Genomic DNA, 55,622 nt, shown 5'->3' with positions numbered 1-55,622 from the left:
ATCTTCGCCGCCGATCCGCACCGCGTTTTCATCAGCAGGATGGGGCGGGCCGAAGTGTTCCAGCCGATCCCGCCGCCGGGCGGGCGAAGCCCCGACGGCCCGCACACCCATGTCCTGCCAAAATTGCTCGCGCATGGCCGCACCCATGCTGCGACCGAGCCGCTGCCCGAGGGCTGGATTCCTTGTGCGCATCTCTATCCGGCCCATCCGCTCCGCGATCAGCTCGGCCGCAAGCGCGGGTTTCGTCCGGACCATCACGCTGCCTTTCAGGCCGTGCTCGAACGCTACGGGCTGCCGGAGCTGACGGCATTCAAGCGGAGTGTTGTCGAGGCCGTGGCGGCCGGCCGGGGACCTGAGACGGTGACGGTCCCGTCCGATCGCACGGCGCGCGCCAACATCCGGGTGGCCGTGCGGCAGTTGCTGGAGCTGGAACCGCGCGCGGCGGCACTCGCGGCCTGGCTGGCCGTGTACGACCCGCGCGATCCTCCCGAGACCGAAGACCCCATGGAGGCCCTTCACTGAGCCAGACGTGCTGCCGTGTTCCCGCAAAGATGTGCTACAAATCCCACAAGGAGATCGTTCCATGACTGTCACTATCCTGCCGCCCCATGCCGACCGTTTTCGCCTTCACCCGGTCGCGCCGCGCCTTGCGCCGATGTTCGGCTTTGCGCTGCTGACGGTGTCATGCGCGCTCGCGAGCTTCGCGCTCGCCTGCGCAACGCCGTTTGCGGCCTTCGCGGTCGTCGCGGCCGCGATGCTGCCGCTGCGACCGGCGCTGCTCGTCGTCACCGGCGCGTGGCTCGTGAACCAGTGCATCGGCTTCGGCGCGCTGCACTATCCGATCGATGGCAGCACGATCGCCTGGGGTTTTGTGATCGGCGCTGCTGCCCTTGTCGCGACCGCGGCCTCATCGGCCGTTCTTCGTATGCTGCCGCAGGGCCGCACGCCGTTGATGCTGGCGATCACATTCGTCGCCGCCTACGCGGCCTATGAGCTCGTGCTGCTCGCCGCGACGCCGGTCCTCGGCGGAGAGGGCGCCTTCACCGCGGCCATCGTGGCGCGGATCGGACTGACCAGCGCGGTCTGGCTCGCCGGCCTCGTCGCCGCCTGCGAGATCGTCCGCCTGGCCGATCCGTTCAGGCGCAAGGGAGCGATGTCGGCCTGAGCGCCATCGCGTTCCGCTTTGGCGTAGCCCGGGTGAGCGCAGCGATACCCGGGACCGCTGTAGCTGGTGGCAAGACCCGGATGTCGCTTCGCTCATCCGGGCTACAGACTACGAGACCTTGCGTTGCCCGACGGGCAAAACACCCCCGCGATCGGTCAAGCCGCTCACGCGAAAATATTCCACTTTACCGAAATTCGGAATTGCCGTATGTGTCGCCCATCCCGGCTCATCCTTGAGGGGCGATCATGTGGTCGTCATTTTCGCGAGCCGGGCTTGCGGTGGACGCGGCAGCGTCGGGCGCGAGAGGTTAAGGGCAGGGCGGATTGCTCTCCGTGAGCCCAATACTTCGTGCGGACGAACGGCGCTGACAGGTTCGTCTCGCCAGCAGGTTTCCGGCTCCGTCGACAGGGCTGGAAAAACCGCGGCGAAATGGCGGGCCGTGCGTACGGCAAAACCGTGTGGTCCTGACCGTCGTTGCTACGGTCAAGCTCTTGCGGAGGCGGCAGTCGCGTCAACCGGCGCGGTGCTGGTGAATTCCGCGAAGGCGAGGGAGGCCAAAACGAACTCGGCTCCCGGGAGAGCACGGCATAAGCCGTCCAACCACTGCGCAGGGAAGGCCGAGTGATTGGCTACACCTGTATGCTGCTGTGCGGTTTCTCCTGCGTGTGCTTTTCGCGCAGCGGACCGCGGGTGCCAGGTCAGCACCCGGCCTTCCCTGCGCCCTCTTGGTCAAGAGGGTGGAGCGACGAAGCAAAGCTCGGGCGAAATGCGCCGCGAGGCTGCGAAGGCGTGTCTGCAACCACACACTCGCTGTCATCGCCCGCGAAGGCGGGCGATCCAGTATTCCAGAGACGGCTGTGATTGAGCCGAGAGGCCGCGGCGTACTGGATTCCCCGCCTTCGCGGGGAATGACAGTTGTATTTGGAGGACGAAGCCGCTGCACCTTGCTCCGTCATTGCGAGCGCAGCGAAGCAATCCAGAGTGTTTCCGCGGAGGGATTCTGGATTGCTTCCTCCTTCGCTAAAGCTTCGGCGGACAAGTCGCTGCGCTCGCAATGACTTGGTTGGATCCAGCACGCTCAAATCCTTCACCGTCATCCCCGCGCAATGGCGAAGCCATTGGAGGTGCTCGTTCTGCGACGCAGGACGAGCCTCGAAGGATGACGGGGCCGGCAATCTGAGGGCGCGACTCAGTTGAGGCGCGCTCCCTCCGTGAGGCTGCGCCGGGGCGCGCCGGACCCGCCGCAAAATCTGAAGTTGTGGATTGTCATCTTCGTGAGGGTATCTCAGTAAGCCGACCCGTGTCTTCCCGGTAACGATTGTGCTGTTCACGCAACACTCCTTCCGGATTAAGCCCTCATCGCCAGCCGTTCGCATCACCGCCGCTTTTTAGCCACACCCGAACATGAATAAAATCACTCTAATGTTTTAGGGACAGCGGCGGTCCTCGAGGCGAACGGGAAATCCCAAGGTCGATTCAAATCTTGGCTCTGATTTTTCGGGTCTGAAAGGGTTGGCCGGGGAAACTGGTTTGCGATGGACGCGAAGAGCAACATCAAGCAGAGGCTGCCGAGCCGTCACGTGACGGAAGGCCCTTCGCGCGCGCCCCATCGGTCCTACTTCTACGCCATGGGGCTGACCACGGAGCAGATCCACCAGCCCTTCGTCGGCGTCGCCTCCTGCTGGAATGAAGCCGCCCCCTGCAACATCTCCCTGATGCGCCAGGCGCAGGCGGTGAAGAAGGGCGTCGCGCATGCCGGCGGCACCCCCCGCGAATTCTGCACCATCACCGTCACCGACGGCATCGCCATGGGCCATGACGGTATGCGCTCCTCGCTGCCGTCGCGCGAATGCATCGCCGACTCCGTCGAGCTGACCGTCCGCGGCCATGCCTATGACGCCCTTGTTGGCCTTGCCGGCTGCGACAAGTCGCTGCCGGGCATGATGATGGCGATGGTGCGCCTCAACGTGCCCTCGATCTTCATCTATGGCGGCTCGATCCTGCCCGGCAATTTCCGCGGGCAGCAGGTTACCGTGCAGGACATGTTCGAGGCCGTCGGCAAGCATTCGGTCGGCGCCATGTCGGACGAGGATCTCGACGAGATCGAGCGCGTGGCGTGCCCCTCGGCGGGTGCCTGCGGCGCGCAGTTCACCGCCAACACCATGGCGACTGTTTCGGAAGCCATCGGCCTGGCGCTGCCTTACTCGGCCGGCGCTCCGGCACCGTATGAAATCCGCGACGCCTTCTGCATGACCGCAGGCGAGCAGGTGATGGAGCTGATCGCCCAAAACCTCCGGCCGCGCGACATCGTCACCCGCAAGGCTTTGGAGAACGCCGCCGCCGTTGTCGCGGCCTCCGGCGGCTCGACCAATGCTGCGCTGCACCTGCCGGCGATCGCGCACGAGTGCGGCATCAAGTTCGACCTGTTCGACGTCGCCGAAATCTTCAAAAAGACACCTTATGTCGCGGATTTGAAGCCGGGCGGCCGTTATGTCGCCAAAGACATGTTTGAAGTAGGTGGCATCCCGCTTCTGATGAAGACGCTGCTCGACAACGGATTTCTCCACGGCGACTGCATTACGGTCACCGGTCGAACGATCGCCGAAAACCTCAAGAGCGTGAAGTGGAATCCGCACCAGGATGTGGTGCACCCGGCAGACAAGCCGATCACCGTCACTGGTGGTGTGGTGGGTCTGAAGGGCAATTTGGCGCCAGAAGGTGCGATCGTGAAAGTCGCGGGAATGTCCAACCTCAAGTTTACCGGTCCGGCCAGGTGCTTCGACCGGGAGGAGGATGCTTTCGAGGCGGTCCAGAAGCGCACCTACCGCGAAGGCGAAGTCATCGTGATCCGCTACGAGGGCCCCAAGGGCGGCCCAGGCATGCGGGAAATGCTCCAGACCACCGCGGCGCTGACCGGACAGGGCATGGGCGGCAAGATCGCGCTCATCACCGACGGCCGCTTCTCCGGCGCCACCCGCGGCTTCTGCATCGGCCATGTCGGGCCGGAAGCCGCCATTGGCGGGCCGATCGGGCTGCTTGAGGATGGTGACATCATCGAGATCGATGCGGACGCCGGTACCCTTAACGTAAAATTGAGCGACCAGGAGCTTGCCCAGCGCAAGACCAAATGGAGCGCTCGCGCGACTAACCACACGACGGGCGCGCTCTGGAAATATGCTCAGCAGGTTGGACCAGCGGTCGGGGGGGCAGTCACCCATCCCGGCGGTGCGCACGAGAAACAGTGTTATGCGGACATCTAGGCGTGCCATTGTTGCGTTTGTGTTGGGGGCCGGTGCTCTGGCCGCGCCGGCGCTCGCCTTCGACGGCGCGCCGGTCAACCAGAAGGACGCGACCATCCCTGTCGTGACCACGTTGCCGGGGGCCGCGGGTGCGGTGCGCAGCAAGGTGCCGCCGGCGACCCAGGAAACCTCGCTCAGCGCCCTGCAATATGCCGCCGAGGGCGGCCATCCGATCGCGCAGTGGAAGCTCGGCCGCATGTACGCCAATGGCGACGGCGTGGCCCAGGACGACGTGCGCGCCTTCGAATATTTCAGCCGGATCGCCAACGCGCATGCCGAGGACAGCCCCTCGGCGCCGCAGGCGCAGATCGTGGCCAATGCCTTCGTCGCGCTCGGCCGCTACTATCTCAGCGGCATCCCGAATTCGAAGATCAAGCCGGACCAGGACCGGGCGCGGGAGATGTTCTCCTATGCGGCCTCCTATTTCGGCAATGCGGATGCCCAGTACGATCTGGCCCGGCTGTACCTGAAGACGCCGGACGCCTCGCGCGAGGATTTCCGCTATGGCGCGCGCTGGCTCGGGCTCGCCGCGCAGAAGGGCCAGCACGAGGCCCAGGCGCTGCTCGGCCAGATGCTGTTCAACGGCGACCGTCTGCCGCGGCAGGCCGCGCGTGGGCTGATGTGGCTGACGCTGGCGCGCGACAGTGCCGGTGCCGAGGAGACCTGGATCAAGGAAAGCTACAACCGCGCCTTCGCCAAGGCCTCCGACGACGACCGCGCCATGTGCCTGCAAATGCTGGAACAATGGGTGCAAGGCCGCCGGGAGTGATCCCCAGGAGGCGGCATTACGCCGCCTCGAGATCCAGATCCGCCCATACCGGAACGTGGTCCGACGGCTTCTCCCAGCCGCGGACATAGCTGTCGATGCCGACATTGGCGAGCTTATCGCTGGCCTGCGGCGACAGCAGCAGATGGTCGATGCGCAGCCCCTGGTTCTTCTGCCAGGCGCCGGCCTGGTAATCCCAGAAAGTGTAGAGTCCCGGCTCGTCGGTCACGGCCCGCAAGGCATCGGTCAGGCCGAGGCCGAGCAGGGACTGAAAACTCTCCCGCGTCTCGGCCTTGAACAGGGCGTCCTCAGTCCAGGCGGCAGGATTGGAGACGTCGCGGGCATGCGGAATGACGTTGAAGTCGCCGGCGAGGATCAGCGGCTCCTCGGTCTTGAGGCGCTCCTTCGAATATTCAAGAAGTCGCGACATCCATTTGAGCTTGTAGGGATATTTCTCGGTCCCGACCGGATTTCCATTGGGCAGATAGAGGCAGGCGATACGCAGCACGCCGGACTTGAGCGTCACCACGCCCTCGAGGAAGCGGGCATGCGCATCCTCGTCGTCGCCAGCCAACCCTGACTTGGTCTCGCCGAAGCGGAGCTTCGAGAGCAGGGCGACGCCGTTGAACGTCTTCTGCCCGTGCGTGACCACGTTGTAGCCGAGCGCCTCGATCTCCAGGCGCGGGAACGCCTCATCGACGCATTTGATCTCCTGGAGGCAGACGATGTCCGGCTGACACTCCTTCAGCCAGGACAGGAGCAGGTCGATCCGCTGCCGGACCGAGTTGACGTTCCAGGTGGCTACTCTGATGGGCATTTCGACGGCTCCGGGCAGGGGCACCCGTTAGAACAAAATGCAAACGCCCCCGTCAAGGACGCCGCAAAATCTCCCACAAAATTAACCCGGCTTAAGCGGGTCGCAGGCCATTGATACGGAAAAGGTTCCATGGATGGGTTGGCGGGTCGAAACTTCACAACGAGCTGAGCCGCGCGACGGGCTGGTCGGCGCGTTCCTGTATTGGCTCGGCGGCTTCGAGATCGAGGACGGCCTGACCGCCGATCTCAGCGAGCGCGAGCTCAGCCGGATCCGCGCCAAGCAGATCGACGCGGTGACGCGGCTGATCCCGGTGACGATGGCCGTCACCATGCTCAACGTCCCCATCGTGCTGATCCTGTTCTGGGGCAGGGGCTGGAACGGCTTCCTCGCAATCTGGGGTCTGACGCTCGCTGCCACCGCCTCGCTCGCGGTCCGTTCGTGGCGGCGCTCGTACCGGAACCCGCCGCAGGAGGCTTCGCCCCGCGCCGCACGGCATATGCTGCGGCAGGCGTTCTTCCTCGCCGCGATCTGGGCCACGCTGCCACTCGCGCTGTTCAGCCACATCGAGCCGACCAGCCAGCTGATCCTGGCCTGCCTGATGGTCGGCGTGATGTCCGGCGGCGCCTTCACGCTCTCGACCTTCCCGCGCGCCGGCCTCGTCTATCTCGCCACGATGACGGTCGGCTGCGCCGGCGCGCTGCTATTGTGCGGCGCCGGGCCGTATCTGGTGACCTCGGGGTTCCTGCTGCTGTTCGCGTTCTTCATGGCGCGCAACATCGTCTCGCAAGGCAACCTGTTCCTCGGCAATCTCAAGGCCCAACTCGAGCTCGAACGGCAGACCGAGATCATCTCGCTGCTGCTGAAGGATTTCCAGGAGAACGCCAGCGACTGGCTGTGGCAGACCGATGCCGAGGGACACCTGGTCGACGTGCCCGAGCGCTTCGCCGATGTCGCGCAGCTGCCGCTTCCGCTGCTAAAGGGCTCGCATTTCGCCGACGTGCTCGACATGCTCTGCCCCGAGGACAAGGGCGCGGCCTACAACATCGTCGGCCTGATGGAACATGCCGAGCCGCTGCACGAGATGAACCTCAAGGTCGTTGCCGGCGGCGAGGCGCGGCTGTGGTCGCTGACAGCGAAGCCGGCCTACGACCGCGACGGCCAGTTCCTCGGCTATCGCGGCTTCGGCCGCGACGTGACCGAGCGCTGGCGCGCGGAAAAGGCCGAGGCCGAGAGCCGCGCCAAGTCCGACTTCCTCGCCGTGATGAGCCACGAGATCCGGACGCCCATGAACGGCGTGCTCGGGCTTGCCAGCATGCTGCTCGAAACCAAGCTCGATCCGGAGCAGCGCGAGGCCGTCACCACGATCCGCGAGTCCGGCGACAATCTGCAGCGCATCCTCAACGACATCCTCGATCTGTCCAAGCTCGAGGCCGGCCGCTTCGCATTCGAGGCGATCGACTTCGCACCGCAGGCGCTGGTCGAGACGGTCGCGACCGTCGTGCGCGCGAGCGCCAAGAGCAAGGGGCTCACGGTCAAGGTCGAGCTCGATCCCAACCTGCCGCCGACGCTGCGCGGCGACGTCGCGCGCATCCGGCAGGTGCTGCTCAACCTCGCGTCCAACGCGGTGAAGTTCACCGACGAAGGCGAGGTGACGATCTCGGCCACCTGCCAGGCGCGGCGCGACCTGCTGGCGACCGTCGAATGGACCGTCACGGACAGCGGCATCGGCATCGCCCCCGAAAAACTCGGCCAGCTGTTCAGCGATTTCGCCCAGGCCGACGCCTCGATCAGCCGGCGCTTCGGCGGCACCGGGCTTGGGCTTGCGATCTCCCGGCGCATCATCGAGCAGATGGGCGGCACGATCGGCGTCACCTCGACGCCGGGCGAGGGCTCGACTTTCCGCTTCACGCTGGTGCTGCCCTGGAGCCAGGCGCCGGTATCAGACCAGGCGGCCGGCCGCGACGAGGCCGACGAGCTCAAGGTGCGTATCGCCGAACTCGACCGGCCGTTGAAGGTGCTGGTCGCCGAGGACGATGCCGTCAACCGCATGGTTGTGAGCAAGATGCTCGGTGCCTTCGATGTCGAGCTGCGCGTCGTCACCGACGGCGTCGAGGCCGTCGCGGCGGCCTCGGAGGGCGATTACGATGCCGTGCTGATGGACGTGCGCATGCCCGACATGGACGGTCTTGCGGCAACCCGGGCGATCCGCGCGCAAGGCGACCGCTTCGAGGCCCTGCCGATCATCGCGCTCACCGCCAACGCCTTCCCTGAAGACGTCAGGATCTGCCGCGAGGCGGGCATGTCGGACTTTCTGGCAAAGCCGCTGCGCAAGCCCGCGCTGGTCGCGGCATTGCTGCGGGCGCTAAACCACGTGTCGTCGGACGACGCGCCGCTTCAGCCGGAGCTGATGCCGGCCGAGGTTGAGTGGACCGAGGAAGAACGGCAGATCACCGGCGCGTAGGCGCTCAGATCGAGAAGCTGGTCCCGCAGCCGCAGGACGCCGTCGCGTTGGGATTGTTGACGCGGAACGAGGCGCCGATCAGGTCATCGACGAAATCGACCTGCGACCCCGCCAGGAACGGCTGGGAGGCGGAATCGACCAGCACCACCGCACTGTCCTGCTCGATCACGAGATCGTCGTCGGTGCGGTCGCGGTCGATATCGAACTTGTACTGAAAGCCGGAACAGCCGCCGCCCTCGACCGAGATGCGCAGCATCGCGCCTGACCCTTCGCCCTTGAGTATCTCCCCAATCCGGCGTGCGGCCCGGTCACTGATGGTCACGGCAGTCATCATTTCTGGTCTCCGATCGTCGGCGGCGTCATACCAAGGTTACTTGCCCAATTCATTTGGTATCCCGCATCCGGCATAGTTAAGTGCCACCATACGCAGAATCAAATGGATAGGGACTAAATTCGCCGTGTCCGTCGGAATGGCAGCCCCCCACGCGCCCTATGCCTGCGACCCCGATCGCAGCCGCGGCCGGCTGGTCGCCGAGCCGCCGAGCCGGACCCGCAGCCCGTTCCGCCGGGATTGCGACCGGGTGATCCACTCCACCGCGTTCCGCCGCCTCAAATACAAGACCCAGGTCTTCGTGTTCCACGAGGGCGACCATTATCGAACCCGGCTGACCCATTCGCTCGAGGTGGCTCAGATTGCCCGGGCGCTGGCCCGGCAGCTCGGGCTCGACGAGGACCTCACGGAAACCCTGGCGCTCGCGCACGATCTCGGCCATCCGCCGTTCGGGCATGCCGGCGAGCGGGCGCTGGATGCCTGCCTGAAGAAGTTTGGTGGCTTCGATCACAATGCCCAGGCCTTGCGCGTGGTCGCGGCGCTGGAGCACCGCTATCCCGAATTCGACGGCCTGAACCTGACCTGGGAGTCGCTGGAGGGCATCGTCAAGCACAACGGCCCGCTGACCGATCGCAGCGGCGCACCGGTCGGGCACTATCGCGAGCATGGCATTCCCGTCGGCATCGCCGACTACATCAAGGTCTACGATCTCGAATTGTGGAGCTTCGCCTCGCTCGAAGCACAAGTCGCGGCGATCGCAGACGACATCGCTTATGACGCCCACGACATCGACGACGGCCTGCGTGCCGGCCTGTTCGATCTCGACGATCTCAAGGTAATGCCGCTCACGGCCGAGATCATTGCCGAAACCTCGGCACATTATCCCGATCTCGAAGATGTCAGGCGCGGCGCCGAGCTGGTGCGCGAGCTGATCTCGCACCTGATCGGCGCGGTGTTTGCGGAGGCGCAGAAGAACCTTGCCGCCACCCAGCCGCAATCGGCCCAGGACGTGCGCCAGCAGAGCCGGGCCCTGATCGCGTTTCCCGCTGACGTCGCGGAGGAGGAGGCCGCCATCAAGCGCTTCCTCTACCAGCACATGTACCGCCACAAGCGGGTGATGCGGGTGATGGGGGAGGCCGAACAGATCCTGTTCGACTTGTTCGCGAAATATTTGAAATCGCCGGCCGAGCTGCCGCCGGAATGGCTGCTGGGAGCGGAGGCGGATAATGAGGGCGACCGGGCCCGGCGGATCGGCAATTTCATTGCCGGAATGACCGACCGTTTCGCCCTGACCGAGCATCAGCGGCTCTTTGACTCGACCCCGGATTTGCGTTAGGCGGCGGCCATGCCCGACACATCCTCATCCCTGCACCTGTTCGCTGACGTGCTCGCACGCGTGCACGCCGCCTGCCGCGCGCTCGCGGCGGATGCCAGCTGGCCCGAGGACATCGATTTCTCGCGCGTGGTGGTCGAGCCTCCGCGCGACGCCTCCCATGGCGACATGGCGACCAACGCCGCCATGGTGCTTGCGAAAGAGGCAAAGGCAAAGCCCCGCGATCTCGCCGAGCAGATCGCCGAGCGGCTGCGGGCCGATGCGCTGATCGCCAAGGTCGACGTCGCCGGCCCCGGCTTCATCAATTTGACGCTGAAGCCCGCCGCCTGGGCCGAGGCGCTGCGCACGGTGCTGCGCGAGGGCGCCGATTACGGTCGCGTCCGCGGTGGCTCCAAGGTCAATGTCGAATATGTCTCGGCCAATCCGACCGGGCCGATGCATGTCGGCCATTGCCGCGGCGCCGTGTTCGGCGACGCGCTGGCGAGCCTGCTCCAGTTCGGCGGCCACGACGTCACCCGCGAATATTACATCAACGATGCCGGCGCCCAGGTCGACGTGCTCGCGCGTTCCGCCTTCCTGAGGTACCGCGAGGCGCTGGGCGAGGATATCGGCGCGATTCCGGAAGGATTCTATCCCGGCGACTACCTCAAGCCGGTTGGGCAGGCGCTCGCTAAGGAGTTTGGCGACAAGCTCCGCGCGATGAACGAGGCCGAATGGCTTCCGACCGTGCGTGCCAAGGCGATCGCGATGATGATGGACGAGATCAGGGACGATCTCGCCGCCCTCAATATCCGCCACGACGTGTTCTTCTCGGAGCGCTCGCTGATCGAGAACGGCAACAACAAGGTCGCCGAGACCATCGACTTCCTGCGCGCCAAGGGCGACATCTACGAAGGCCGCCTGCCGCCGCCGAAGGGGGCGCCGGTCGAGGATTGGGAAGACCGCGAGCAGCTGCTGTTCAAGGCGACCGCCTACGGCGACGACGTCGATCGTCCGCTGATCAAGTCGGACAATTCCTACACCTACTTCGCCTCCGACATCGCCTATCACAAGAACAAGTTCGACCGTGGCTTTGCGGAGATGATCGACGTCTGGGGCGCCGACCATGGCGGCTACATCAAGCGGATGCAGGCGGCGGTGAAGGCGACGACCTCCGGCAAGGGCGCGCTCGACGTCAAGATCGTCCAGCTCGTGAAGCTGCTGCGTAATGGCGAGCCGGTGAAAATGGGCAAGCGGGCCGGCAACTTCGTCACCTTGCGTGAGGTGGTGGATGAAGTCGGCCAGGACGCCGTCCGCTTCATGATGCTCTACCGCAAGAACGACGCCGTGCTGGATTTCGATCTTGCCAAGGTCATCGAGCAGTCGCGCGACAACCCGGTGTTCTACGTCCAGTACGGCCACGCCCGGGGCCACTCGATCTTCCGCAATGCGCGGGCCGAGGTGTTCCCGGACCTGCCGGATGATACCGCCAAGCGCACTGCCTGGCTCGGCGAGTCGGCCGTGGAGCAGCTGTCGGACCCCGTCGAGCTCGAACTTCTCAAGCGCCTCGCAATTTATCCGCGGATGCTGGAAGCCGCCGCCGCGGCCCATGAGCCGCACCGGATTGCCTTTTATCTCTATGACTTAGCGAGCGAATTTCACGCACTTTGGACGAAGGGGCGCGATTTGCCCTATTTACGCTTCATTATCAATAATGATGCAGATCTAACAAAGGCGCGACTGGCCATGGTCCAGGGCGTCGTCTCGGTTCTGGCATCGGGCCTCGCCATCCTCGGCGTCCATGCCCCGGACGAGATGCGGTAGTTTGGGGCGAACTACTTAAGGGGATTGTGGGGGTAACCGGCAGAAGCCGGACCGCTGAGACTTGGTTGACAGCCTTGTGGGTCGAAAGCCGTGCCTTGGTCGAGGGGCGCGCGGCTTTCCCGAAGGGACGCATCATCACGATGGCCGAACGATATCAGGACAGACCGTTTCCTTCCGATGACTATGGTCGCGGCGGCGATCAGCATGGGAAGGCGGAAAATGATCCCTTGGCCGAGCTCGCCCGTCTGATCGGGCAGACGGATCCGTTTGCAGCGCAGGGGCGGCCCGCTGCGCGCCCGCCGGCGGTGCCGGCGCCCGCCCAAGGCCATCAGGAAGACGATTATCGCCAGGACGACTACCAGCAGGACTATGCCGAGGCCCCGTCGGCTCCGCCCGGGCCGCCCTCATGGATGCGGCGCGCCAACGTGCAGCCGCAGCCGGCACCCGCGCCGGAGCCCGACTATCCCGTCTCCGTAAACGCGGTTCATCCGTTGCATCGCTATTCAGCTCAGCCGACCGCGCCCGAGCCTGACTTCCATCAGCCGCAGGCCTATCAGGATCACGCTTATCAGGATCAGCCTTATCAAGCTCAGGCTTATCAGCAGGATCAGGCCTATCAGGAGCCATACACGCAGCCCGATCCGTCGCGCTACGACGATGCGCTCTACGGCAAGCTGGAGGCGGGCGAGCAGAACTATCAGCGCGATCCGGCCTATCCGGACGATCCCTACGCATTCCAGAGCGACTATCCCGAGGCCGATCTCGACGAGCCGAAGAAGCAGCGCGGCGGCATGATGATGGTCGCGGCGATCCTCGCGCTCGCCGTGGTCGGGACCGGCGCGGCCTTCGCCTACAAGACCTATGTCGGTTCGCCCCGCAGCGGCGAGCCGCCGGTCATCAAGGCCGACAACACGCCGACCAAGATCGTGCCCGCGCCGACGGATTCCTCGGCCAAGGTGCCGGATCGCATGGTCGTCGGCGATGGCACCGAGAAGATCGTGCCGCGCGAGGAAGCGCCTGTCGACGTCAACGCCAAGGCGGGCGGTCCCCGCGTGGTGTTCCCGCCGCTTAACCCGAATGCGAATCCGCCGCCGGTGGCGAGCGTCTCGCCGTCCACGATCCCGCCGTCGAGCGCGGGTCCGATTCCGAGCAACGGCACGCTGCCGAACAATTCGCCGCGCGCGATCCGGACTGTGGCCGTAAGGGGCGATCAGACCGATAGCGCCGCGCCGCAATCGGCCGCTGCCGCAAAGCCGGCAACTGCAACTCCGCCGAAGCCGGTCGCCGCACCGGCTGCACCGGCCGCGCCGCGCACGCCGCCGACCTCGGCCAATGCCAGCGCCAACCAGCCGCTCTCGCTGGCACCGCAATCGGCGCCCGCAGCCGAGCCGCCGCAGCGGATGGCGGCGACCAACCCGACGCAGCTCGCGCCCGCCAGCAGCGGCGGTGGCGGCTACGTTGTGCAGGTCTCCTCGCAGCAGACCGAGGACAGCGCCGCCGCGTCGTACCGGGTGCTTCAGAGCAAATATGGCAGCGTGCTCGGATCGCGCTCGCCGGTGATCAAGCGGGTCGATCTCACCGACAAGGGCAAGGGAATCGTCTATCGCGCCTTCGCCGGGCCCTATGGCTCGGCCGAGGAAGCGACGCAGGCTTGCAACAGCCTCAAGTCCGCTGGCCTGTCGGCCTGCTTCGTCCAGAGGAATTAACGGCCGATTCCTTGACCCCCTCGCGGGGCAGGGTTAATCGGCCCTTATGAGCACGCGGGCCTTCATTACCGGCGTATCCGGAACGGAACTGACCGCCGCCGAGCGGGAGTTTATCCGTGCTGAGCGCCCATGGGGCTTCATCCTCTTCAAGCGCAACATCGCCACGCCGGCTCAAGTTGCTGCATTGGTTGCAGAATTGCGAGCGGTTGCGAATGCGCCCGACGCTCCCGTCCTGATCGATCAGGAGGGCGGACGGGTGCAGCGACTGGGCCCGCCGCACTGGCCGGTCTATCCGCCGGGCGCGGTATTCGCGAATCTGTACGACAGTGATTCGGCGCTCGGGCTCACCGCGGCGCGCCTCAGTGCGCGGCTGATCGCGGCCGATCTCGCCGACCTCGGCATTAACGTGGATTGCTTGCCGCTGGCTGACGTGCCGGTGCCGGGCGCCGATGCCGTCATCGGGAACCGTGCCTATGGCACCGAACCCGGCAAGGTCGCAGCAATCGCGCGCGCGGTGACCGAGGGCCTGGAGCAGGGCGGCGTGCTGCCGGTCCTCAAGCACATTCCCGGCCATGGCCGCGCCACCGCCGATACCCATTTCAAACTGCCGACCGTCGACACGCCCAGAGATGAACTGGAGCGGACCGATTTCGCGGCGTTCAAGCCGCTGGCGGACCTGCCGATGGCCATGACTGCACATGTTGTGTTTAGCGCGGTCGACCCCGCCCATCCGGCGACGACATCTGCGACAATGATTGCTCAGGTGATTCGCGGCGCAATCGGGTTCCAGGGTTTGTTAATGAGTGATGACGTGTCGATGAACGCGCTCGCGGGAAGCATCGCCGATCGGACGCGCGCCCTCTTCGCGGCCGGCTGCGACATTGCTCTGCATTGCAACGGCAACATCGAGGAGATGCGCGAGGTCGCCGGCCAGACGCCTGAACTGTCCGGCAAGGCGCTGGAGCGGGCGACAGCCGCGCTCGCGGCGCGCAAGGCGCCGCAGCCATTCGACCGGGCGGCCGCGCGCACTGAGCTGGACGCATTGATCGCACGGACAAGCACGGCATCCGCATGACCGCAGAAATCCTATCGTTTGAAACCGGGCGGCCCGCAGAGCTCGCCGAGGGCGAGCCGGCGTTGGTGGTGGACGTCGAGGGCTATGAAGGCCCGCTCGACCTCCTGCTCGCGTTGGCGCGGCAGCAGAAGGTCGATCTCGCCAAGATCTCGATCCTGGCGCTGGCCGACCAGTATCTCCACTTCATCGAAGCCGCGCGAAAGATCCGGCTGGAGCTTGCTGCCGATTATCTCGTGATGGCGGCGTGGCTCGCCTTCCTGAAGTCGCGCCTGCTGCTGCCGGAACCGCCGAGCGCGGAAGGCCCGAGCGCCGAAGAGATGGCGACCGCGCTTGCCAACCGGCTGCGCCGGCTGGAAGCCATTCGCGAAGCCGCCAACCGGTTGATGAACCGGCCGCAATTGCAGCGCGATATCTTCCCGCGCGGCGAGCCCGAACAGATCGCCGAGATCAAGCATCCGAAATACACCGCGACGCTGTACGACCTGCTCACCGCCTATGCCGCACAGCGCCAGTCGCGTGTGCTGGCGAGCGTGCATCTGGCCAAGCGTACGGTGTGGTCGCTCGCCGAGGCGCGCGCCACGCTGGAACGGCTGGTCGGCAGCATCAGCGAGCAAGATGACTGGGGCGTGCTCGACGACTTCCTGATCCGGCACGTCGCCGATCCGACGCAGCGGGCGACGGTGTTCGCCTCGAGCTTCGCCGCCGCGCTTGAGCTGGTGCGGGAAGGTCAGCTTGAGCTGAACCAGAAAGAGGCGTTCGCGCCCATCTATTTCCGGAAGGGGCGCCCCAAACCGGTCCCTGACGGAGCTCCTGCGCCCGATGCGCCGGTCGCTTAAGTGCAAGAAGGAGAATCTGCCATGGCAAGCCTGGCTGAAGTGCGGGTAGACGAGGCCGAGCCGATGGAGAACGAATCCCAGGCACGTCCTGAAGAATTGCGGCTGCTGGAAGCGCTGCTGTTTGCCTCGAGTGAGCCGCTGGATACCGCGACGCTGGCCAAGCGCATGCCTGATGGCGTGGACGTCAAGGCCGCGCTCGAGCAGCTGCAGGCCGATTATGCCTTGCGCGGCGTGAACCTCGTGCGCGTCGCCAACAAATGGACCTTCCGCACCGCCGGCGATCTCGCCTGGCTGATGACGCGGGAGAGCACCGAAACCCGCCGCCTGTCGCGCGCGGCGATCGAGGTGCTGGCGATCATCGCCTATCACCAGCCGGTGACGCGCGCCGAGATCGAGGAGATCCGCGGCGTCGTCACCTCGAAGGGCACGCTCGACGTGCTGCTGGAGACCGGCTGGATCAAGCCGCGCGGCCGCCGCAAGACGCCCGGCCGTCCGTTGACCTTCGGAACCACCGAGGACTTCCTGTCGCAGTTCACCCTGGAACAGCTGGGTGATCTGCCGGGCCTGGAAGAGCTGAAGGGCACGGGCCTGCTGGATTCGCGCCTGCCCACCGGATTCAGCGTGCCGACGCCGTCCGATGACCCGCAATTGCGCGAGGACGAGGATCCGCTGGAACCGGGCGAGGACCTCGATCTCGCGCTGGCACCTGCGGTCGAGCCCGAGGCGCCGGAAGGCGGCAATGAGGGTGGCGGCGAGGGCGGCAGCGAGGACTGACGTCCCGTCCTGCTGCGGGCCCCTGCGACCGGTTAACACTAGCAAGATTGCGTAGCGCCAACAGCGAATTGGCGCTGCCTTGGTCCTTGTTTTTGAGGCCTGCGAAGCCTACGTTCCGGTGAAGATCGGCCGGGTCCCCGGCCATGCGCGTTTGGAGGGTTGCAGGATGGGTTCACTCAGCATTTGGCACTGGATCTTGGTGATCGCAGTGGTCCTGCTGCTGTTCGGCCGCGGCAAGATTTCGGATCTGATGGGCGACGTGGCGCAGGGCATCAAGGCGTTCAAGAAGGGCATGCAGGACGACGACAAGCCTGCTGACAAGCCTGAGCCGGCCAAGTCCATCGAGCACAATGCCGCGCCGACCGCGGCACGCTCCGACGTCGGCAGCAAGGCCGTCTGAACCAGAGAGCACGCGAGACGCGGGTAGCGGCCCCCGATCCTGCGCGCGAGGGATTGGGTCGGTTGCGGCTGGCGTGAACGGAAGACCTCATGTTCGACATCGGGTGGAGTGAACTGGTCCTGATCGGGGTCGTAGCCCTGATCGCCATCGGCCCGAAAGAGCTGCCGGGCGTGCTGCGCATGGTCGGACAGTGGATGGGCAAGGCCCGCAAGATGGCCGCCGAATTCCAGGGCCAGTTCCAGGAAGCGATGCGCGAGGCCGAGATGGCCGACCTCAAGAAGAGCTTCGACGAGGTCAAGGAAGCCGCCACAGGCTTCAATCCGCTGAGCTCGCTCCAGAAGGACGTCAGCGACGCGCTCCGCGTCGATGCGCTCGACAAGCCGGCCGAGGCGTCCTCAACGACCGCCGTCGAAGCGCCAGCAACCTCAAGTGAGGCGCCGACGACTCCAACAACCCCGGAACCCCCGACACCGGAAACCTTCGTGGAAGCCGAAGCCCATGCAGCGGTGAACGAGCCGCTCGCCATCACCCGTGAGGTCGAGCAGGCGCCGGTCGTTGCGCAGGACACCGCGCCATCCGAAGCGATCAAGGACGCCAAAGCGTCATGAGCGACGCCGATATCGAGGCCAGCAAAGCCCCGCTGATGGACCATTTGATCGAGCTGCGCTCGCGGCTGATCAAGGCGCTGCTCGGCTTCGGCGTGGCTTTCATCTTCTGCTTCTTCTTCGCCAAGCAGATCTACAACGTGCTGGTCTGGCCGTTCGTGTGGGTCGCAGGTCCCGAGAACTCGAAATTCATCTATACGGCGCTGCTGGAGTATTTCATCACGCAGCTCAAGCTCGCGCTGTTCGGCGCCGGCTTCATCTCGTTCCCGATCGTCGCGACGCAGATCTACAAGTTCGTCGCGCCCGGCCTCTACAAGCACGAGAAGCAGGCCTTCCTGCCGTATCTGGTCGCGACCCCGTTCTTCTTCGTGCTGGGCGCGGCGCTGGTCTATTTCGTCGTGCTGCCGATGCTGGTCCGCTTCTCGCTCGGCATGCAGCAGGCCGGCAGCGACGAGACCGCCCAGATCCAGCTCCTGCCCAAGGTCGGCGAATATCTGTCGCTGATGATGTCGCTGATCTTCGCCTTCGGCATCGCCTTCCAGCTTCCGGTGATCCTGACGCTGCTCGGTCGCATCGGCATCGTCACCTCGAAGATGCTGCGCGAGAAGCGCCGCTATTTCATCGTGATCGCCTTCGTGATCGCGGCCGTGCTGACCCCGCCGGACGTACTGAGTCAGTGCTCGCTCGCGATCCCCTTGCTGGCGCTCTACGAGGGCTCGATCATCGCGGTCGCGATGGTGGAGAAGAAGGCGGCGGCCGCGCAGGCGGCAACCGGCACCGACGTATCGACGCCGGCGAACCCGGCCGAGTAGGGCGCCCCATACTCCGATGTCATTCCCCGCGCAGGCGGGGAATCCAGTATGCCGGGGCCTATCGAGGAATCACTGGCGTCGCTGGAATACTGGATCATCCGCCTTCGCGGATGATGACAGCCGTGCTAGGAGACGCGCTATTGCAAACCTACAACGTTCGCTGTTGTAGGTTTACGCGCTGATCCAGGACCACGGCCATGCACGACATCAAATCGATCCGCGACAATCCGCAAGCCTTCGACGCCGGTCTCGCCCGGCGTGGCCTGAAGCCGTTGTCGGCGTCGCTGCTGGCGATCGACGAGAAGCGGCGCGCGGCGATCCTGGCCTCCGAGCAGGCGCAGGCTCGGCGCAATGCGGCCTCCAAGGAAATCGGCGACGCCAAGAAGGCCAAGGACGAGGCGCGCGCGGCCAAGCTGATGGCCGAGGTCGCCGAGCTCAAGACCACGATGCCTGAGCTCGAGGCCGCCGCGAAGGCTGCCGACGAAGAGCTGACGAAAGAGCTGTCCGCGATTCCGAACATTCCGTTCGACGAAGTGCCCGATGGGGTCGACGAGCACGGCAACGTGCAGCACCACGTGTTCGGCAACAAGCGCAACTACGCGTTCACACCGAAGCTGCATGATGATCTCGGCACCGCGCTCGGCTACATGGATTTCGAGGCGGCGGCAAAGCTCTCCGGCGCGCGCTTCGTCGTGCTGAAGAAAGGGCTGGCGCGCCTCGAACGCGCGATCGGCCAGTTCATGCTCGACCTGCACACGACCGAGCACGGCTACACCGAGATCAACCCGCCGCTGCTGGTGCGCAACGAGGTGATGTTCGGCACCGGACAGTTGCCGAAGTTCGAGGACGATCAGTTCTGGGCGATCAAGGGCGAGCTGCTCGCCTCACCCGACCATGAGCGGCTGAAGACAGAGCGCCTCGGTCTCATTCCGACGGCGGAAGTCTCGCTGACCAACCTCGCACGCGAATCCATCCTCGACGAGAAGCAATTGCCGATGCGGCTCACCGCGCTGACGCCGTGCTTCCGCGCCGAGGCGGGCGCCGCCGGGCGCGACACCCGCGGCATGATCCGCCAGCATCAGTTCACCAAGGTCGAGCTGGTCTCGATCACGACGCCGGAAGTGAGCAAGGACGAGCTGGAGCGGATGCTGTCGTGCGCGGAGCAGGTGCTCCAGAAGCTCGACCTGCATTATCGCGTGATGACGCTTTGCGCAGGCGATATGGGCTTTTCGTCGCAAAAAACCTACGACATCGAGGTCTGGATGCCCGGGCAGGGCGATGGCGGCATGTTCCGCGAGATCTCGAGCTGCTCGGTCTGCGGCGACTTCCAGGCGCGCCGCATGGATGCGCGCTCGCGCGGGCCGGACGGCAAGCCGCGCTTCGTACATACGCTGAACGGCTCCGGTACCGCGGTCGGCCGCGCGCTGATCGCCGTGATGGAGACCTATCAGCAGGAGGACGGCTCGATCGCCGTCCCCAGCGTGCTCCAGCCGTACATGGGCGGCCTGAAGGTGATCTCGCGCGACTGAGGCGTATTGCTCGCTGAAACGCAGAAACGTTTGGTTGCGAAGATCAGGCGGCCGGTTATCCTGACTGCCACCCGTCAATGCGAACTCACCGTTCATGGCCTTGCACCGCGATATCTTCTGGATCGGCAGACAATGGGCGGTGACAGGTACCGGCATCCAGGCCGTCGACCAGCGCCTGCGCGGCGTGCTCGACATCGACATCGCGCGGCTCTGGGATGAGGATCTCGTGCAGAGCCGGCGAGCCAAGCCCGGCGTAAATGCTGCGGATTTCGACAAGGCGCTGACGGTAGCACGCGAGCGTTTTCCGCAGACGCCAGCGTCAGATCCGATCGTTGCAGAGCTGGAGGCGCTCTGCGTGGTCGAGACTCCTGTCGTCAGTCCGGCCGTACCGGCGATGAAGCTGCGTGCCGAAGGCAGGCTCGCACGCTTCCTGCCGCAATGGCGCATCCGTTGCTAGTCGAATACGGCGTCGGGCTCGAATAGGTCGGCGTCATCCGGAAGCAAGCCCCGGGAACCGATTTCGGCCGGTTGCTGCGCCGCGGCAACGAGCCGGATCACAGACGAGACCTGCGCGGCGACCGGTTTGCCTGATCGGTCGCAGCCGGATAAGACGGCTCAGACCCCTTCAGGAATCGAACTTTCGCATGCGCATTCTCTGCACCAATGACGACGGCATTCACGCTCCCGGCCTCAAGGTCGTGGAGGAGATCGCACGGGCGTTGTCCGACGACCTCTGGGTGGTGGCGCCCGAGCTCGACCAGTCCGGCGTGTCACATTCGCTGTCGCTGAACGATCCCTTGCGCCTGCGCGAGGTCGGGCCGCGGCACTTCGCCGTGCGCGGCACCCCGACCGACTGCGTCATCATGGGCGCGCGCCATATCCTGGGCACCAAGCCGCCAGATCTCGTGCTGTCGGGCGTCAACAAGGGCCGCAACGTCGCCGAGGACGTGGTCTATTCCGGCACCATCGCCGGCGCGCTGGAGGGCACCATCCTGGGGCTGCCGTCGTTCGCGCTGTCGCAGGAGTTCAGCGTCGAGACCCGCGAGCGGCCGCCGTGGGACACCGCGCTCAAGTTCGGCCCCGACATCCTGCGCAAGGTGATGGCCGCCGGCATCCCGAAGGACACCGTCATCAACGTCAACTTCCCGTCCTGCGCGCCGGAGGACGTGCTCGGCATTCGCGTCACCCGCCAGGGCAAGCGCAATCTCGGCTTCCTCAGGATCGACGAGCGCAGGGACGGCCGCAACAATCCCTATTTCTGGATCGGCTTCGAGCGCGCCGCGATGATGGATACCCCCGCCGAGGGCACGGATCTGGCGGCGCTGCGCGAGCGGTACGTCTCGGTCACGCCGCTCAGGCTCGACCGCACCAACGAAGCGTTTTCCGAAGCGCTGGGTGCGGCCCTGAAGTAGCGGCTAGCCGCCGCGAAGGGCGGCCTCGATGGTCTTGCCGAGCGCGTCGAGCTGGAACGGCTTCTGGAGCGCCGGCCGGTCGCGATACTGCTCGGGCAGGCCGGAGGAGCCGTAGCCGGTGGCGAAGATGAACGGGCAGCCCTTGGCCTTGATCAGGTCGGCGACCGGGGAGATCACCTTGCCGTTGACGTTGACATCGAGGATGGCGATGTCGAACTGGGTTGCCTCGGCGAGCCGCATCGCTTCGGGGATATCGCCGGCTTCAGCTGCGATCTTGTAGCCGAGCTCTTCCAGCATGTCCGCGACCATCATCCTGATCATCACCTCGTCTTCGACGAGGAATACAGAGCGGCCGGAAAGCCCTGTCGCGGTCATTGTCGGTGAGTCCTTGCCCATTCCAGAAAACGTTCGCAGATAACGTGAATCGACGCAATGCGCGTTTCGGCGAACGGACACCTGAAAATGGCCTTCGCAGCCAGTCCGCTGCAAGCCAATTTGTGGTCAAATACCTCAGCGAAAGGCTATCATGAGTTCCTGAGCAGGAACAGGATTCCTGCCGCAGCCTTGAGCTCCGCAAGCGACGATCCGGACCTGACGAGACAACACAGGCAGCAATGACGTCCCACCAGCACCCGCACGAAAAGATGATGTTTCAGCTCACGCTGAGGCGTCGGGGCATCAGCGATCAGGCGGTGCTGCGAACCATGGAGGAGGTGCCGCGCGAGCTGTTCGTCGACGAGGCCGATCGCGAGGGGGCCTATCGTGACAGCGCGCTGCCGATCGCGTGCGGGCAGACCATCAGCCAGCCCTTCGTCGTCGCCTACATGACCGAGCAGCTCCAGCTCCAGAAGCGGCACCGCGTGCTCGAGATCGGCGCGGGCTCCGGCTATCAGGCCGCCGTGCTGTCGCGGCTCGCAGGCCATGTGCTGACGGTCGAGCGCTATCGCAAGCTTGCGGACGCTGCACGCGCCAGGCTTGAGAAGCTCGACTATCACAATGTCGAGGTGATGCTGGGCGACGGTCTCAACCTGCCTGCCAACATCGGCCCGTTCGACCGCATCATCGTCACCGCCGCGATGGAGCAGATTTCGGAGAACCTGGTCGAGCGGCTCGAGGTCGGCGGCATCCTGATCGCGCCCGTCGGGCCGCATCAGGGGGTCCAGACGCTGATCCGTCTGACCCGCAGCCCGAACGGGATCGACCGCAAGGAACTCGTCGAGGTCCGTTTCGTGCCGGCGCTGCCCGGCGTGGCGCGGGAGCTGTAGATTTCCGGATTGGCTGTGCTGCCAACATCTTATTGGGAGGGTTAAGCCGTTATTTACTCGGCGCGTGTTTACTTAAAAGACCAGTTCAGTTGCGTACGAGTGAGTAACCATGTCTGTCGTCGCCGAGTTGCTTTACTCGCGCCGCGTACCGCAGGTCGCGGTGCTGGCGCTGATCTCCGTCGGTTTCGCAGGGTGCAGCGCCGACATGTCGTCGCGGCTGTCCCAGTCGAACTTCTCCAATCCCTTCTCGACTGAATCGACCGGTTCGGTGCAGCAGGCGCCGCCGCCGCAGCGTGAGCTGCCGCAATATTCGCGGCCGCAGACGCAGCCTGGTTATTATCAGTCGCAGCCCCTGCCGCCGCCCGCGGTGTCCGCACCGCAATCCTATCCCGTTGCGGGTGGCGGGGTGTCCGGTGGCGGGCGTGGCGTCGGCTCCTACGCGCCCCCGGCGCAGCCGCGTCTGGAGACCACGGCCACCGTGCCGTCGCGCTCGGTCGCGGCCGCCCAACCGGCCGGTGGGACCAAGATCATCGTCGGCACCAGCGACACGCTCGAGGTGCTCGCCAAGCGCTATCACGTCACGCCGCAGGCGATCCTCGCCGCCAACGGCTACAAGGGTCCGCGCACGCTCTCGCCCGGCCAGCAGCTGATCATCCCGCATCCGGGCACGACCGCGGCTGCACCTGCGCCGGCGATGGCTCCCGTCGCAGCGGCTCCCGCGATGGCGCCGGCAGCCAAGCCGGTTGCGGCCGTTGCCGCACCGCCGAGCACGCACTTCGTCAACCACGGCGACACGCTCGCCAGCATCGCCCGCAAGAACCATATCTCGGCGGCTGAACTGGCCCGCGCCAACGGCCTCGATCCGTCCGCCAAGCTCAAGCTCGGCACCAGGCTGACCGTGCCGGGTGCAAAGTCCGCCGCTGTCGCAGCACCCGTTGCTGCGGCTCCAGTCGGGGCTGCTCCGGTTGCGGGTACGTTGCAGCCCGTCGCGGCCGCTCCGGCGCCCGCGATGAAGATGGCCGCCGCCGCGCCGGTGCAGAGTGCGCGCCTGGCCCAGGCCACGGCCAATGTCGAAGAGAAGGCCGCCGAGACGCCGGCGAAGGCTGCGGAAGCCACCGGTGCGCTGCCGACCTTCCGCTGGCCGGTGCGCGGCAAGGTGGTCACTACTTACGGCGCCAAGACCAACGGCAAGTCCAATGACGGCATCAATCTCGCGGTGCCCGAGGGTACGCCGGTCAAGGCGGCTGAAGACGGCGTCGTCGCTTATTCCGGCAACGAGCTGAAAGGTTACGGCAATCTGGTCCTGGTTCGGCACTCCAACGGCTACGTCACCGCATATGCCCATGCGAGTGAGCTGTTGGTGAAGCGCGGCGATACCATCAAGCGCGGTCAGGTCATTGCCAAGTCGGGTCAATCCGGGGAGGTGGCGTCGCCGCAGCTCCACTTCGAGATCCGCAAGGGATCGAGTCCGGTTGACCCGCTCCAATTCCTGAATGGGGCGTGAGGAGTAGGGCAGGCCATCGCCACAAGGAAACTGTCATCGCCCGCCTTGTGCGCAGTTGCGCACTGGGGCGGGCGATCCAGTACGCCGCGGCCGCTCGATTCATAACAATCGTCTCTGGAATACTGGATTCCCCGCCTGCGCGGGGAATGACGGTTGTGGGTGAGGCGAGACTGCCCGCTACTTCGCCGTCAGCTTCACGCCGAGGCGTCCCGCAAGCTCCTGCACGAACTGCCAGGCGACGCGGCCCGAGCGCGAACCGCGCGTGGTCGACCATTCCAGCGCCTCGCGCTCCAGCGCCTCATCATCGACCTTGATGCCGAAATGGCCGCAATAGCCGCGCACCATGGCGAGATATTCGTCCTGGCTGCAACGGTGGAAGCCGAGCCAGAGGCCGAAACGATCCGACAGCGACACCTTCTCCTCGACCGCTTCGCCGGGATTGATCGCGGTCGAGCGCTCGTTCTCGATCATCTCGCGCGCCAGCAGGTGGCGGCGGTTGGAGGTGGCGTAGAGGATGACGTTCTCGGGCCGGCCCTCGATGCCGCCTTCGAGCACGGCCTTGAGCGATTTGTACGAGGCGTCATTGCCGTCGAAGGAGAGGTCGTCGCAGAACACGATGAAGCGGAAGGACGAGGCGCGCAGCTGCTCCATCAGCGCGGGCAAAGTCTCGATGTCCTCGCGGTGGATCTCGATCAGCTTCAATTTGTCGGCCGGCTTGCGGTCCGCATTGATGCTGGCATGTGCGGCCTTCACCAGCGACGACTTGCCCATGCCGCGCGCGCCCCAGAGCAGGGCGTTGTTGGCGGGCAGGCCGCCTGCGAAGCGCTCGCTGTTTTCCATCAGGATGTCGCGCATCCGGTCGACGCCCTTGAGGAGGAACAGCTCGACGCGGCTGACCCGCGGCACCGCCGAGAGGCGGCCGTCGGGGTGCCAGACATAGGCGTCCGCCCGCTCGAACGATTCGGGTTCGGCGGCCGGATTGCCCTGGGCGGAAAGGTGCGCCGCGATGGTCTCGAGGGCGCGGACGATCCGCTCCTGGGCGAGGTCTGGGGCTGCCTTGCTGATTGCCTTGGAGGCTGCCGTGGGGCGTTTTGCCGCGACGCGGGCAGGCATCCTGGCAGGGGTACGGGGGCCTTTGCCGGCCGGGCTTTTGCTTGGTTTTTTGGGCATGTCCGAAGTTCCTGAGAATGCAGCCTTATCGGGCCTGACGGCGCGCCGCAAGGTGGCCAAAAGGGCGGTCTGGCAGCGTTGCAATTGGGGCGGTGGCCGCTATAGTCCGCGCGAATTTGACCGCGCCGGTCGCCTTTGAGGGCCTGACCGGCTTTCCCCCGTTGTCACGAGGATCGTCCGAATGCTGATTACCCCTGCGTATGCCCAGGCCGCGGGCGCCGGCGACACCAACAGCATGTTGATGTCGCTGCTGCCGTTCGCCCTGATCTTCGTGATCATGTACTTCCTGATTCTGCGTCCGCAGCAGAAGAAGGTCCGTGACCACGCCGACCTCGTGAAGAACATCCGTCGCGGCGACACCGTCGTGACCTCGGGCGGCCTCGTCGGCAAGGTCACCAAGGTCGTCGACGACGACCAGATCGAGTTCGAGATTTCCGATGGCGTCCGCGTGCGGCAGATGCGCCAGATGATCTCCGGCGTGCGCGCCAAGGGTGAGCCGGCCAAGGATAGCGCGAAGGAAGCCGCCAAGGACGACGCCGCGTCGAAGTGAGCGCTTCCGCGAGCATCTCAAGTCTCCTGATCTGACAGGTCCAGTCGATGTTGTATTTCACGCGGTGGAGAGCGCTGGGGATTATCCTGACGGCGCTGATCGTGTGCCTCTGCGCGGTCCCGAACTTCTTCCCCGAGGCGCAGGTGAAGACCTGGCCGGCCTGGGCGCAGCGCCGGCTCGTGCTCGGCCTCGACCTCCAGGGCGGCTCCTATCTGCTGCTCGAGGTCGATTCCAACTATGTGAAGAAGGAGAGGCTGGACCAGGTCCGCGACGACGTTCGCCGGACGCTGCGCGACGCCAAGATCGGCTTCACCGGCGGCGTCACCGTGCGCAACGACGCGGCCGAGGTTCGCATCACCAAGGAAACCGACGTGCAGCCGGCGCTCGCCAAGCTGCGCGAATTGTCCCAGCCGCTCGGCGGTCTGATGGGCTCCAGCGGTCAGCGCGACCTTGAAGTGACCGACGCGGGTGGCGGCGTTATCCGTCTGAACATCCCGCAGGCCGCGATGCTCGACCGCATGCGCAAGACCATCGAGCAGTCGATCCAGATCGTCGAGCGCCGCGTCAACGAGCTCGGCACCGTCGAGCCCGTCATCCAGCGCCAGGGCAACGACCGCATCCTGGTGCAGGTCCCCGGTCTTCAGGACCCGACCCGCCTGAAGGAACTGCTGGGCAAGACCGCGAAGATGGAATTCCGCATGGTCGACACCTCCGTGCCGCCGGATCAGGCGCAGCAGGGCAGGTTGCCGCCGGAATCCGATCTGCTGATGAGCGCCTCGCCACCGCCCACGCCTTACGTGGTCAAGAAGCAGGTGCTGGTCGCCGGCGGCGATCTGACCGACGCCCAGGCGAGCTTCGACCAGCGCACGGGTGAGCCGGTCGTCAGCTTCAAGTTCAACACGTCGGGCGCGCGCAAGTTCTCGCAGGCGACCCAAGAGAACGTGGGGCTGCCCTTCGCCATCGTGCTCGACAACAAGGTGATCTCGGCGCCCGTCATCCGCGAGCCGATCACCGGCGGGCAGGGCCAGATCTCCGGCAATTTCACCGTGCAATCGGCCAACGATCTCGCGATCCTCCTGCGCGCCGGCGCGCTGCCCGCGCCGCTGACGGTTGTCGAAGAGCGCACCGTCGGTCCGGGCCTCGGCCAGGACTCGATCGAGAAGGGCGAGCTTGCGGCTTACGTCGGCTCGATCCTGGTCATCATCTTCATGCTGGTGACCTATCGCCTGTTCGGGGTGTTCGCCAACATCGCGGTGGCCATCAACGTCGCCATGATCTTCGGCCTGTTGTCGCTGCTCAACGCCACGCTGACGCTGCCCGGCATCGCCGGCATCGTGCTCACCGTCGGCATCGCTGTGGACTCCAACGTGCTGATCTACGAGCGCATCCGCGAGGAGCTGCGCGGCGGCCGTAACGCGATCTCGGCGATCGATGCCGGCTTCAAGCGGGCGCTCGCGACCATCCTCGATTCCAACATCACCACCTTCATTGCCGCCGCGGTGTTGTTCTACATCGGCACCGGCCCGGTGCGCGGCTTCGCCGTGACGCTCGGTATCGGCATCATCACCACGGTGTTCACCGCCTTCACCCTGACCCGGCTGATCGTCGCCTGGTGGGTGCGGTGGAAGCGGCCGCAGAGCGTGCCGATCTAGGAGCCTGATTGTGAATCACACCGTTCTCATCGGGCTCGGCGTCCTCATCGCCATTCTCACCGTGGTCGCGGCCCTCGGCTTGCTGCCGTCGTTGCGCATCGTCCCGGACAACACGCATTTCGACTTCACGCGATTCCGCCGCATCAGCTTCCCGATCTCGGCGGCGCTGTCGATCGTCGCCATCACGCTGTTCTTCACCCACGGCCTGAACCTCGGTATCGACTTCAAGGGCGGCACGTTGCTGGAGGTGCGGGCCAAGTCCGGCGCCGCCGACATCGCGGCGATGCGCACGACGCTGGATGGCTTGCGTCTGGGCGAGGTCCAGCTCCAGCAATTCGGCGGGCCCGAGAACGTCCTGATCCGCGTCGCGGAGCAGCCGGGCGGCGATACCGCCCAGCAGGCGGCCGTGCAGAAGGTCCGTACCGCGCTCGGCGATTCCATCGAGTACCGCCGCGTCGAGGTGCTCGGTCCGCGCGTCGCCGGTGAGCTCTTGGCCTACGGCATGCTCGGCCTGATGCTCGCGATCGTCGCGATCCTGATCTATCTCTGGTTCCGCTTCGAATGGCAGTTCGCGCTCGGCGCCATGATCGCCAACGTGCACGACATCGTGCTCACGATCGGCTTCATGTCGATCAGCCAGGTCGATTTCGACCTGACCAGCATCGCCGCGCTGCTCACCATTCTCGGCTATTCGCTCAACGACACCGTCGTCATCTACGACCGTATCCGAGAAATGCTGCGGCGTTACAAGAAGATGCCGATGCCGCAGCTGCTCAACGAGTCCATCAACTCGACGCTGTCGCGCTCGATCATCACCCACGTCACGGTGACGCTGGCGCTGCTGGCCCTGCTCCTGTTTGGCGGCCATGCCATCCACAGCTTCACCGCGGTGATGATGTTCGGCGTGGTGCTGGTCGGCACCTACACCTCGATCTTCATCGCGGCGCCGATCCTGATCTATCTCGGCGTCGGCGAGCATCGCGAAGATGCGCCCGATACGGCTACGCCGGCGAAGAAAAACAAGGCATGATCCGAACCGCACGCCCTCGCACGCGTTTGCGAGGGCAGTAAGCCCATTCGGACCAAGCTCATGACCGGCGATCCCAACGCACCGCATTTCCCGCGCTCGGCGCCGATCGAGGCCTATGGCAAGGGCGGCTTCGCCTTTGCCGGCATGTCGCACCGGGGATCGCTGCTCTGTCTGCCCGATGCGATCTGGGCCTGGGATGTGACGGACCCCGCGAAGATCGATCGCTATTCGCTGGATCGGGTCTTCGCGGCCGCCAACAGCATCGACACGCTCCTGATCGGCACCGGAACCGGGGTCTGGCTGCCGCCGCCGGCGCTGCGGCAGGCCTTGAAGGCGGTGGGGGTGGTGCTGGACACGATGCAGACCGGCCCGGCCGTGCGTACCTACAACATCATGATCGGCGAACGACGCCGCGTTGCGGCCGCGCTGATCGCCGTGCCATGAGCAGCGCTGCACCTCCGCCCGATTCCGTTGCCTTCTGCGCCGATCTCGTGCGCAGCCACGACTTTCCGCGCTATGTCGCGACCCTGTTCGCGCCCGCCGCCGAGCGCCGTGCGCTGCTCGCGCTCTATGCCTTCAACGTCGAGATCGTCCGGGTCCGCGACCAAGTGAGCCAGCCCTTGCCCGGCGAAATCCGCCTGCAATGGTGGACCGACATGCTCTCCGGCCATGTCCATGGCAGCGCCGAGGGCAATCCGGTGGCGGCCGAGCTTCTGCGCGCGATCCGCGATTTCGACCTGCCGGTCGAGCCGCTGTCGCTGCTCGCCGACGAGCACCAGTTCGATCTCTACAACGATCCGATGCCGACCATGGCGGCGCTGGAAGGCTATCTCGCCGCGACCTGTTCGGCGTTGTTCGCCCTCGCTGCGCGGATCATGGGGCCGCCGTCGGATGCGGTCGAGCATCTTGCCCGTCATGCCGGGCTGGCGCAGGGCATCGTGCAGGTCATCGCCAATCTGCCGCGCGATGCCGGGCACCGGCAGCTGTTCCTGCCGCAGCAGGTGCTGGCGAGCCACAATTGCAACATGGAGGATGTGTTCGCCAGCAAGGAGACGCCCAATCTCCATGCGGTGCTCGAACAGCTTGCGGGTGAAGCCCGGCAGCATGTGACGACGGCCTCGTCGCTGCTCGCGCAGCTGCCGTCGTCAGTGCGGCCGGCGTTCCTGCTGCTGAGCCAGGCGCAGGCCGATCTGAAGCGCCTGTCGCGTCCGGGACGCAATCCGTTTACGCCGCAGCCTTCGTCGCGGCTGCGCACGCTGTGGACGCTGTGGCGGGCTTCACGTTCCCGGGAATTTACCAAATAGCGGTTGGCTTGTCGCCCGAGCCGGGCAAATGCTCTATGCTGTCCCATGGCTGACTTGTCCCAAACCACGTCCTCCGATCTCAGCGGCCTTCCGGTCGCACCGGGCGACATTCACGCGGCCGCCGAGACCATCCGGGGGGCCGTCGTCGAGACGCCCTGTAGCTACAGCCGCACGCTGAGCAATATCTGCGGCTGTGACATCTGGCTCAAATTCGAGAACCTCCAGTTCACCTCCTCGTTCAAGGAGCGCGGCGCGCTCAACCGCCTCACGGCACTGACGCCGGAGGAACGTGCGCGCGGCGTCATCGCCATGTCGGCGGGCAACCATGCGCAGGGCGTCGCCTATCACGCCAGGCGGCTCGGCATTCCCGCCACCATCGTGATGCCGGTCGGCACGCCCATGGTGAAGGTCGAGAACACGAAGCACCACGGCGCGGAGGTGGTGGTGACGGGCGCGACGCTGGAGGAGGCGGCCGCGTTCGCGCGGAGCCACGGCGAAGCTCACGGCATGATCTTCGTCCACCCTTACGACGATCCGCTTGTCATCGCGGGGCAGGGCACCGTCGGGCTGGAGATGTTGAAGGCGGTGCCGGAGCTCGACACGCTGGTCGTCCCGATCGGCGGCGGCGGCCTGATCAGCGGCATTTCCATCGCCGCGAAATCGATCAAGCCGTCGCTGCGGATTCTGGGCGTCGAAGCCTGGCTCTATCCCTCGATGTACAATGCCATCCATGACGGCAATCTGCCCGCGCGCGGCGATACGCTCGCCGAGGGCATCGCGGTGAAGTCGCCGGGCAAGATCACGACTGAAATCGTCCGGCGCCTCGTCGACGACATCGCGCTCGTCAACGAGGCCGAGCTCGAGCGTGCGCTCGCGACCCTGATCTCGATCGAGAAGACGGTTGTCGAGGGCGCCGGCGCCGCCGGCCTCGCCGCGCTGATGTCCGATCCCGCCCGCTTTACCGGCCAGAAGGTCGGCCTGGTGCTGAGCGGCGGCAATATCGACACGCGGCTGATCGCCTCCGTTCTCACCCGCGAACTGGCGCGCGAGGGGCGGCTGACCCAGCTGTCGCTCGATATCCCCGACCGGCCCGGCCAATTGGCCGCAGTGGCCGCATTACTGGCCGAGGCTGGCGCCAACATCATCGAGGTCTCGCATCAGCGGACCTTCTCCGACCTGCCGGCCAAGGCGACGCTGCTGCAACTCGTGATCGAGACCCGCGACAGCGCCCATCTCGACGAGGTCATGGCGAGGCTCAGTGCATCCGGACTGAGCGCGCGCTGCACCTGAGTGGCGCGGCCGTCCCGCTATCGCGGCGTCAGGGCCGCGAGGTGGCCGATCAGCCGGTCGATCTCGGCCTCGGTGTTGTAGTAGTGCGGGGAGGCGCGCACGAGCGGCGGCAGCGCCCGGATCTCGGCGTCGATGCGGGTGCTCGACGGATCTGAAGCACCGATGGTGATGCCGGCGGCAGCGGCACTGCCGACAATCGCGTCCGCCTCATATCCGTCCATCGTGAAGCTGACGATGGCGCCTGGTGTGCGTCCGAGGTCGCGAATCGTGATGCCGCGAACGGAAGCGAGGCCGCCCCGAAGGCGGTCTGCCAGCAGGCGGCAGCGCTGCTCGATAGCACCCATGCCGATATCGAGCGCGTAATCGACGGCAGCGCCGAGCCCGAGCCGCGCTGCGTAGTTGTTCTCCCAGGTCTCGAAACGGCGCGCATCGTCGCGGAGGCGATATTGGTCACGCGAGACCCAGGGCGCTGCAAAGTGGTCGATCATCGGCGGCTCGAGCCGTTGCAGCAGCTCGCGGCGGACATAGAGAAAGCCGGTGCCGCGCGGGCCGCGCAGGAATTTGCGCCCCGTCGCCGACAGCATGTCACAGCCGATGGCTTCGACGTCGACCGCCATCTGGCCGACCGCCTGGCAGGCGTCGAGCAGATAGGGAATGCCGTGCGCCCGCGCGATCTTGCCGACGGCCGCTGCGGGATTGACCAGCCCGCCATTGGTCGGAACCCAGGTGATGGCGATCAGCTTCACGCGCTCGTCGATCATGCGTTCGAGCGCGTGGATGTCGAGCTCCCCGCCGGGATCGCTCGGCACGACCTCGATGACCGCGCCTGTGCGCCTGGCGACCTGAAGAAACGCGACATAGTTGGCGGCGTATTCCGCCTCGGCGGTCAGGATGCGATCGCCTTTGCGGAATGAAAGCGCATAGAACGCCATCTGCCAGGCAATTGTCGCGTTCTCCAGAAGCGCGATCTCATCTGGCGCGGCATTCAGCAGGCGGCCTACCGAGCCGTAGACTGAATCAAGCCGGCGCGCCTCGCGGTCGGCGGCGGCATAGCCCCCGATCTCGCTCTCGAGGTCGATATGCCCCTTCATTGCCGCGACGACGGCGGCCGGCATGAGAGCCGCGCCCGCGTTGTGGAGATACGCGAGCCGCGCGGCGGCCGGTGTGTCGGCGCGTATTCGGTCGATGTCGATCAAATGGGGCTCTCGTGCTTTGGCCGCGTCAATGCGGCATCTCTTCGAACTGCGGCAGGTGGAGCGGCGTATTCCACGACAGGCGACGCTTGGTGAACATCTCGAGCTTCGGCGCGACCAGGTCGGGCCGGTCGAGGCTTCCCAACTGTACGAAGACCGTTTTGGGGAAACTGTCGAGGTTCGAGGTGAACACCCGCGAGCCGCATTCGGGGCAGAAGTTTCGGTCGAGGCCTTTGCCGGAATTTGCGACGTAGTGAAAGGCCTTCGGCTTGCCGCTGAGAAGCGTGAAGTTATCCTCCGGCACGGCAAAGAAAGTTGCCATCTCGCCGCCTGAGGCGCGCTTGCAGTCGTTGCAATGACAATTGGCGATGAAGGACGGATCGGTGTCGAATTCGAACTTGATGGCGCCACAGGCGCATTGAGCGGTGTATTTTTTGGCCATTGATCGCCTCGAATTGGTCCAAGACAGCGGCGGGGCCATATTGGCTGGCCGGAGAAGCGCGCGCAACAGTGCTTGCCGCGCAGCGTCTCGTCTCAGATGCAGAGGCTGAGCAGCTTGATGTGGCACTCGCTGGATTTTGGCTTCTTCGCGGGCGCAGCCTCGCGCCTCACGGCAACCAGCGGCTCCTTGTCCTTCTTGCCTTTGCTCTTGCCCTTCGGCTCGTAGTCGCCCGCGATCACCATGGCCCAATAGGTGCGCTTGCCGCTGGAAGTTTTGGCGCTTGCAATGCCAACGCGGGAGGCGTTGTGCAGCAAGAGGTTCTTGCGATGCCCGGACGAGTCGATCCACTGGCCGAGCGTCTTCTCGAAATTGTCGTAGCCATAGGCGATGTTCTCGGCGGCGCGCCCCGCGCCGGCCGGTGCGACGCGGCGGTTGAACGGTCCGAGAGCGTCGTGGCTGAGGTCGTCCTTCGCCGCCATCGCGCGCGCCTGGTCCATGGCGATGCGGTCGAGGGTTGAATCGCGGACGACGCGGACTTCACCGTTCTTGAGGCGAAAGCTGGAGATCAGCTCGGCCGGGGTTTCGGCCATTGCGGGCGTCGCTGCCAACAGCAGAAGGCCGGCGATCACGCCGCCAACCACACGATGCATCATCATCCCCCGAATGCCCATGACCTGCCGCCCGAATGATCCGATCGCTTCTCTATCGCCAATGTGGACGCTTCAAGGCGCGCGTCGTCCGTCAGCCCGCGGGCAGGTCCGCCTCGAAATTGAAGCGGTCGCGCAGGTTCTTGCGCTGCTCCAGGATGTCCTTGAGGAAAGCGCGGTCCTGGTCGTTCTTCATCATCGGCTCGATCAGGTCGAGTTGGTTCATGGCGACCAGTTGCAGGATCTCGGTGCGCGGCTTGCCGCTGGTGTCGCGCGGCAGTGCATGCACCACCTGGATGTGTTCCGGCGGTTTCGGACCCTTGGCGGCCGCAAGTTCATTGCGGAGCTGGCTTTCCAGCATGGCCTGATCAGCTTCGACGAAGGCATAGAGCCCGACGCCGGAGCGGCGGTCGGCAAAGGCGACGATCGCGGTGTCGCGCACGGCGGGATTCTTGCGGATCAGCTCCGCCAGCACAGGCGCGTCGTTGACGAGCCTGCGGCCGCCCCCCTCACGGTCGGTGAAGTTGAACAGGCCGCGCGTGATCGCCCGGTAGACTTTCTTGCCGGTGGCGAGCCACAGGCTCGCGGCAAATGATTTCTTCGCCAGGATCTTGCGCTCGCGCGGCGTCAGCGCCTCCGGCGCGTAGGAACGTTTGTGCTTGAGCAGGTGCCGCAGGTCCTCATAGGCGAGGATGCGATAGAGTCGGCCGCGGCGCGCAAAGCAGGCGGCGAGCTGGAAGTCGGTCACATAGGCGTGGCCGTCGCGGCCGACCAGCCAGTTCTGCTCCTTGGCAAGATCGTTGTGGCAGATGCCGGCGCGGCGGAGCCGGCGCAGCGCCGCCTTGGCCGAGCGGAAATAGGCGAGGTCGCCATGCGGTTTGGCCAGATGCAGCGCGACGCCGTCGACGAAGCCGCGCACCAGAGCCCGGCGTCCGGCCCACAGCAGCTCGGGACCGACATTCAGGCCCTTGGCGAGGGCGAGCGCATGCTTCTCGCGCGCGAACAGGTGGCGGGCCAGCAGGAACGACCACCACGGCACCTCATCCAGCCGGCGCAGCACCGCGTCGACCTCGCCGTTGCCGGCACGAAAGCGGCCGCGCTCGACGGTCGAGAACACGTCGCGCTTGAGCAGGACGCCCTCGGTCCAGCGCGCCGTGAGCGTCGCGGCGTCGTCTTTGGGGAGGCTCATCGACAACTCACGCGGCTGCGGCGATGCGCAGGTGATCGGCGATCCAGCGATCGAGATCGGCGAGCGCCAGTGCACTCATCGCCTGCTTCTTGGCCACCGTCTTCTCGTTGCCGCGCAGGCGCGTGCCGTCGGGCTTCTTCGTCGGAGCGCTCGCAAGCGGCGGAAACAGGCCGAAATTGATGTTCATCGGCTGGAACGAGCGCGTGCCGGGCTCGATGGTCTCGATATGGCCGCCGGTGATGTGGCCGAGCAGCGATCCCAGCGCGGTCGTAGCAGGCGGGCTCGTCAGCGTTTCGCCGCGCGCATCGGCTGCCGCGTAGAGGCCGGCGATCAGGCCGACGCTGGCGGACTCCACGTAGCCCTCGCAGCCCGTCATCTGGCCGGCAAAGCGTAACCGCGGCTGCGCGCGCAGCCGCAGCTGGCCGTCGAGCAGTTTGGGCGAATTGAGGAAGGTGTTGCGATGCAGGCCGCCGAGGCGGGCGAATTCGGCCTTCTCCAGCCCGGGAATGGTGCGGAAGATGCGCTGCTGCTCGCCGTATTTCAGCTTCGTCTGGAAGCCGACCATGTTGTAGAGCGTGCCGAGCTTGTTGTCCTGGCGCAGCTGCACGATCGCGTAGGCTTTCGTCGTGGGATCGTGTGGATTGGTGAGGCCGACCGGCTTCATCGGACCATGGCGCAGCGTCTCGGGGCCGCGCTCCGCCATCACCTCGATCGGCAGGCAGCCGTCGAAATAGGGCGTGTTGGTCTCCCACTCCTTGAACTCGGTCTTCTCGCCGGCGATCAGCGCGGCGACGAAGCCGTCATACTGCTCCTTGGTCATCGGGCAGTTGATGTAGTCGGCGCCGTTGCCGCCGGGGCCGACCTTGTCGTAGCGCGACTGGAACCAGGCGACCGACATGTCGATGGATTCGCGATGCACGATCGGCGCGATCGCGTCGAAGAAGGCGAGCGCGTTCTCGTCGGTCAGTTCGCGGATGGCGTCGGCAAGGGGCGCGGAGGTGAGGGGGCCGGTCGCAACGATGACGTTGCTCCAGTCGGCCGGCGGCAGGCCTGCGATCTCGCCGCGGGCGATCTCGATCAGGGGATGCTCGTTCAGCGCCTTGGTGACGGCCGCCGAAAAACCGTCGCGATCGACCGCCAGCGCGCCGCCGGCGGGCACCTGGTTGGCATCGGCCGCGCGCATGATCAGCGAGCCGAGGCGGCGCATCTCCGCATGCAGCAGGCCGACGGCGTTGTTGGCGGCGTCGTCCGAGCGGAACGAATTGGAGCAGACGAGTTCGGCGAGCCCGTCGGTGCGGTGCGCCTCGGTCATGCGGTCGGGCCGCATCTCGTGCAGCACCACGGGCACGCCGGATTTGGCGACCTGCCAGGCGGCTTCCGAGCCGGCAAGGCCCGCGCCGATCACGTGCACAATGTTGGAATGGGGTCCTGTCATGGGGCGGACAGGTAGCGCTTTTCGGCGGTCAGTGGAATCGCCGAGATCGAGTTTTCTGCCTTCAGGAACGACAACGCCCGCACGAGGCGGGCGCTATCGGTTCGTCCGGTGAAGGGCTGAACGATATCAGCCCTGATACTGACCGGCAGCAACGCGCGGGATGTCCGAGCGATCGAGGCCGATGTCGGCCAGTTCGCGATCGCTGAGCTGGGACAGCTCGGCAACATTGCGCTGATAGTCCCGGAAAGCCTGGATCATGCGGATGAGCGAGAGCAGCATTGGTAGTCTCCTGTAGTTCGATTCAGCCCTTGCCCGGGCGTCATCGTTGAAATGAATATAGGTGAGAGTGGTGCACTGCGAAAGTTCCGATGTTGCGATGCAGCTAAGCAAAGGACGCATAGCATCGGTAAGGGGCGATTAACCTCTTGGCAGTCCCGCCCAACAGCTGGGCGTTCACCGCTGCAGATCACAATAAAATCCCGTGAAATCACGGATTTATGAACGAAACTGCGGTTCCGATAGGGAGGGAAATAAGTTGCATTCTCGCGACCTGCAAGACGATGCGGCAGCTTGTAAGCCCAAGTCTCGCATGCGCGAATCGCATGAATCAGGAATCATTAGAAATGAATATTTATTCATAATATGACTGGGGTCCGCGACCCTGAGAGAAGTTGCGGGCGTGTGAAGGACAGGCGATTCGCTTGGCTCCCTTGGAAAGGCCACCGAAACGGCTTGCGGCGAGGCCGATATCGCGGGCCGATCGCCGGGAGTCGCGCGCGTTCGTCGTTGGTGCGGTGCACACACGCCAAGGGTGCGAGCGCTTGATTACAAGGTTGTAATGAAAATCAGAATTTTCGCATGCGGCTCTGCGCGGCGCGCAACATCACGCAATTCTCGCGGGGAATTTATTGCGGCAAGTTGCCGCGTCGGCAGCAAAGTCGTGGCGCAGATTCCGGCAATGTCGCTGGGTCTGTCCCAAGAACAAGAGAAGGAAAGTAACATCATGACGAAGTTACTCGGGGTTATCGCCATTGCCGCCGTCGCGTTCGCCGTCGCGCCGGCCCAGGCCGCCAAGCACGCCATGGGCGGCTGCAGCTCGGCCAATCTGGAGAAGACGGAGACCGCGATCGAGAACATGCCCGACGGCGACGGCAAATTCGCGGCGCAGAAGGAGATCGCGGCCGCTCAGGACTCGCTGCTCAACGGCAAAATGGGTGCGTGCGGCGCGCATCTGAACAAGGCGATGCACGCCACCATGGGTAAGTAAACGCCTCAAGAGAGGGCCGGTCGCCGGGCGATCGGCCCTACGCTTTTGTGCGCGGGATATTAGTATTAAGGGGCGCGCGCGAGCTGGGTGGCGAAATAGGCGACGGTCTTGGAATAGACCTCGCTCTTGTTCCACTGCTGCAGCACCGCGAAATTCGGGCTGCCCGGCTGCCAATCCTTGCCGCGCTGCCAGCCATAGCCGGCGAGATAATTGGCGGTGGAGGCGAGCACGTCGGGCGCGTTGTGCAGGAGATCGCGCTTGCCGTTGCCGTCGAAATCGACGGCGTATTTCATCCAGGACGAGGGCATGAACTGGGTCTGGCCGAGTTCGCCCGCCCAGGCGCCCTTCATGTCGGCCGGTGCGAGATCGCCGCGCTGGACGATGCGCAGCGCGTCCAACAGTTCGCCGCGAAACTGCTCGGCGCGCCGGCAGTCATAGGCCAGCGTCGCCAATGAACGGATGGTTGCGAACTTGCCGGTGTTGACGCCGAAATCGGTCTCGAGACCCCAGATCGCGACCAGCACCTCGCCTGGGACGCCGTAGGTCTGTTCGATGCGGGACAGCACCGAGCCGTATTGCTTCATCATGTTGGAGCCGCGCGTCATGCGCGGCGGCACCATGCGGCCGGAAAACTCCTCGAAGGTCTGGGTGAAGACCTTTTGCGAGCGGTCGCGGTTGAGCACGCTCTGATCGAGCGTGACGCCGGCGAGCCCGGCGGCAATCGCCTGCTGTGAGATGCCTTTCGCCGCGGCGTCGGTTTTGAAGTCTGCAAGCCATGCGTCGAAATTGCCCGAACCGCAGGCAACGGCGGCGAGGGCTGGCTCGGCGGATAGGATTGACGCGGAGAGGGCTAAGGCTGCGAGAGCAAGACGAGAAATCGTCGGGGTCATCAGATGAAATGGATTCCGTGATGTGATCTGACCGGCGGGGCGCAATCTCGGTCGGAACCGCGGCCAAAGCAAGGCGCATAACTGGGCCGGTCCTGCCCGGAGCCGGGCAGGACCGGATGTCACGAGATCGTTAAGCGTCCGTCCGATTCCGCCACGGGAAGAGGTTGGCGGGGAAGTCGGCGGCGGACTTGCGCGGACGATGCGGCGGGGGCGGCACCGGCCGCGCACCGGGATCGGACGCGATCACCTTGCGGTACAGATGCCAAGTGGCATGCCCGAGCAGGGGGATCACCACGGCGAGGCCGAGGAACGCCGGGATCGTGCCGAGCGCCAGCAGCACCGCCACGATCAGGCCCCAGGCCGCCATCGGCACCGGGTTCCTGGCGACAACGCGCAGCGAGGTGACCATCGCCTCGAACGCACCGGCATGGCGGTCGAGCATCAGGGGGAACGACACGGCGCTGATACAGAGCGCGGCGAGCGCGAACAGGAATCCGGTGCCGCAGCCGACCACGATCAGCCACCAGCCCTGCCGGGTCGTCAGCACGCGCGTGATGAAATCCGAGATCCCGGTCACGCCCTCATAGCCGAAGGCTGCGACATAGATCGCCTGTGCGGTTGCAACCCAGGTCACGAACAGGGCGAGCAGCAATGTGCCGAGACCGAGCATGGCACCGAACGAAGGCGAGCGCAGCACCTCCATGGCATCCCAGGCGCTGGCCTCTTCATAGCGTTCGCGCCGGCTCGAGAGCTCATAGAGACCCAGGGCCGCGAAGGGCCCGATCAAGGCGAAGCCTGCGGCGAGTGGAAACAGCAGCGGCAGCACCGAATAGCCCATCACCACGCGGGCGAGCACGAGGCCCAGCACCGGATAGATCACGCACAGGACGATGGCGTGGCTCGGAACTGCCTTGAAATCCTCCCAGCCGCGCCTCAGCGCGTCATGCAGGTCGGACAGTTGGATGGTCTGGATGGTTGGTCCCGCCGCATCAGCGGGCGGGGCCATTGTAGGGACATTGCCCTGGTAGAGTGTGGCCATGGTCGCTAGCTCCCTTGCCATGCAGCCGAATCCGGCGCCGGCAAACGGCGCAAGCGGCCGCTATTCTTGGATGATCGCGATCCCGACCAGACGCGAATTCTGGAAGGCATCGCGAACTGAACGGGAAGCGTACTCCCAATTCCGAGTCCTGTCCCTCACGCCTGGGTGAGATTCGATGCCGCACCGCAACTTCGACGATGTCATTCGGTCGTCATTTCGCCGCAGATAAGCTGATGCTGGTTGTCGGTTCGCAGAACTCCGCGGGCGCAACGCAGAAACTTCGTCTATAAGTGCCACTCAAGGCCTTCCAACGGATCCTTTTCGGGGAGCAGACATGAGCATTTTCGGGAAAATTATGGGCGCGATCTTCGGTAGCCATCCGGCTTCCGCCGCACCCGCAGGCAGCGCACCGTCGGGCAGCGCGCCCGCAAGCGCTGCGCCGGCCGGATCGGCACCGGCCGCAGCGCCGATGGCAACGGTGGACGTCGCAGCCATCGTCGACAAGCTAGTGGCAGCCCAGAAGGAGAAGCTCGAGTGGCGCACTTCGATCGTCGACCTCATGAAGGCGCTCGACATCGATTCGAGCCTTGCCGCGCGCAAGGATCTCGCCAAGGAGCTCGGCTACACCGGTGACATGAACGACTCCGCGAGCATGAACGTCTGGCTGCACAAGCAGGTGATGTCCAAGCTCGCCGCCAATGGCGGCAAGCTGCCGCCGGAGATCAAGCACTGATCGATCGCTCGGACGCAGCCAAGGGCCCGCGGGATCGCGGGCCCTTTTGCGTTCAGGCAACGAGGTCCGCATCCTCCGGATGCTTGTCGAGATAGTCGGCCACGAAGCCGCAGCCGGCGATCACCTTCCTGCCGTCGCGGCGGATCAGGTCCAGCGCGCCCTTGACCAGCTCGGAAGCGATGCCGCGGCCGCGTAGCGCGCGTGGCGTCTCGGTATGGGTGATGATCACCGCCGACGGGGTCAGCCGGTAGTTGGCGAAGGCGACCTCGCTGCCGATATCGAGCTCGAAGCGGCTCCTGTCCTTGTTGTCGCGTACCGATGCCGCCATGCAAGCTCCTTCCGAAGTGCGTATTGCTTGCCGATCTAGGAGCCCGACCCCGCACTTGGCAAGCGCGGCCAAGGGAGTTGCCGGACCCTAATATTTCCTGACCCTGCTCTTGCAAGTTCCGCGGCGGTTCCCACGTCCTTGAGAAGGACATACGCCCGAATGCGGCCGGCACGGTCGCCAGACATTCGGAGTGTCGTGATAGCCAGCCGCAGACGTATGCCTCTTTTGCAGGAGGTTACGATGTCGGACTTTGGTTTCTTGAATACTCATCGAACATGGGAAGACTGGTGCGGGATGCTGCTCGGCGCGTTGATTGCTGCGTCGCCGTGGTTCCCCATCCAGGATCGCGCGGGGATCACCACCGGACACGAGACGATGGTCCTGAACACGGTGGCAATCGGCCTCGTCGTATTCGGCCTCAGCCAGCTCGAATATGTCGCCTTGCAGCGCTGGCAGGAGGTGGCGACGATCCTGGTCGGGCTGTGGCTGATCGTCTCGCCCTACGTGCTCGGCTATTCCGGCGAAGGTTTTCTCCGGGTCTACCACACGGGTCTCGGAGCGGCAGCGGTGCTCCTCGGCGTGCTCCAGCTGTGGCAGGACTGGGATCTGAGTGACCAGGATATGCTGAAGCACGGACAATAGGCTGCGGATTTCGGCAGGCCCGCCGCGCGATCGGCGGGCCAGCGATTGCTCATCCTTTCACGAGGTCCTGATAGTCCGGGTGCTTCTCGATCCACGCTTTGACGAACGGGCATTGCGGGATCAGCTTCAGGCCGGCTGCTCGGACCTGGTCGAGCGCGCCTTGCACCAGCTTCGAGCCGATGCCCTTGCCGCCGAGCTCTTTCGGCACGTCCGTGTGCTCGAACGTGATGACGTTACCGTCAAGCTTGTAATGTTCGGTCGCAAGATGGCCCTCCACCTCCAGCTCATAGCGGTGATGGGCCTTGTTGTTGATGACGTCGCTCATGTCGTCTCCGGTCAGCTCTTCAGCGAGTCCGTCAGCATCTTGCGGATCGACCAGGCTTCGCCGCCGGAGGAGCCCTTGATGTCGTCGATCCGCCAGCTACCGGCCTCGCGCACGAAGTCGTAACGCACGATCAGGTCGGCGGGTTTGCGGTCGTTGCGGTGGCCGGCGATGGTCACCGCAAGTGTCGCCTTGTCGGCCTCCATCTTCTCGGCGTCAACCTTGAACGACTTCACGTCCGGTTCCTGCGAATTGGTGACGGGATCGAAATCGACCGGTCCGACGTCGCCCTTGGGCGTATGCGCATCCGCCTTGGCCCACAGCGCAACCAGCGCCTTCGAGAGATATTTCGCCTTGGCAGCCTTGTTCTCGATGACGAAGGCACCGCCGCCATCGCCCTTGCCCTTGGCCGCGCGCGTGTAGATCGCGGTCAGGATGGCGATGGGATCGCTGGGAGCGGGCATGACGGCAAATGCCGGGGAGGTACCGGCAAGCAGAGAGGCGACGATGAAGGTCCGGCGGGTGAGCATGAGATGTCCCTGAGGTGATGGCGCGCGACGACGGGCCTGAGCGGCCGGCGTCGGCGCGTATCGCTGTAGACTGATGGAGCGGCCGTTCGGTTCAATCGGTCGCTTTGGCCAGCCGCGCGTCCTCGGCCTGCGGCTGCTGGCGGAGGCAGCCCTGGCAGATGACGAGGGAGCGGTTGACCTTGGCGTCCTGCTCGGCCTCGATGCCGTCCTGCGCCTGCCACCATTCCTTCGAATAGGGCTGAAGGCCTGCTTGCGATCTGTTGTGTTCGGATGCTGTGGCGGATCGCGTTGCGCGCGATGGTCCCGGGACGGATCTCGGCTGGTTGGGATCCTCGCCGGCACCATCCCAGGCGTAGCGCGCAGGCTTGAAGGCGGGATCGGAAGCGAGATGCGCCTGCGGCGCCACGGCACATCCGGCAAGCGCCAGCGATAGCAGGAGGAAGGCGGGCGCTTTGACCATGATGCGGCACTCTGTACGCGAGAACTGGCTGAGGTTGCGCCGATCATGTTTAAAATTCCCTGAACGGTTGCGGCTGCGTCGGCGACAAATGCGCATGCGCTGTTTCATCCTCCTGCTCGCTCTGCTCGTCACCGCTGCGCGCGCCGACGACACAAGACCGTTCAACCCGGCCGACTATCCAGCCGGTGTGCAGAAGGCGCTGCACTACGCCAATGAGGAATGCGACAGCCAGGACGGTGGTGCGGTAACCTTTGCGCCGGACACGGTGCGCAGGATCGACCTGACAGGCGACGGCCGCGACGACTACATCGTCGATTTCCGCGACACCAAATGCGGGGAACGCGAGACCACCTATTGCGGAACCGGCGGCTGCGTCATGAACATCCTGGTGACGCTGCCGGACGGCAGCGTGCGCCCCGTGTTCGACGGCTATGTCCGCAGCTACAAGATCGTGGCGTCGCCGGTGAAGCGCGGCGCCGCGCGTACCGTCCGGTTCGATGTGCATGGCAGCTATTGCGGCGGTTTTGGCGCGCAGGCCTGCGTCAAGGCGAAGGCGATCACGGCGACGCCGTTCGCGTTCAAGCAGCCGTAGAGCAGGGGTGCGGCCGGCGGCCTTGCGGCGGTGCGGGCGTTGGCGATAAATGGGCTGCAAGGAGTGGGCGGCTTGCGCGCCGTCCGCCGTCGAAGAGGAAGCCCCATGCAGCCCCTGCGCATGTCCCGCCGCGTCATGAATCTCGCTCACATGCTGACCCAGAATGCGCGGCGGCATGGATCGCGTCCCGGCTTCGTCTGGGGTGACAAGTCCTGGACCTGGCGCGAGATCGACGCGCAGGTCTCGGCGCTGGCGGCGGCGCTCGCAGCGCGTGGCATCGCCAAGGGCGACCGCATCCTGGTCCATTCCAAGAATGGCGACGAGATGTTCTTCTCGATGTTCGCGGCGTTCCGGCTCGGTGCGGTCTGGGTGCCCACCAATTTCCGCCTGATGCCGGACGAGGTCTCCTATCTCGCGCAGGCCTCCGGTGCGAAGGCGTTTCTGTGCCATGTCGATTTTCCCGAGCATGCGGCGGCCGTGAAGGGCGGCGCGCTCGCGTTCACCTGGAGCATTGACGGCCGGGGCGCGTTCGGCGAGACGTCGGTTGCAGATGCCATCGCGTCGCAGGCGGGGCGCGTGGTCGAGAACGTCGCTGTCGAGCACGACGATCCCTGCTGGTTCTTCTTCACCTCCGGCACCACGGGCCGCTCCAAGGCCGCGGTGCTGACCCACGGCCAGATGGGCTTTGTCGTCACCAACCATCTCGCCGACCTGACACCTGGTGTCACCGAGGAGGATGCCTCGCTGGTGGTGGCGCCGCTCTCGCATGGCGCCGGCGTGCATCAATTGGTGCAGACCGCGCGCGGCGTACGCACCGTGCTGCTGCCGACCGAGAAGTTCGACATCGACGAGGCGTTCCGCCTGATCGAAATGCATCGGGTCAGCAATCTTTTCACCGTGCCGACGATCCTGAAGATGATGGTCGAGCATCCCGCGGCCGACAAATACGATCACTCCTCGCTGCGTCACGTGATCTATGCCGGCGCGCCGATGTATCGCGAGGACCAGAAGGCCGCGCTGAAGAAGCTCGGCAGGGTCATCGTGCAGTATTTTGGATTGGGCGAGGTCACCGGCAACATCACTGTGCTGCCGGCGGCGCTGCACGACCCCGAGGACGGCCCGCATGCGAAGATCGGCACTTGCGGCTTCGAGCGCACCGGTATGCAGGTCTCGATCCAGGACGACGAGGGCCGCGAACTCGGGGCGAACCAGAGCGGCGAGATCTGCGTGATCGGTCCTGCGGTGCTCGCCGGCTATTACGACAACCCCGAGGCCAATGCGAAGGCGTTCCGCAACGGCTGGTTCCGCACCGGCGATCTCGGCCACATGGACGAGGAGGGGTTCGTCTACATCACCGGCCGCGCCTCCGACATGTACATCTCCGGCGGCTCCAACATCTATCCGCGCGAGATCGAGGAGAAGATCCTGACGCATCCTGCGGTCGGCGAGGTCGCCGTGCTCGGCGTGCCCGATGCGACCTGGGGCGAGGTCGGCGTGGCCGTGTGTGTTGCGCGTGAGGGAGCGAAGCCGGTGAGCGAAGCGGAGATGGCGGCGTTCCTCGGCCCGAAGGTGCCGCGCTACAAGATGCCAAAACGGTTCTTCTTCTGGGAAGCGCTGCCGAAGTCCGGCTATGGCAAGGTGCCGAAGCGGATGGTGCGCGACGAACTCGAGGCGCGGGGATTGCTCGACCTCGACAAGACGAAAACAGGCTGAGCGAGGGTCATGCGCAGCATCAGGCAGCCGGGCGCAGCTAGCGCAGAACGGATCCAATGGGTGGAGGCGAGGGGACGCGCCTTCACGTTCACGCTTCAGGCAGGCCTGCCGCTGCTGGAGGCCGCGCGCCGCGGCTTTGCGGCGGAAGGTTTTGCGAGCGGCGTGCTGAATTTTGGCCGTGGCACGCTCGGACCGTTCGCCTATGTGATGCCGGCGCTGTCCAAGACCGGCGAGAATGCTGCGTTCTACAGCGAGACGTTCCGGCCCAAGGGCGTGACGCGCACGAAGCTCGGCAGCATGACGCTCGGCATACGCGACGGCGCGCCGTTCTTTCATTGCCACGGGCTTTGGACGGAGGCGGACGGCAAGCCAAGCGGCGGCCATATGCTGCCGGACGAGACTGTCGTCGCCGAGCCGTTCGAGGTCGAAGCCTTCGGCGTTGATGGCGCGATGTTCACCGCCGAACCTGATCCGGAGACGAACTTCAAGCTGTTCGGGCCGGTGGTGACTGCAAGCGGCGCTGCGCGCACCTCGAGCCGCGCGTTCGCGCTGCGGCTTCGGCCCAACCAGGATTTTGCTTTCTGTCTCGAAGCATTCTGCCGCGCGCAAGGCATTTCGCGCGCGAAAATCCATGGCGGTGTCGGCTCGACCATCGGTGCGCGCTTCACCCATGGCGGCGTGACCGAGCCGTTTGCGACGGAGCTCGCGGTGACGGCGGGAAGCATAGCGCCAGGTGATTCCGGCGCGTTGGAAGCTGCGCTCGAAATCGCCCTGATCGACTACACCGGCGGCATTGCCGAGGGCCGTCTGATCCGTGGCGACAACCCTGTTTTGATGACCATGGAGCTGGTGCTCGAGGCGTTAGGCTAGCATCGGCGAGCGGTCATCAGCGAGACTGTAACTTGGCGATGGCGAGGAAGGTGGAGTCACTTATCCCTGAGCCCGATCCTTGAAAGAGGCTGAGCAAGGGAGACTGAGCCTGACCGGTACTCTCGCTGTTTCTGATGTCATACATGGCGGAGAAACGGTTCAGGAGCTTTTCGACCTTCGCGGGATCGGACAGATCCTTGATCTTCATGAATCTGTCCACGAATTTGGCCTGCTGATCGATCGGCATCGCCGCCATCGAGTCGGGCAGATCGAAGGTGGTCCTGAATACTTCCGAAAGCGCCCGGTCGGCCAGGATGTCGTAGGCCGACGTGATTTCGCCCGCTTTGCGCTGGAAATAGAGCGCCAGGCGCACGCCGGGATTCGTATCTCCCTGCTGTTGCTCCAGGCTTTGCTGAAGATAGTTTGCCTGCGTTTCCCGAAAATGATCGCCCTTCTGAGGACCCAACATCGGGAGGCGCGCGACGTCGCCCTTGCTGTTGAAGTTGAACGTCCCCGCGATTTCGGCAAAGCGAGGATCGCTCTGCGTGTTCGCGAAGCTCTTGGGATTGCTCAGGTCGGAGCTGAAGATCTTCTTGAGGAATTCGGTGCTGACCTTCTTGGGATCCAGGCCCTTGGTGACGAGAATGAAATCGATCACCTTCCGGTTTGCGAGCAGGTCGGAAACGCTTCCGATGTCTGCGACGGCTTCCTGATAAGACGTCGCGTCCTTCTGGGCTTGCTCCCGAACTGCCTTCTGCTGCTGGGGGCTTGCGTCCCTCAGCGCTGCAATGACGTAGCTCTTCGCAATATTGAGGACGTCAGCCGGGTCCTGGGCCACCAAGGGAGTCGTCAGATTGCCTTTTGCGTCGAAGTTGAAGTCGCGCGCGAGCTTTACGTACCGATCGTCCTTGAGGGTATAGACGAAGCTCTTGGGATCGTTGAGGTCGCTTTCGAGAACAGCCTTGATCGTGGCTTGCGAGGCTGTCGCCGGGTCGAGGCCGACGGCGCCCAGCGCAAAATTGTACACGTCCGGTGTCGACACGAACGCCTGGACCGAGTTGACCTTGAGGACGGCCGATCTGAAGTGCGTGATAGCCAATGCTTCGCTCAACGGGGTTGCCGCGTCGTAGACGGCGGCCTTGCTGGCGTCGAACTTCTGTTTCGTGATCGTAATGTTTGCAGCAGTTTGTGCGGACACACCTGACGGAAGCGCCCCGTCGGACGAAAACTCGAACGCGCCGGCCAGGTCGACGAACCGGCCAATCGTCCCGATCTGGTCGTTGAGGCTGGAGACGTTCTTCGAATACGAGTCCAGATGATATTTTTCGACCAGGATCTGGAGGTTCAACTGCGGCACGTCGGCGCCCGGTTGCGACAGTTGGGCCGTGTAGTCGGCGATTTTCTGATTGGTGGCGCTGACATCCGATTGTGCTTGCGCAAGCTGGGCGTTGAGGCCGCTCAACTGAGACGCGAAGGTGGTGTTGACGTAGCTGTTCGGATCGGATGGATCGCTGCGCAGGACCTGACTTATCGTGTCGCTCGGCCATTTGCTCTGATCGATTCCGAATGCCGAATAGACGTAGTTGCGAAGACGATCGTTGTTCAGAAGCTGGTCTGCACTGCTGATGCTGCCGATCTGGGCGCTGTAGTATGTCGAGTCGTCGGCAAGCGCATCGACCTGGCTCTTCTTGGTCGCCGTGTACAGACCGATCATCTCATCGGTCTGGTTCTCCGATTGCGCAACGGGCTTCGCACCGCCGGCGAAGGAAAAGGCCGCCGCAAACTCCCGGTACCGTTTGTCGACCAGCTTGTTGACGAAGCTGGTGGGGTTGGAGAGGTCGCTCTCCAGAACCTTTTTCATGAAGGCCTTGGCGTAGGCCATGTCTTCGAGGCCATAGGCCTTCGTCGCATAGTGATAAAGGCGATAATCCTTCATCAGATCGTCGACGGTCTTCACCTTGCCGATGTTAGCCTTGTAATAGGCGGCCTCCCGCGCCACGTCTGGTTGCTGTTCGACCCGCGTCAGCGACTGCTTGAGATTGTGCGCAATGTAGTTGTAACTGAAATACGTTGTGACCATCGCGCATTCCTCGCGGCGTTACGGTCCCGGACGTCCGTCAATCATTGCCGGGTCGCGAGGTGGGGGGCCGGCCTCATGCCAGCACATCGTCTCAGAGCTGCGTCTTTTGGGCGTTCCTGCTTACAATCTGAGGTTTGAATCATCTCCAAGTGACGCAGATCGAGTTTGTGTCTATTTGTTTCTGTATGTTTCTCAAATGCAGCTTTCGCGAGGATTGTGTTCTTGATATGTTCCGGTCAAAGGATGGGTTGAAATAGGTTGGAAGCCGGGCATGAGCCGAAGAAGCGGTCGCACGATCAACCTGCCGGCGCCTTACCTGAAGCGGGTCTGGCTCGACCCGTCGCAGGTTCACGATCGCGAGGCTTATCCGTTTTGCCTGCCGATCTTTCCGGATGATTTCGAGCTCAACTTCGACGCCGCCATCACTGTCATCATCGGGGAGAATGGCACCGGGAAGTCGACGATCCTCGAGGGTATCGCGGCGCTACGACGATGCCGGTGGCGGCAAGGGGTACATGCCGGTCGACCATTCCGACGCGCGCGAGAAGATGGGCGGCCAGCTTTCCAAGGCGTTGCGCGCGAGTTGGCTGCCGAAGATCACCAATGGCTGGTTTTTCCGCGCCGAGAGTTTTTTCTCGGTGGCGCGATACCTGGACAAGGCCGCCCGCGATGCCGGCCAGGTCGGTCCCGATTTCCTGTCGCATTCCCATGGCGAAGGTTTTCTGCGCTTCTTCGAAGAGCGCTGCCAGCGTCAGGGCATCTTCATCTTCGACGAGCCGGAATCGGCGCTGTCGCCGGCGCGCCAGATCGAATTCCTGAGGCTCTTGCGACGCATGGACGACTCCCGCATCTGCCAGGTCATCATGGCAACCCATTCGCCGATGCTGATGGCCTATCCCAACGCGCGGCTGCTGCGGCTCGGGAAATACGGGCTGGAGCCGGTGACGGTGGAGGAGACCGACCATTACCGGTTGATGCGGGAGTTTTGTCACGACCCGCGGGGCTTCGTGGAGGCGACGCTGGCCGAGTGATGGAGGATCGCGACCGACATTCATGCGCTCCATCGTCATTGCGAGCCAACGGGTCCGCGCGAAGCGCGGCCCGATGACAGGCTCCGCGAAGCAATCCAGCATCTTTCCGCGGCGGCAGTCTGGATTGCTTCGCTGCGCTCGCAATGACGGAGAATGAGGCACGCGCATTGTTTTCAACTCGCATCTGAATCGCGAGCACACCTTCGCGGCCTCGCGGCATGAACTGCCCGAGCTTTGCTGTCGTCGCCACCCTCGCAAGTGCCGAGGGCGCAGGGAAGGCCGGGTGCCGGCTGGCACCCGCGGTCCGCTGTGCGCGAAATGCGCTGGAAACAGATGCACAGCGGCATACAGGTGAAGCCAAACATCCGGCCTTCCCTGCGCGGTGGTTTTACGGTTTATGTCGTGATCTCCCCGGGGAGCGATGCACTATTGCCCCCGTCACCTTGCGGATCGCTGACGCGCCCGCCCGGTTGGGCAGCGCACGTCACCGCAAGACTTGGCACACAGACCCCGGATGCCAGGACCACACGATTTTGCCGTACGCAGGCTGCACCGGTCGTGTGCGCGCAGGCAGTTGCTCACGGCGTGAGCCGCCCTGCAAACCACCTTCGCGCCGACGCCGCCTGCGTCCACCACGTCCCATCCCGCATGTCGTGACGATCGCGATACGCCCCTCGGCCGGGCTGGGATGACCGGAAGATGCGATAATTCCGAATTCGCGTAAAGCGAATTGTTTTGATCCGGGCGGATTGACCCCTCCCTTGTGTTTTTGCCCGTCGGGCAACGCAAGGGATGGCGTGGATGCGGGTCGCGATTCCCGCCACAGCCGTGCCACGAACCGGTCTCCCCACGGCCCGAAAATGCGTTACGGTGGTCGCAGCGCGCCTCAAGTCGCGCAGATCCAGGAGTGAGGAAACGGTATGAGGATGAGAATCGGAACGGCGGTCGCCGGGGTGGCGGCGCTGGCGGTGGCGGGGATGGCTCTGACGGCCGCGTTTGAGCCGGTTTGGGCGCACGGGCCGACCCGGCAGAAGGTGCGCGAATCCATCGAGATCAACGCGGCCCCGGCCAAGGTGTGGGCGGTGATCGGCAATTTCCAGGACATGAGCTGGCTCCCGCCCGTCACCAAAACCGAGGGCGAGAAGGGCAACGAGATCGGCGCGACGCGGCGGCTGACGCTGACCGGCGGGGCCACCGTCGACGAGGAGCTCTACAAGTTCGACGCGGCCGCGATGACCTATTCCTACCGGATCACCACCGTCGACGTGAAGGTGCTGCCGGTCACCAACTATTCCTCGACGCTGACGGTGACGCCGAGCGCCGACGGCAAGGCCTCGACGCTGGAATGGGCCGGCGCGTTCTATCGCGGCTTTCCCAACAACGATCCGCCGCCGGAGCTGAGCGACGAGGCCGCGGTCAAGGCGGTGAAGGGGCTGTATCAGGCCGGCCTCGAGGCGCTGAAGAAGAAGGTCGAGAGCGGAAGCTGACCGTGCGGGCCCTGGTCCTGGCGGCGCTGGCCGCCAGCCTTGCCTGCTTCGGCAGCGCCTTCGCCGAAGAGGCGTTCGTCACCAACCAGCTCAGCGACGATCTGATGGTCGTGGACCTCGCCACCGCACGTGCGGTGGCGACCATCCCGATCGGCGGCAAGCCGGCCGGCGTCGCCGTCAGCGCCGACGGCCGCTTTGCCTATGTCACGAGCCCGGATGCCAAGGCGGTGACGGTGGTGGACGCAGCGACGCGGCAGGTCGTGGGGCGGATCGAGGTCGGCGGCGGCCCGCTCGGCATTGCGGTGGCGCCTGACGGCAAGACGGTTTATGTCGCCGATTGGTACGCCGCGGCGGTGCGGGTGATCGACGCCGCGACGCGCAGCCTCACGGCCAGCATCGCGGTCGGCGCCTCGCCGTCGGGCCTGGCGGTGACGCCTGACGGCAAGCTGCTGCTCTCGGCGGACCGCGACGACGACAGCGTCTCGGTGGTGGACGCGGCGACGCGCGCGCGCAAGGCGACCATCAAGGTCGGCACGCGCCCGTTCGGCGTCACCATCGATGCCGAGGGCAAGCGCGCCTACACCGCTAATGTCGGCTCAAACGACGTCTCCGTGATCGACATCGCCGCCGGGTCCGAGATCGGCCGCGTGGCGGTCGGGATGCGTCCCTATGCGGTGGCGCTGGCGCAGGGGCGCGGCTTCGTCACCGACCAGTATGGCGGCACCGTCAGCGTGTTCGATGTTGCGACGTTGAAGCCAGTGAAGCGCATCACTGTTGGCGACTACCCCGAAGGCATCAATGCAACCGCCGACGGCAAGCGCGTCATCGTCGCCTGCTGGGAGAGCAACACGCTTGTTATCATCGATGCTGCCGAGCTGAAGGTGATCGGCGAAGTCAAGACCGGCGACGGCCCGCGCGCGTTCGGGGCGTTCCTGCGGCGGACGGAGTAGGGGAATTGCCCGCTGGCCGTAGCCCGCATGAGCGAAGCGACATGCGGGACTCGTTTCAGCGCTGACGATCCCGGATATCGCTGCGCTCATCCGGGCTACGGCACTGAGCCTATTTCGCTTCGGCAAACGCCTTCAGCTTCAGGAAAAAATCCTTCAGGATCGGGTTGCGGTCCACATAGGTCACGTAGCGGATCGGATGCCGCCTGCGGTCGATGCTCCACGTCATCTGGTCGGTGAGGACGGGAGCGGGGATGATCACGCTCGGCGCCCACACGGGGTTTAGCAGCCAGCCGACCGGCGCCATGTCCCAGATTTCCTTGGCCCAGCCCATGTGGTCGGACGAATATTCCTTGAAGCGCATGGCGAGAAACGCGCCGATGCTGCCGTGGGGTTCGACGTATCGTTCGATCTCCGGCACCGTCGCGTGAAGGCGGGAGGTGACGCCCAGGCACGGGACGAGGACGAGCGGCACGCCGCTGTCGAGCAGCACCTGCGCGCCGCCGACGTCCTGCTTGAGGTTGAACTCGACCGTGTGGGGCCATTCCAGCGCATGGCCGCCGAGCCAGACCACGACGATACGGTCGATGATATCGGGCGCCTTGAGCAGTGCGGAGGCGACGTTGCTGATGGCGCCGATGGCAATGACGTAGAGCGGATTGTCCGGCGAGCCCGCGCGTGCCCGGGCGATGAGGTCGTCCACGGCGGGCGCCGCCTGCGCCGTCTTGCCGGGGCCGACATAGTCGGTGACGCCGCGATGAACCAGGCCATCCGGCGCGACGTTCAGGCGCTCCAGCAGGCGCAGGATTTCCTGATAGCTCAGCTCCATGCCGTGGCCGGGGCTGTCCGCGCGCGCATTGAAGAACGGCGCGGCGTAGATCGCCTCGACATCAAAGCGGTCCTTCGACAGCAGCATCTGCACCAGCGCGAACTGGTCATCGATCTCGTTATAAGTATCGGTGTCGAGCACGACCCGCAACCGGCCGACCGGCGGCGGCTCCAGGAGCTTGAGGCGGCTTGCGTCCGTGAGTGTCATCACCGTCTCCCCGAACAGTTCGTAGGGTGGGTTAGCCTGCGGCTGCGCGAAGCGCAGTCCGCCAGCGTAACCCACCTCTTTTGTCTCTGCGGATACGTACAGTGGTGGATTACGCTTCGCTAATCCACCCTACGTTTCCGCATAATGTCTCGGCAATGTCGCGCATGTGTTCGAACATGTGATCCGGCGCAAGCGCCTGCAGCGCCGCGGGGGCCGCATAGCCCCAGCTGACCGCACCGCAGGCAATCCCCGCGGCGCGCGCCGCGTCGATGTCGCGGACCTCGTCGCCGATTGCGATGACGCGGCCGGGCTCCACGCCGGCGCGGCGGACGACCCGGCGGAATTTCGCGGCCTTGCCGAACAGCGACGCCGAGCAGTCGAAATGCGCGAACAGGGCGGCGGTCTCGCCGAGCTTCTCGCGCGCATTGGCTTCGCTGTCGGAGGTCACCAGCGCGAGCTGCACGCCGTTCTCGGCCAGCGTCCGCAGCATCGCCTCGACGCCCGCAAACAGCGAAATCTCAGCTGCTGCCTCCGCCTTCAGCCGCCGCGCATGCCGCGCGATCGCCGGCAGCTTCCACAGCGGCACCTCGAGCCGGCTGAGGATCTCGCGCGACGAGGCATGCCGCAGCCCCTCGACGTCCTCATCCGCCACACGGCGAAAGCCGAAGCGGTCGGCGACATCGTTGATGGTGCGCAGGAACCAGGGGAAGCTGTCGGCGAGGGTACCGTCGAGGTCGAAAATGGCGAGGGAGTAGGGCATGGAGAGTGGAAGCGTCGGGCGGGCCTGTGCATCCGGTCCGCTGGCGGCGCGCTGACAGATGCTATCGGAGATGCTATATTAACGCCTAGAGGTGACAGATGTCGGAGCTACTGGCAAGGATTACGGTCGATCCGCAGCGTATGCATGGACGCCCCTGCATTCGCGATCTGCGCATCACTGTCGCCGACGTCCTGGGACTGCTATCCGCCGGACAGTCGCGCGACAGCATTCTCGAGGACTATCCGTATCTGGAAGAGGCGGATATCGACGCAGTGCTCGCGTATGCCGCGCGTCAGGTTGACCACCCGATCATAGCGGCCAAATAGCTTGCTTTACCTGATCGACGCTCAGCTTCCCCCTGCACTCGCGGAAGCCTTACGTCGTGCCGGATACGATGCAGCACATGTGGTCGAGTTCGGGATGGCAAACGCGACCAACGGGGCGATTTGGAGCGAGGCCGTTTCGCGATCGGCCGTTCTCGTAACCAAGGACCGCGACTTCTCGCTTCTCCGAACCGCAAAGGGACAGGGGCCTATCGTGCTGTGGGTTCGCGTTGGGAACATCGACAATCGCGCGCTGGTGCGGCAGTTTCTGAGCGCCATGCCGCAAATTGTCGAAGCCGTCGCGCGGGGCGAGGCCGTCATTGAGTTCGTCGGTGGTTAGTCATGGCAAGCGGGATCGAACCACCCTTTCTATTTCGTCAGGAGGGTCTATCGATCCACGCGGCCGTCCGCGCCGGCCTCCCGGCAGGCATCTCCTGCAAGACGACGCTTCTCGGCTTGATCGCGAAGCAACTCAGCTTTCCCGACTACTTCAGCGAAAATTGGGATGCGCTTGAGGAGTGCCTACGCGATCTCTCCTGGTTACCCGCGGGGCCGGTTGTTCTGGAGCATGTAGACCTCCCACTTGTTCGAGACATCGCGAATGCGAGGATTTATATCGTGATACTCGCCGACGTGGCCCGCGACATATCGAGGTCGGGTCGTCCACTCCACGTGGTATTCCCACCTGCTTTTCGCGAACAGATATTGCGGCTTCTTCGACAGTAGCGGCGAGGCTGGCTACTCCGCCGCCTCGCTCGTCCTCCCGCGCTTCGGCTTCCGTGCCTTTTTCAGCACCGGCTCCAGGAACTTGCCCGTATAGCTCCTTGGCGCTTTCGCGATGTCTTCCGGCGGGCCCCAGGCGACGATCTCGCCGCCGCCGTCGCCGCCTTCGGGGCCGAGGTCGATGACCCAGTCGGCGGTCTTGATGACTTCGAGATTGTGCTCGATGACGACGACCGTGTTGCCCTGTGCGACCAGCTCGTGCAGCACTTCCAGCAGCTTCTTGACGTCGTGGAAGTGGAGGCCGGTGGTGGGCTCGTCGAGGATGTAGAGCGTGCGGCCGGTGGCGCGCTTGGACAGCTCCTTGGCGAGCTTGACGCGCTGGGCTTCGCCGCCCGAGAGCGTGGTGGCCTGCTGGCCGACATGGATGTAGTCGAGGCCGACGCGGTGCAAGGTCTGGAACGTCTCGCGCACGCGCGGCACCGCCTTGAAGAAGTCGGCGGCTTCCTCGACGGTCATGTCGAGCACGTCGGCGATGGACTTGCCCTTGAACAGGACTTCGAGCGTCTCGCGGTTGTAGCGCTTGCCCTTGCAGACGTCGCAGGTGACGTAGACGTCGGGCAGGAAGTGCATCTCGATCTTGATGACGCCGTCGCCCTGGCAGGCCTCGCAGCGGCCGCCCTTGACGTTGAAGGAGAAGCGGCCTGGCTCGTAGCCGCGCGCCTTGGCTTCGGGCAGGCCGGCAAACCATTCGCGGATCGGCGTGAAGGCGCCGGTATAGGTCGCGGGGTTCGAGCGCGGGGTACGGCCGATCGGCGACTGGTCGATGTCGATGATCTTGTCGATGTGCTCGAGGCCCTCGATGCGGTCGTGCGGCGCGGCGCCCTCGCTGGCATTGTTCAGCTTGCGGGCGATGGCGCGGTAGAGCGTGTCGATCAGCAGCGTCGACTTGCCGCCGCCTGACACGCCGGTGACGCAGGTGAACAGGCCGAGCGGAATCTCGGCGGTGACGTTCTTGAGGTTATTGCCGCGCGCGTTGACCACCTTGATGGTGCGGCGATGGTTCGGCGGACGCCGCTCCGGCACCTCGACCTCGAGCTCGCCGGTCAGGTACTTGCCGGTCAGCGATTTCGGATTGCGCATGATCTCGGCAGGCGTACCTTCGGCGACGATGTGGCCGCCATGCATGCCGGCGCCGGGGCCGATGTCGAGCACGTAATCGGCGAGGCGAATGGCGTCCTCGTCATGTTCGACCACGACCACGGTGTTGCCGAGGTCGCGCAGGCGCTTGAGGGTGTCGAGCAGGCGCGCGTTGTCGCGCTGGTGCAGGCCGATCGAGGGCTCGTCCAGCACGTAGAGCACGCCGGTCAGTCCCGAACCGATCTGCGAGGCCAGGCGGATGCGCTGGCTCTCGCCGCCCGACAGCGTGCCGGAGGAGCGGGAGAGGGTGAGGTAGTTGAGGCCGACGTCGAGCAGGAAGGTGAGGCGCTCGCGGATCTCCTTGAGGATGCGGCCAGCGATCTCGTTCTGCTGCTTGTTCAGCGCCTCCGGCACGGTCTCGAACCACTCGCCGGCCTTCTTGACCGACAGCTCCGAGATCTCGCCGATGTGCTTGGTGCCGACCTTGACGCAGAGCGCCTCGGGCTTGAGCCGGAAGCCGTTGCAGGCGCCGCAGGGCACGTCGTGGAAATACTTCGCCAGCTCCTCGCGCGCCCATTCGCTCTCGGTCTCGCGGTAGCGGCGGTTGATGTTGGTGATGACGCCCTCGAACGGCTTCTTGGTGTCGTAGGAGCGCACCCCGTCCTCATAGGAGAACTTGATCTCGTCCTCGCCGGAGCCATGGAGGATCGCGTCTCTCGTCTTCTTGGGCAGATCCTTCCATTTGGTGGTCAGCGTGAACTTGTAGTGCTTGCCGAGCGCCGTCAGCGTCTGCACGTAATAGGGTGACGACGATTTGGCCCAGGGCGCGATCGCGCCCTTGCCGATGGCGAGCTCCTTGTCGGGGATGACGAGATCCTCGTCGACATGCTGCTCGACGCCAAGGCCGCCGCAGGCAG

General features: G+C 65.0%; 57 protein-coding genes and 1 pseudogene (2 of these 58 cut by a window edge). 37 read left to right on the top strand and 21 right to left on the bottom strand.

What is annotated here, in order from left to right; translation table 11 throughout:
* The 4 genes from XI08_RS36320 to XI08_RS36305 form a co-directional block, all read left to right on the top strand.
* On the top strand, positions 1–522 hold the 3' portion of the coding sequence (locus tag XI08_RS36320; protein ID WP_271578092.1) for a DUF6925 family protein. 489 nt of this gene lie to the left of the window's left edge; only the last 522 of its 1,011 coding nucleotides appear in the window; its start codon lies beyond the left edge, outside the window; its stop codon occupies positions 520–522.
* 61 nt (positions 523–583) lie between these two features.
* A complete protein-coding gene (locus XI08_RS36315) occupies positions 584–1,165 on the top strand; it encodes a hypothetical protein (protein WP_271578091.1) in 582 nt (193 codons plus the stop codon).
* A gap of 1,535 nt (positions 1,166–2,700) precedes the next feature.
* Positions 2,701–4,425 (top strand): dihydroxy-acid dehydratase, encoded by a 1,725-nt coding sequence (gene ilvD, locus XI08_RS36310; RefSeq protein WP_271578090.1) that lies wholly within the window; start codon positions 2,701–2,703, stop codon positions 4,423–4,425.
* Positions 4,412–5,233: a tetratricopeptide repeat protein gene (locus XI08_RS36305; protein ID WP_027546585.1), complete on the top strand. Its 822-nt coding sequence runs from the start codon at positions 4,412–4,414 to the stop codon at positions 5,231–5,233. Before ilvD ends, XI08_RS36305 begins: the two co-directional genes overlap by 14 nt.
* 16 nt (positions 5,234–5,249) lie before the next feature.
* Here XI08_RS36305 and xth read toward each other — a convergent pair whose 3' ends face one another.
* The gene (xth, locus tag XI08_RS36300; protein ID WP_271578089.1) at positions 5,250–6,047 is read right to left on the bottom strand and encodes an exodeoxyribonuclease III; all 798 of its coding nucleotides are present in this window, start codon (positions 6,045–6,047) and stop codon (positions 5,250–5,252) included.
* A 133-nt stretch (positions 6,048–6,180) separates the two neighbouring features.
* Between xth and XI08_RS36295 the strand changes: the two genes are divergently transcribed.
* Positions 6,181–8,508: an ATP-binding protein gene (locus tag XI08_RS36295; protein ID WP_271578088.1), complete on the top strand. Its 2,328-nt coding sequence runs from the start codon at positions 6,181–6,183 to the stop codon at positions 8,506–8,508.
* Positions 8,509–8,512: 4 nt separating this feature from the next.
* On the opposite strand, the gene erpA is transcribed toward XI08_RS36295, so the two are convergent.
* Positions 8,513–8,842: an iron-sulfur cluster insertion protein ErpA gene (erpA, locus tag XI08_RS36290; RefSeq protein WP_027546587.1), complete on the bottom strand. Its 330-nt coding sequence runs from the start codon at positions 8,840–8,842 to the stop codon at positions 8,513–8,515.
* A 124-nt stretch (positions 8,843–8,966) separates the two neighbouring features.
* Here erpA and XI08_RS36285 point away from each other — a divergent pair, with 124 nt between their 5' ends.
* The 12 genes from XI08_RS36285 (at position 8,967) to surE (ending at position 21,124) form a co-directional block, all read left to right on the top strand.
* Entirely contained in the window at positions 8,967–10,175 is a 1,209-nt protein-coding gene (locus XI08_RS36285; RefSeq protein WP_271578087.1) for a deoxyguanosinetriphosphate triphosphohydrolase, read from the top strand.
* A 9-nt stretch (positions 10,176–10,184) separates the two neighbouring features.
* On the top strand, positions 10,185–11,975 hold the full coding sequence (argS, locus tag XI08_RS36280) for an arginine--tRNA ligase (RefSeq protein ID WP_271578086.1): 1,791 nt from the start codon (positions 10,185–10,187) through the stop codon (positions 11,973–11,975).
* Positions 11,976–12,115: 140 nt separating this feature from the next.
* Positions 12,116–13,681: an SPOR domain-containing protein gene (locus XI08_RS36275; RefSeq protein WP_271578174.1), complete on the top strand. Its 1,566-nt coding sequence runs from the start codon at positions 12,116–12,118 to the stop codon at positions 13,679–13,681.
* A gap of 46 nt (positions 13,682–13,727) precedes the next feature.
* Positions 13,728–14,756, top strand: coding sequence for a beta-N-acetylhexosaminidase (nagZ, locus tag XI08_RS36270; protein ID WP_271578085.1), 1,029 nt, complete (start codon positions 13,728–13,730; stop codon positions 14,754–14,756).
* Positions 14,753–15,592 (top strand): segregation and condensation protein A, encoded by an 840-nt coding sequence (locus tag XI08_RS36265; RefSeq protein ID WP_027546592.1) that lies wholly within the window; start codon positions 14,753–14,755, stop codon positions 15,590–15,592. Before nagZ ends, XI08_RS36265 begins: the two co-directional genes overlap by 4 nt.
* A 21-nt stretch (positions 15,593–15,613) precedes the next feature.
* Positions 15,614–16,366 carry an SMC-Scp complex subunit ScpB gene (gene scpB, locus XI08_RS36260; RefSeq protein WP_027546593.1) on the top strand — a complete coding sequence of 251 codons (753 nt, stop codon included), beginning with the start codon at positions 15,614–15,616 and terminating at the stop codon, positions 16,364–16,366.
* A gap of 166 nt (positions 16,367–16,532) precedes the next feature.
* Entirely contained in the window at positions 16,533–16,766 is a 234-nt protein-coding gene (locus XI08_RS36255; RefSeq protein WP_011087519.1) for a twin-arginine translocase TatA/TatE family subunit, read from the top strand.
* A gap of 89 nt (positions 16,767–16,855) precedes the next feature.
* Complete coding sequence (tatB, locus tag XI08_RS36250) at positions 16,856–17,374, top strand: Sec-independent protein translocase protein TatB (RefSeq protein WP_271578084.1); 519 nt, start codon at positions 16,856–16,858, stop codon at positions 17,372–17,374.
* A complete protein-coding gene (tatC, locus tag XI08_RS36245; RefSeq protein ID WP_027546595.1) occupies positions 17,371–18,183 on the top strand; it encodes a twin-arginine translocase subunit TatC in 813 nt (270 codons plus the stop codon). The genes tatB and tatC overlap by 4 nt, the downstream gene beginning before the upstream one ends.
* 197 nt (positions 18,184–18,380) lie before the next feature.
* On the top strand, positions 18,381–19,712 hold the full coding sequence (serS, locus tag XI08_RS36240) for a serine--tRNA ligase (protein WP_271578083.1): 1,332 nt from the start codon (positions 18,381–18,383) through the stop codon (positions 19,710–19,712).
* 94 nt (positions 19,713–19,806) lie between these two features.
* The gene (locus XI08_RS36235; protein WP_271578082.1) at positions 19,807–20,169 is read left to right on the top strand and encodes a hypothetical protein; all 363 of its coding nucleotides are present in this window, start codon (positions 19,807–19,809) and stop codon (positions 20,167–20,169) included.
* 187 nt (positions 20,170–20,356) lie between these two features.
* The gene (surE, locus tag XI08_RS36230; protein ID WP_271578081.1) at positions 20,357–21,124 is read left to right on the top strand and encodes a 5'/3'-nucleotidase SurE; all 768 of its coding nucleotides are present in this window, start codon (positions 20,357–20,359) and stop codon (positions 21,122–21,124) included.
* A gap of 3 nt (positions 21,125–21,127) precedes the next feature.
* On the opposite strand, the gene XI08_RS36225 is transcribed toward surE, so the two are convergent.
* Positions 21,128–21,499 (bottom strand): response regulator, encoded by a 372-nt coding sequence (locus tag XI08_RS36225; RefSeq protein WP_027546599.1) that lies wholly within the window; start codon positions 21,497–21,499, stop codon positions 21,128–21,130.
* Positions 21,500–21,738: 239 nt separating this feature from the next.
* On the opposite strand from XI08_RS36225, the gene XI08_RS36220 reads away from it, so the two are divergent.
* Together XI08_RS36220 and XI08_RS36215 are read left to right on the top strand one after the other, a co-directional pair.
* Positions 21,739–22,389, top strand: coding sequence for a protein-L-isoaspartate(D-aspartate) O-methyltransferase (locus tag XI08_RS36220; protein WP_271578080.1), 651 nt, complete (start codon positions 21,739–21,741; stop codon positions 22,387–22,389).
* A gap of 109 nt (positions 22,390–22,498) precedes the next feature.
* Positions 22,499–23,893 (top strand): LysM peptidoglycan-binding domain-containing M23 family metallopeptidase, encoded by a 1,395-nt coding sequence (locus XI08_RS36215; protein ID WP_271578079.1) that lies wholly within the window; start codon positions 22,499–22,501, stop codon positions 23,891–23,893.
* Between the two features lie 177 nt (positions 23,894–24,070).
* Here the strand turns inward: XI08_RS36215 and XI08_RS36210 are convergent, their stop codons facing one another.
* Complete coding sequence (locus XI08_RS36210; RefSeq protein ID WP_271578078.1) at positions 24,071–25,063, bottom strand: ATP-binding protein; 993 nt, start codon at positions 25,061–25,063, stop codon at positions 24,071–24,073.
* 181 nt (positions 25,064–25,244) lie between these two features.
* Between XI08_RS36210 and yajC the strand changes: the two genes are divergently transcribed.
* Genes yajC through XI08_RS36180 form a run of 6 tightly spaced genes read left to right on the top strand, consistent with a single transcriptional unit; the run spans position 25,245 to position 30,889 of the window.
* Positions 25,245–25,613: a preprotein translocase subunit YajC gene (yajC, locus tag XI08_RS36205; protein ID WP_135175270.1), complete on the top strand. Its 369-nt coding sequence runs from the start codon at positions 25,245–25,247 to the stop codon at positions 25,611–25,613.
* Positions 25,614–25,660: 47 nt separating this feature from the next.
* Complete coding sequence (gene secD, locus XI08_RS36200; protein ID WP_271578077.1) at positions 25,661–27,265, top strand: protein translocase subunit SecD; 1,605 nt, start codon at positions 25,661–25,663, stop codon at positions 27,263–27,265.
* Between the two features lie 10 nt (positions 27,266–27,275).
* On the top strand, positions 27,276–28,295 hold the full coding sequence (secF, locus tag XI08_RS36195) for a protein translocase subunit SecF (protein ID WP_027546605.1): 1,020 nt from the start codon (positions 27,276–27,278) through the stop codon (positions 28,293–28,295).
* 60 nt (positions 28,296–28,355) lie between these two features.
* Complete coding sequence (locus tag XI08_RS36190) at positions 28,356–28,739, top strand: Mth938-like domain-containing protein (RefSeq protein ID WP_271578076.1); 384 nt, start codon at positions 28,356–28,358, stop codon at positions 28,737–28,739.
* A complete protein-coding gene (locus XI08_RS36185; protein WP_271578075.1) occupies positions 28,736–29,599 on the top strand; it encodes a phytoene/squalene synthase family protein in 864 nt (287 codons plus the stop codon). The genes XI08_RS36190 and XI08_RS36185 overlap by 4 nt, the downstream gene beginning before the upstream one ends.
* Positions 29,600–29,644: 45 nt before the next feature.
* Positions 29,645–30,889 (top strand): threonine ammonia-lyase, encoded by a 1,245-nt coding sequence (locus XI08_RS36180; RefSeq protein WP_271578074.1) that lies wholly within the window; start codon positions 29,645–29,647, stop codon positions 30,887–30,889.
* A 17-nt stretch (positions 30,890–30,906) separates the two neighbouring features.
* Here the strand turns inward: XI08_RS36180 and XI08_RS36175 are convergent, their stop codons facing one another.
* From XI08_RS36175 to XI08_RS36145, 7 genes are all read right to left on the bottom strand, one after another.
* Positions 30,907–32,085, bottom strand: a complete 1,179-nt coding sequence (locus XI08_RS36175; protein ID WP_271578073.1) for an aminotransferase class V-fold PLP-dependent enzyme — start codon at positions 32,083–32,085, stop codon at positions 30,907–30,909.
* A 25-nt stretch (positions 32,086–32,110) separates the two neighbouring features.
* Complete coding sequence (locus XI08_RS36170; protein ID WP_271578072.1) at positions 32,111–32,524, bottom strand: GFA family protein; 414 nt, start codon at positions 32,522–32,524, stop codon at positions 32,111–32,113.
* 92 nt (positions 32,525–32,616) lie between these two features.
* Positions 32,617–33,174 (bottom strand): CAP domain-containing protein, encoded by a 558-nt coding sequence (locus XI08_RS36165; protein ID WP_271578071.1) that lies wholly within the window; start codon positions 33,172–33,174, stop codon positions 32,617–32,619.
* A 91-nt stretch (positions 33,175–33,265) separates the two neighbouring features.
* Positions 33,266–34,360, bottom strand: coding sequence for a serine/threonine protein kinase (locus tag XI08_RS36160; protein WP_271578070.1), 1,095 nt, complete (start codon positions 34,358–34,360; stop codon positions 33,266–33,268).
* Between the two features lie 7 nt (positions 34,361–34,367).
* On the bottom strand, positions 34,368–35,795 hold the full coding sequence (trmFO, locus tag XI08_RS36155; RefSeq protein ID WP_271578069.1) for a methylenetetrahydrofolate--tRNA-(uracil(54)-C(5))-methyltransferase (FADH(2)-oxidizing) TrmFO: 1,428 nt from the start codon (positions 35,793–35,795) through the stop codon (positions 34,368–34,370).
* Positions 35,792–35,947, bottom strand: coding sequence for a hypothetical protein (locus tag XI08_RS36150; protein WP_271578068.1), 156 nt, complete (start codon positions 35,945–35,947; stop codon positions 35,792–35,794). Before XI08_RS36150 ends, trmFO begins: the two co-directional genes overlap by 4 nt.
* Positions 35,922–36,074 (bottom strand): DUF1127 domain-containing protein, encoded by a 153-nt coding sequence (locus XI08_RS36145; protein WP_007590701.1) that lies wholly within the window; start codon positions 36,072–36,074, stop codon positions 35,922–35,924. The genes XI08_RS36150 and XI08_RS36145 overlap by 26 nt, the downstream gene beginning before the upstream one ends.
* Positions 36,075–36,735: 661 nt before the next feature.
* Between XI08_RS36145 and XI08_RS36140 the strand changes: the two genes are divergently transcribed.
* Positions 36,736–37,062, top strand: coding sequence for a hypothetical protein (locus XI08_RS36140; RefSeq protein WP_271578173.1), 327 nt, complete (start codon positions 36,736–36,738; stop codon positions 37,060–37,062).
* A gap of 65 nt (positions 37,063–37,127) precedes the next feature.
* Here the strand turns inward: XI08_RS36140 and XI08_RS36135 are convergent, their stop codons facing one another.
* Positions 37,128–37,952 (bottom strand): lytic murein transglycosylase, encoded by an 825-nt coding sequence (locus tag XI08_RS36135; RefSeq protein ID WP_135175280.1) that lies wholly within the window; start codon positions 37,950–37,952, stop codon positions 37,128–37,130.
* A gap of 130 nt (positions 37,953–38,082) precedes the next feature.
* On the bottom strand, positions 38,083–38,991 hold the full coding sequence (locus tag XI08_RS36130) for a DUF2189 domain-containing protein (RefSeq protein WP_271578067.1): 909 nt from the start codon (positions 38,989–38,991) through the stop codon (positions 38,083–38,085).
* A gap of 334 nt (positions 38,992–39,325) precedes the next feature.
* Between XI08_RS36130 and XI08_RS36125 the strand changes: the two genes are divergently transcribed.
* On the top strand, positions 39,326–39,724 hold the full coding sequence (locus XI08_RS36125) for a DUF3597 domain-containing protein (RefSeq protein ID WP_027546617.1): 399 nt from the start codon (positions 39,326–39,328) through the stop codon (positions 39,722–39,724).
* Between the two features lie 52 nt (positions 39,725–39,776).
* Here the strand turns inward: XI08_RS36125 and XI08_RS36120 are convergent, their stop codons facing one another.
* Positions 39,777–40,052 carry a GNAT family N-acetyltransferase gene (locus tag XI08_RS36120; RefSeq protein WP_027546618.1) on the bottom strand — a complete coding sequence of 92 codons (276 nt, stop codon included), beginning with the start codon at positions 40,050–40,052 and terminating at the stop codon, positions 39,777–39,779.
* Positions 40,053–40,292: 240 nt separating this feature from the next.
* Between XI08_RS36120 and XI08_RS36115 the strand changes: the two genes are divergently transcribed.
* A complete protein-coding gene (locus XI08_RS36115; protein ID WP_271578066.1) occupies positions 40,293–40,694 on the top strand; it encodes an SPW repeat protein in 402 nt (133 codons plus the stop codon).
* A gap of 49 nt (positions 40,695–40,743) precedes the next feature.
* Here XI08_RS36115 and XI08_RS36110 read toward each other — a convergent pair whose 3' ends face one another.
* The 3 genes from XI08_RS36110 to XI08_RS36100 form a co-directional block, all read right to left on the bottom strand.
* Positions 40,744–41,019 (bottom strand): GNAT family N-acetyltransferase, encoded by a 276-nt coding sequence (locus XI08_RS36110; protein WP_027546620.1) that lies wholly within the window; start codon positions 41,017–41,019, stop codon positions 40,744–40,746.
* 11 nt (positions 41,020–41,030) lie between these two features.
* Positions 41,031–41,546: a DUF3828 domain-containing protein gene (locus XI08_RS36105; protein ID WP_271578065.1), complete on the bottom strand. Its 516-nt coding sequence runs from the start codon at positions 41,544–41,546 to the stop codon at positions 41,031–41,033.
* A 91-nt stretch (positions 41,547–41,637) separates the two neighbouring features.
* Entirely contained in the window at positions 41,638–42,006 is a 369-nt protein-coding gene (locus tag XI08_RS36100; protein WP_271578064.1) for a hypothetical protein, read from the bottom strand.
* A gap of 94 nt (positions 42,007–42,100) precedes the next feature.
* On the opposite strand from XI08_RS36100, the gene XI08_RS36095 reads away from it, so the two are divergent.
* The 3 genes from XI08_RS36095 (at position 42,101) to XI08_RS36085 (ending at position 45,181) form a co-directional block, all read left to right on the top strand.
* Positions 42,101–42,598: a hypothetical protein gene (locus XI08_RS36095; RefSeq protein ID WP_271578063.1), complete on the top strand. Its 498-nt coding sequence runs from the start codon at positions 42,101–42,103 to the stop codon at positions 42,596–42,598.
* A 105-nt stretch (positions 42,599–42,703) separates the two neighbouring features.
* On the top strand, positions 42,704–44,311 hold the full coding sequence (locus tag XI08_RS36090; protein ID WP_271578062.1) for an acyl-CoA synthetase: 1,608 nt from the start codon (positions 42,704–42,706) through the stop codon (positions 44,309–44,311).
* Between the two features lie 9 nt (positions 44,312–44,320).
* Complete coding sequence (locus XI08_RS36085) at positions 44,321–45,181, top strand: PCC domain-containing protein (RefSeq protein WP_271578061.1); 861 nt, start codon at positions 44,321–44,323, stop codon at positions 45,179–45,181.
* Positions 45,182–45,197: 16 nt separating this feature from the next.
* Here the strand turns inward: XI08_RS36085 and XI08_RS36080 are convergent, their stop codons facing one another.
* Positions 45,198–47,261: a DUF1217 domain-containing protein gene (locus XI08_RS36080; protein ID WP_271578060.1), complete on the bottom strand. Its 2,064-nt coding sequence runs from the start codon at positions 47,259–47,261 to the stop codon at positions 45,198–45,200.
* A 271-nt stretch (positions 47,262–47,532) separates the two neighbouring features.
* Between XI08_RS36080 and XI08_RS36075 the strand changes: the two are divergent.
* The 3 genes and pseudogenes from XI08_RS36075 (at position 47,533) to XI08_RS36065 (ending at position 50,729) form a co-directional block, all read left to right on the top strand.
* Positions 47,533–48,292: pseudogene (locus XI08_RS36075) on the top strand (AAA family ATPase).
* A gap of 920 nt (positions 48,293–49,212) precedes the next feature.
* The gene (locus XI08_RS36070) at positions 49,213–49,779 is read left to right on the top strand and encodes an SRPBCC family protein (RefSeq protein WP_271578059.1); all 567 of its coding nucleotides are present in this window, start codon (positions 49,213–49,215) and stop codon (positions 49,777–49,779) included.
* Positions 49,780–49,781: 2 nt separating this feature from the next.
* Entirely contained in the window at positions 49,782–50,729 is a 948-nt protein-coding gene (locus XI08_RS36065) for a YVTN family beta-propeller repeat protein (RefSeq protein WP_271578058.1), read from the top strand.
* A 109-nt stretch (positions 50,730–50,838) separates the two neighbouring features.
* Here XI08_RS36065 and XI08_RS36060 read toward each other — a convergent pair whose 3' ends face one another.
* On the bottom strand, positions 50,839–51,762 hold the full coding sequence (locus XI08_RS36060) for a nucleoside hydrolase (RefSeq protein ID WP_271578057.1): 924 nt from the start codon (positions 51,760–51,762) through the stop codon (positions 50,839–50,841).
* Between the two features lie 109 nt (positions 51,763–51,871).
* A complete protein-coding gene (locus tag XI08_RS36055) occupies positions 51,872–52,522 on the bottom strand; it encodes an HAD-IA family hydrolase (protein WP_271578056.1) in 651 nt (216 codons plus the stop codon).
* Positions 52,523–52,620: 98 nt separating this feature from the next.
* On the opposite strand from XI08_RS36055, the gene XI08_RS36050 reads away from it, so the two are divergent.
* Genes XI08_RS36050 through XI08_RS36040 form a run of 3 tightly spaced genes read left to right on the top strand, consistent with a single transcriptional unit; the run spans position 52,621 to position 53,571 of the window.
* Positions 52,621–52,848, top strand: a complete 228-nt coding sequence (locus XI08_RS36050; RefSeq protein WP_271578055.1) for a DUF433 domain-containing protein — start codon at positions 52,621–52,623, stop codon at positions 52,846–52,848.
* Position 52,849: 1 nt separating this feature from the next.
* Entirely contained in the window at positions 52,850–53,185 is a 336-nt protein-coding gene (locus tag XI08_RS36045) for a DUF5615 family PIN-like protein (protein WP_271578054.1), read from the top strand.
* A 2-nt stretch (positions 53,186–53,187) separates the two neighbouring features.
* On the top strand, positions 53,188–53,571 hold the full coding sequence (locus XI08_RS36040) for a barstar family protein (protein ID WP_271578053.1): 384 nt from the start codon (positions 53,188–53,190) through the stop codon (positions 53,569–53,571).
* Between the two features lie 12 nt (positions 53,572–53,583).
* Here the strand turns inward: XI08_RS36040 and uvrA are convergent, their stop codons facing one another.
* Positions 53,584–55,622, bottom strand: partial view of an excinuclease ABC subunit UvrA gene (gene uvrA / locus XI08_RS36035; RefSeq protein WP_027546635.1) — the 3' portion only. The gene runs 937 nt beyond the window's last position; 2,039 of the gene's 2,976 nt are visible here — the last part of the coding sequence; its start codon lies off the right edge, out of view; it ends in the stop codon at positions 53,584–53,586.

It is taken from the genome of Bradyrhizobium sp. CCBAU 11361 (assembly GCF_028128935.1).
Classification (GTDB): Bacteria; Pseudomonadota; Alphaproteobacteria; order Rhizobiales; family Xanthobacteraceae; genus Bradyrhizobium; species Bradyrhizobium niftali.
This window is presented reverse-complemented; position numbering and strand designations above follow the sequence as displayed.

Excerpts from the sequence above, each read along its gene's own strand:
- xth (WP_271578089.1), bottom strand. The coding sequence starts at position 6,047 with ATGCCCATCAGAGTAGCCACCTGGAACGTCAACTCGGTCCGGCAGCGG.
- yajC (WP_135175270.1), top strand. The coding sequence starts at position 25,245 with ATGCTGATTACCCCTGCGTATGCCCAGGCCGCGGGCGCCGGCGACACC.
- XI08_RS36135 (WP_135175280.1), bottom strand. The coding sequence starts at position 37,952 with ATGACCCCGACGATTTCTCGTCTTGCTCTCGCAGCCTTAGCCCTCTCC.
- XI08_RS36180 (WP_271578074.1), top strand. The coding sequence starts at position 29,645 with ATGGCTGACTTGTCCCAAACCACGTCCTCCGATCTCAGCGGCCTTCCG.
- tatC (WP_027546595.1), top strand. The coding sequence starts at position 17,371 with ATGAGCGACGCCGATATCGAGGCCAGCAAAGCCCCGCTGATGGACCAT.
- XI08_RS36100 (WP_271578064.1), bottom strand. The coding sequence starts at position 42,006 with ATGGTCAAAGCGCCCGCCTTCCTCCTGCTATCGCTGGCGCTTGCCGGA.
- argS (WP_271578086.1), top strand. The coding sequence starts at position 10,185 with ATGCCCGACACATCCTCATCCCTGCACCTGTTCGCTGACGTGCTCGCA.
- XI08_RS36070 (WP_271578059.1), top strand. The coding sequence starts at position 49,213 with ATGAGGATGAGAATCGGAACGGCGGTCGCCGGGGTGGCGGCGCTGGCG.
- XI08_RS36235 (WP_271578082.1), top strand. The coding sequence starts at position 19,807 with ATGGCCTTGCACCGCGATATCTTCTGGATCGGCAGACAATGGGCGGTG.
- erpA (WP_027546587.1), bottom strand. The coding sequence starts at position 8,842 with ATGATGACTGCCGTGACCATCAGTGACCGGGCCGCACGCCGGATTGGG.
- XI08_RS36090 (WP_271578062.1), top strand. The coding sequence starts at position 42,704 with ATGCAGCCCCTGCGCATGTCCCGCCGCGTCATGAATCTCGCTCACATG.
- XI08_RS36190 (WP_271578076.1), top strand. The coding sequence starts at position 28,356 with ATGACCGGCGATCCCAACGCACCGCATTTCCCGCGCTCGGCGCCGATC.
- XI08_RS36145 (WP_007590701.1), bottom strand. The coding sequence starts at position 36,074 with ATGCTGCTCTCGCTCATCCGCATGATCCAGGCTTTCCGGGACTATCAG.
- XI08_RS36125 (WP_027546617.1), top strand. The coding sequence starts at position 39,326 with ATGAGCATTTTCGGGAAAATTATGGGCGCGATCTTCGGTAGCCATCCG.
- XI08_RS36275 (WP_271578174.1), top strand. The coding sequence starts at position 12,116 with ATGGCCGAACGATATCAGGACAGACCGTTTCCTTCCGATGACTATGGT.
- XI08_RS36095 (WP_271578063.1), top strand. The coding sequence starts at position 42,101 with ATGCGCTGTTTCATCCTCCTGCTCGCTCTGCTCGTCACCGCTGCGCGC.
- XI08_RS36220 (WP_271578080.1), top strand. The coding sequence starts at position 21,739 with ATGACGTCCCACCAGCACCCGCACGAAAAGATGATGTTTCAGCTCACG.
- XI08_RS36080 (WP_271578060.1), bottom strand. The coding sequence starts at position 47,261 with ATGGTCACAACGTATTTCAGTTACAACTACATTGCGCACAATCTCAAG.
- ilvD (WP_271578090.1), top strand. The coding sequence starts at position 2,701 with ATGGACGCGAAGAGCAACATCAAGCAGAGGCTGCCGAGCCGTCACGTG.
- secD (WP_271578077.1), top strand. The coding sequence starts at position 25,661 with ATGTTGTATTTCACGCGGTGGAGAGCGCTGGGGATTATCCTGACGGCG.
- serS (WP_271578083.1), top strand. The coding sequence starts at position 18,381 with ATGCACGACATCAAATCGATCCGCGACAATCCGCAAGCCTTCGACGCC.
- XI08_RS36170 (WP_271578072.1), bottom strand. The coding sequence starts at position 32,524 with ATGGCCAAAAAATACACCGCTCAATGCGCCTGTGGCGCCATCAAGTTC.
- XI08_RS36040 (WP_271578053.1), top strand. The coding sequence starts at position 53,188 with ATGGCAAGCGGGATCGAACCACCCTTTCTATTTCGTCAGGAGGGTCTA.
- XI08_RS36265 (WP_027546592.1), top strand. The coding sequence starts at position 14,753 with ATGACCGCAGAAATCCTATCGTTTGAAACCGGGCGGCCCGCAGAGCTC.
- XI08_RS36165 (WP_271578071.1), bottom strand. The coding sequence starts at position 33,174 with ATGCATCGTGTGGTTGGCGGCGTGATCGCCGGCCTTCTGCTGTTGGCA.
- XI08_RS36210 (WP_271578078.1), bottom strand. The coding sequence starts at position 25,063 with ATGCCCAAAAAACCAAGCAAAAGCCCGGCCGGCAAAGGCCCCCGTACC.
- XI08_RS36130 (WP_271578067.1), bottom strand. The coding sequence starts at position 38,991 with ATGGCCACACTCTACCAGGGCAATGTCCCTACAATGGCCCCGCCCGCT.
- XI08_RS36060 (WP_271578057.1), bottom strand. The coding sequence starts at position 51,762 with ATGACACTCACGGACGCAAGCCGCCTCAAGCTCCTGGAGCCGCCGCCG.
- XI08_RS36120 (WP_027546618.1), bottom strand. The coding sequence starts at position 40,052 with ATGGCGGCATCGGTACGCGACAACAAGGACAGGAGCCGCTTCGAGCTC.
- XI08_RS36160 (WP_271578070.1), bottom strand. The coding sequence starts at position 34,360 with ATGAGCCTCCCCAAAGACGACGCCGCGACGCTCACGGCGCGCTGGACC.
- XI08_RS36085 (WP_271578061.1), top strand. The coding sequence starts at position 44,321 with ATGCGCAGCATCAGGCAGCCGGGCGCAGCTAGCGCAGAACGGATCCAA.
- XI08_RS36215 (WP_271578079.1), top strand. The coding sequence starts at position 22,499 with ATGTCTGTCGTCGCCGAGTTGCTTTACTCGCGCCGCGTACCGCAGGTC.
- XI08_RS36055 (WP_271578056.1), bottom strand. The coding sequence starts at position 52,522 with ATGCCCTACTCCCTCGCCATTTTCGACCTCGACGGTACCCTCGCCGAC.
- XI08_RS36315 (WP_271578091.1), top strand. The coding sequence starts at position 584 with ATGACTGTCACTATCCTGCCGCCCCATGCCGACCGTTTTCGCCTTCAC.
- nagZ (WP_271578085.1), top strand. The coding sequence starts at position 13,728 with ATGAGCACGCGGGCCTTCATTACCGGCGTATCCGGAACGGAACTGACC.
- XI08_RS36115 (WP_271578066.1), top strand. The coding sequence starts at position 40,293 with ATGTCGGACTTTGGTTTCTTGAATACTCATCGAACATGGGAAGACTGG.
- tatB (WP_271578084.1), top strand. The coding sequence starts at position 16,856 with ATGTTCGACATCGGGTGGAGTGAACTGGTCCTGATCGGGGTCGTAGCC.
- XI08_RS36255 (WP_011087519.1), top strand. The coding sequence starts at position 16,533 with ATGGGTTCACTCAGCATTTGGCACTGGATCTTGGTGATCGCAGTGGTC.
- XI08_RS36305 (WP_027546585.1), top strand. The coding sequence starts at position 4,412 with ATGCGGACATCTAGGCGTGCCATTGTTGCGTTTGTGTTGGGGGCCGGT.
- XI08_RS36295 (WP_271578088.1), top strand. The coding sequence starts at position 6,181 with ATGGGTTGGCGGGTCGAAACTTCACAACGAGCTGAGCCGCGCGACGGG.
- surE (WP_271578081.1), top strand. The coding sequence starts at position 20,357 with ATGCGCATTCTCTGCACCAATGACGACGGCATTCACGCTCCCGGCCTC.
- XI08_RS36185 (WP_271578075.1), top strand. The coding sequence starts at position 28,736 with ATGAGCAGCGCTGCACCTCCGCCCGATTCCGTTGCCTTCTGCGCCGAT.
- XI08_RS36110 (WP_027546620.1), bottom strand. The coding sequence starts at position 41,019 with ATGAGCGACGTCATCAACAACAAGGCCCATCACCGCTATGAGCTGGAG.
- scpB (WP_027546593.1), top strand. The coding sequence starts at position 15,614 with ATGGCAAGCCTGGCTGAAGTGCGGGTAGACGAGGCCGAGCCGATGGAG.
- XI08_RS36105 (WP_271578065.1), bottom strand. The coding sequence starts at position 41,546 with ATGCTCACCCGCCGGACCTTCATCGTCGCCTCTCTGCTTGCCGGTACC.
- XI08_RS36050 (WP_271578055.1), top strand. The coding sequence starts at position 52,621 with ATGTCGGAGCTACTGGCAAGGATTACGGTCGATCCGCAGCGTATGCAT.
- XI08_RS36225 (WP_027546599.1), bottom strand. The coding sequence starts at position 21,499 with ATGACCGCGACAGGGCTTTCCGGCCGCTCTGTATTCCTCGTCGAAGAC.
- trmFO (WP_271578069.1), bottom strand. The coding sequence starts at position 35,795 with ATGACAGGACCCCATTCCAACATTGTGCACGTGATCGGCGCGGGCCTT.